Annotated in this window: 60 protein-coding genes (1 of these 60 cut by a window edge); 46 read left to right on the top strand and 14 right to left on the bottom strand. The window is 59.5% G+C overall.

Features of this window, described 5'->3' with window-relative positions; translation table 11 throughout:
* Positions 1 to 39: 39 nt before the first annotated feature.
* Positions 40 to 669 (bottom strand): hypothetical protein, encoded by a 630-nt coding sequence (locus tag NIBR502773_RS08325; RefSeq protein WP_141155828.1) that lies wholly within the window; start codon positions 667 to 669, stop codon positions 40 to 42.
* Between the two features lie 220 nt (positions 670 to 889).
* Between NIBR502773_RS08325 and NIBR502773_RS08320 the strand changes: the two genes are divergently transcribed.
* The gene (locus NIBR502773_RS08320) at positions 890 to 1105 is read left to right on the top strand and encodes a helix-turn-helix domain-containing protein (RefSeq protein WP_141155827.1); all 216 of its coding nucleotides are present in this window, start codon (positions 890 to 892) and stop codon (positions 1103 to 1105) included.
* Positions 1106 to 1237: 132 nt separating this feature from the next.
* Positions 1238 to 2311: a hypothetical protein gene (locus NIBR502773_RS08315; protein ID WP_141155826.1), complete on the top strand. Its 1074-nt coding sequence runs from the start codon at positions 1238 to 1240 to the stop codon at positions 2309 to 2311.
* Positions 2312 to 2583: 272 nt separating this feature from the next.
* Here the strand turns inward: NIBR502773_RS08315 and NIBR502773_RS30890 are convergent, their stop codons facing one another.
* Positions 2584 to 2694 carry a hypothetical protein gene (locus tag NIBR502773_RS30890; RefSeq protein WP_257228286.1) on the bottom strand — a complete coding sequence of 37 codons (111 nt, stop codon included), beginning with the start codon at positions 2692 to 2694 and terminating at the stop codon, positions 2584 to 2586.
* A gap of 201 nt (positions 2695 to 2895) precedes the next feature.
* On the opposite strand from NIBR502773_RS30890, the gene NIBR502773_RS08305 reads away from it, so the two are divergent.
* Positions 2896 to 3480 (top strand): hypothetical protein, encoded by a 585-nt coding sequence (locus NIBR502773_RS08305; protein ID WP_141155824.1) that lies wholly within the window; start codon positions 2896 to 2898, stop codon positions 3478 to 3480.
* Between the two features lie 11 nt (positions 3481 to 3491).
* Here NIBR502773_RS08305 and NIBR502773_RS08300 read toward each other — a convergent pair whose 3' ends face one another.
* The gene (locus NIBR502773_RS08300; protein ID WP_141155823.1) at positions 3492 to 4703 is read right to left on the bottom strand and encodes a site-specific integrase; all 1212 of its coding nucleotides are present in this window, start codon (positions 4701 to 4703) and stop codon (positions 3492 to 3494) included.
* Positions 4704 to 5158: 455 nt separating this feature from the next.
* Between NIBR502773_RS08300 and NIBR502773_RS08295 the strand changes: the two genes are divergently transcribed.
* Entirely contained in the window at positions 5159 to 6541 is a 1383-nt protein-coding gene (locus NIBR502773_RS08295) for an MFS transporter (RefSeq protein WP_141155822.1), read from the top strand.
* Between the two features lie 60 nt (positions 6542 to 6601).
* On the opposite strand, the gene NIBR502773_RS08290 is transcribed toward NIBR502773_RS08295, so the two are convergent.
* The 4 genes from NIBR502773_RS08290 to flgA all read right to left on the bottom strand — a co-directional run bounded on the left by NIBR502773_RS08290 (position 6602) and on the right by flgA (position 9195).
* The gene (locus tag NIBR502773_RS08290) at positions 6602 to 7351 is read right to left on the bottom strand and encodes a flagellar brake protein (protein ID WP_141155821.1); all 750 of its coding nucleotides are present in this window, start codon (positions 7349 to 7351) and stop codon (positions 6602 to 6604) included.
* Between the two features lie 96 nt (positions 7352 to 7447).
* Positions 7448 to 7918, bottom strand: a complete 471-nt coding sequence (locus NIBR502773_RS08285; RefSeq protein ID WP_065939082.1) for a flagella synthesis protein FlgN — start codon at positions 7916 to 7918, stop codon at positions 7448 to 7450.
* 48 nt (positions 7919 to 7966) lie between these two features.
* Positions 7967 to 8290: a flagellar biosynthesis anti-sigma factor FlgM gene (flgM, locus tag NIBR502773_RS08280; RefSeq protein WP_065926184.1), complete on the bottom strand. Its 324-nt coding sequence runs from the start codon at positions 8288 to 8290 to the stop codon at positions 7967 to 7969.
* A gap of 140 nt (positions 8291 to 8430) precedes the next feature.
* Positions 8431 to 9195: a flagellar basal body P-ring formation chaperone FlgA gene (gene flgA / locus NIBR502773_RS08275; RefSeq protein ID WP_065926183.1), complete on the bottom strand. Its 765-nt coding sequence runs from the start codon at positions 9193 to 9195 to the stop codon at positions 8431 to 8433.
* A 93-nt stretch (positions 9196 to 9288) separates the two neighbouring features.
* On the opposite strand from flgA, the gene NIBR502773_RS08270 reads away from it, so the two are divergent.
* The 8 genes from NIBR502773_RS08270 to NIBR502773_RS08240 all read left to right on the top strand — a co-directional run bounded on the left by NIBR502773_RS08270 (position 9289) and on the right by NIBR502773_RS08240 (position 15543).
* Positions 9289 to 10221 carry a chemotaxis protein CheV gene (locus tag NIBR502773_RS08270; protein ID WP_027607784.1) on the top strand — a complete coding sequence of 311 codons (933 nt, stop codon included), beginning with the start codon at positions 9289 to 9291 and terminating at the stop codon, positions 10219 to 10221.
* A gap of 41 nt (positions 10222 to 10262) precedes the next feature.
* A complete protein-coding gene (gene cheR, locus NIBR502773_RS08265) occupies positions 10263 to 11090 on the top strand; it encodes a protein-glutamate O-methyltransferase CheR (RefSeq protein ID WP_027607785.1) in 828 nt (275 codons plus the stop codon).
* Between the two features lie 304 nt (positions 11091 to 11394).
* Positions 11395 to 11802 (top strand): flagellar basal body rod protein FlgB, encoded by a 408-nt coding sequence (flgB, locus tag NIBR502773_RS08260; RefSeq protein ID WP_003175633.1) that lies wholly within the window; start codon positions 11395 to 11397, stop codon positions 11800 to 11802.
* 3 nt (positions 11803 to 11805) lie between these two features.
* On the top strand, positions 11806 to 12249 hold the full coding sequence (gene flgC, locus NIBR502773_RS08255; protein WP_024076985.1) for a flagellar basal body rod protein FlgC: 444 nt from the start codon (positions 11806 to 11808) through the stop codon (positions 12247 to 12249).
* Positions 12250 to 12265: 16 nt separating this feature from the next.
* The gene (gene flgD, locus NIBR502773_RS08250) at positions 12266 to 12991 is read left to right on the top strand and encodes a flagellar hook assembly protein FlgD (RefSeq protein WP_065939080.1); all 726 of its coding nucleotides are present in this window, start codon (positions 12266 to 12268) and stop codon (positions 12989 to 12991) included.
* A 31-nt stretch (positions 12992 to 13022) separates the two neighbouring features.
* A complete protein-coding gene (gene flgE / locus NIBR502773_RS08245) occupies positions 13023 to 14327 on the top strand; it encodes a flagellar hook protein FlgE (RefSeq protein WP_092359502.1) in 1305 nt (434 codons plus the stop codon).
* Positions 14328 to 14503: 176 nt separating this feature from the next.
* Entirely contained in the window at positions 14504 to 14869 is a 366-nt protein-coding gene (locus NIBR502773_RS31245; RefSeq protein WP_373682381.1) for a hypothetical protein, read from the top strand.
* Entirely contained in the window at positions 14866 to 15543 is a 678-nt protein-coding gene (locus tag NIBR502773_RS08240) for a hypothetical protein (protein WP_373682380.1), read from the top strand. The genes NIBR502773_RS31245 and NIBR502773_RS08240 overlap by 4 nt, the downstream gene beginning before the upstream one ends.
* Positions 15544 to 15645: 102 nt before the next feature.
* Here the strand turns inward: NIBR502773_RS08240 and NIBR502773_RS08235 are convergent, their stop codons facing one another.
* Entirely contained in the window at positions 15646 to 18540 is a 2895-nt protein-coding gene (locus tag NIBR502773_RS08235) for a ribonucleoside-diphosphate reductase subunit alpha (RefSeq protein WP_141155820.1), read from the bottom strand.
* A 736-nt stretch (positions 18541 to 19276) separates the two neighbouring features.
* Here NIBR502773_RS08235 and NIBR502773_RS08230 point away from each other — a divergent pair.
* Together NIBR502773_RS08230 and NIBR502773_RS08225 are read left to right on the top strand one after the other, a co-directional pair.
* The gene (locus NIBR502773_RS08230; protein ID WP_141155819.1) at positions 19277 to 20002 is read left to right on the top strand and encodes a response regulator; all 726 of its coding nucleotides are present in this window, start codon (positions 19277 to 19279) and stop codon (positions 20000 to 20002) included.
* Complete coding sequence (locus NIBR502773_RS08225; protein WP_141155818.1) at positions 19999 to 21609, top strand: ATP-binding protein; 1611 nt, start codon at positions 19999 to 20001, stop codon at positions 21607 to 21609. The genes NIBR502773_RS08230 and NIBR502773_RS08225 overlap by 4 nt, the downstream gene beginning before the upstream one ends.
* A gap of 42 nt (positions 21610 to 21651) precedes the next feature.
* Here NIBR502773_RS08225 and NIBR502773_RS08220 read toward each other — a convergent pair whose 3' ends face one another.
* Entirely contained in the window at positions 21652 to 22377 is a 726-nt protein-coding gene (locus NIBR502773_RS08220) for a 4'-phosphopantetheinyl transferase (protein WP_141155817.1), read from the bottom strand.
* 136 nt (positions 22378 to 22513) lie between these two features.
* Here NIBR502773_RS08220 and NIBR502773_RS08215 point away from each other — a divergent pair, with 136 nt between their 5' ends.
* From NIBR502773_RS08215 to NIBR502773_RS08205, 3 genes are read left to right on the top strand one after another with little or no spacing between them, the layout of a single operon-like run.
* Entirely contained in the window at positions 22514 to 22822 is a 309-nt protein-coding gene (locus NIBR502773_RS08215; RefSeq protein ID WP_115488987.1) for a hypothetical protein, read from the top strand.
* A gap of 18 nt (positions 22823 to 22840) precedes the next feature.
* Positions 22841 to 23518 (top strand): response regulator, encoded by a 678-nt coding sequence (locus NIBR502773_RS08210; protein ID WP_017138377.1) that lies wholly within the window; start codon positions 22841 to 22843, stop codon positions 23516 to 23518.
* Positions 23515 to 24861, top strand: a complete 1347-nt coding sequence (locus NIBR502773_RS08205; RefSeq protein WP_141155816.1) for an ATP-binding protein — start codon at positions 23515 to 23517, stop codon at positions 24859 to 24861. The genes NIBR502773_RS08210 and NIBR502773_RS08205 overlap by 4 nt, the downstream gene beginning before the upstream one ends.
* A 138-nt stretch (positions 24862 to 24999) precedes the next feature.
* On the opposite strand, the gene NIBR502773_RS08200 is transcribed toward NIBR502773_RS08205, so the two are convergent.
* A complete protein-coding gene (locus tag NIBR502773_RS08200; RefSeq protein WP_141155815.1) occupies positions 25000 to 25998 on the bottom strand; it encodes an AraC family transcriptional regulator in 999 nt (332 codons plus the stop codon).
* A 27-nt stretch (positions 25999 to 26025) separates the two neighbouring features.
* Between NIBR502773_RS08200 and NIBR502773_RS30620 the strand changes: the two genes are divergently transcribed.
* The 4 genes from NIBR502773_RS30620 to NIBR502773_RS08185 all read left to right on the top strand — a co-directional run bounded on the left by NIBR502773_RS30620 (position 26026) and on the right by NIBR502773_RS08185 (position 29413).
* Positions 26026 to 26163 (top strand): hypothetical protein, encoded by a 138-nt coding sequence (locus NIBR502773_RS30620; protein WP_168166802.1) that lies wholly within the window; start codon positions 26026 to 26028, stop codon positions 26161 to 26163.
* A gap of 174 nt (positions 26164 to 26337) precedes the next feature.
* Positions 26338 to 27669, top strand: a complete 1332-nt coding sequence (locus NIBR502773_RS08195; protein ID WP_115488990.1) for a dicarboxylate/amino acid:cation symporter — start codon at positions 26338 to 26340, stop codon at positions 27667 to 27669.
* Between the two features lie 170 nt (positions 27670 to 27839).
* Positions 27840 to 28826, top strand: a complete 987-nt coding sequence (locus tag NIBR502773_RS08190) for an XdhC family protein (RefSeq protein ID WP_115488991.1) — start codon at positions 27840 to 27842, stop codon at positions 28824 to 28826.
* On the top strand, positions 28823 to 29413 hold the full coding sequence (locus NIBR502773_RS08185) for an NTP transferase domain-containing protein (protein WP_141155814.1): 591 nt from the start codon (positions 28823 to 28825) through the stop codon (positions 29411 to 29413). The genes NIBR502773_RS08190 and NIBR502773_RS08185 overlap by 4 nt, the downstream gene beginning before the upstream one ends.
* Positions 29414 to 29489: 76 nt before the next feature.
* Here NIBR502773_RS08185 and rne read toward each other — a convergent pair whose 3' ends face one another.
* Positions 29490 to 32681, bottom strand: coding sequence for a ribonuclease E (gene rne, locus NIBR502773_RS08180; protein WP_141155813.1), 3192 nt, complete (start codon positions 32679 to 32681; stop codon positions 29490 to 29492).
* Between the two features lie 767 nt (positions 32682 to 33448).
* Here rne and rluC point away from each other — a divergent pair.
* Genes rluC through NIBR502773_RS08165 form a run of 3 tightly spaced genes read left to right on the top strand, consistent with a single transcriptional unit; the run spans position 33449 to position 36062 of the window.
* A complete protein-coding gene (gene rluC, locus NIBR502773_RS08175; RefSeq protein WP_065939065.1) occupies positions 33449 to 34408 on the top strand; it encodes a 23S rRNA pseudouridine(955/2504/2580) synthase RluC in 960 nt (319 codons plus the stop codon).
* Positions 34395 to 35057, top strand: a complete 663-nt coding sequence (locus tag NIBR502773_RS08170) for an HAD-IA family hydrolase (RefSeq protein WP_115488994.1) — start codon at positions 34395 to 34397, stop codon at positions 35055 to 35057. Before rluC ends, NIBR502773_RS08170 begins: the two co-directional genes overlap by 14 nt.
* A 21-nt stretch (positions 35058 to 35078) precedes the next feature.
* On the top strand, positions 35079 to 36062 hold the full coding sequence (locus NIBR502773_RS08165; RefSeq protein WP_092490105.1) for a S49 family peptidase: 984 nt from the start codon (positions 35079 to 35081) through the stop codon (positions 36060 to 36062).
* A 67-nt stretch (positions 36063 to 36129) separates the two neighbouring features.
* Here the strand turns inward: NIBR502773_RS08165 and NIBR502773_RS08160 are convergent, their stop codons facing one another.
* Positions 36130 to 36708 carry a nucleoside triphosphate pyrophosphatase gene (locus NIBR502773_RS08160; RefSeq protein ID WP_141155812.1) on the bottom strand — a complete coding sequence of 193 codons (579 nt, stop codon included), beginning with the start codon at positions 36706 to 36708 and terminating at the stop codon, positions 36130 to 36132.
* Between the two features lie 105 nt (positions 36709 to 36813).
* Between NIBR502773_RS08160 and NIBR502773_RS08155 the strand changes: the two genes are divergently transcribed.
* From NIBR502773_RS08155 to NIBR502773_RS08060, 20 genes are all read left to right on the top strand, one after another.
* Positions 36814 to 37344 (top strand): YceD family protein, encoded by a 531-nt coding sequence (locus tag NIBR502773_RS08155; protein ID WP_027607804.1) that lies wholly within the window; start codon positions 36814 to 36816, stop codon positions 37342 to 37344.
* Positions 37345 to 37357: 13 nt separating this feature from the next.
* Entirely contained in the window at positions 37358 to 37540 is a 183-nt protein-coding gene (gene rpmF, locus NIBR502773_RS08150; protein WP_008152339.1) for a 50S ribosomal protein L32, read from the top strand.
* A 4-nt stretch (positions 37541 to 37544) separates the two neighbouring features.
* Complete coding sequence (gene plsX / locus NIBR502773_RS08145; RefSeq protein WP_074847485.1) at positions 37545 to 38555, top strand: phosphate acyltransferase PlsX; 1011 nt, start codon at positions 37545 to 37547, stop codon at positions 38553 to 38555.
* A gap of 125 nt (positions 38556 to 38680) precedes the next feature.
* Positions 38681 to 39619 carry an ACP S-malonyltransferase gene (gene fabD, locus NIBR502773_RS08140; RefSeq protein WP_065926165.1) on the top strand — a complete coding sequence of 313 codons (939 nt, stop codon included), beginning with the start codon at positions 38681 to 38683 and terminating at the stop codon, positions 39617 to 39619.
* Between the two features lie 24 nt (positions 39620 to 39643).
* On the top strand, positions 39644 to 40387 hold the full coding sequence (gene fabG, locus NIBR502773_RS08135; protein WP_065926164.1) for a 3-oxoacyl-ACP reductase FabG: 744 nt from the start codon (positions 39644 to 39646) through the stop codon (positions 40385 to 40387).
* 191 nt (positions 40388 to 40578) lie between these two features.
* On the top strand, positions 40579 to 40815 hold the full coding sequence (gene acpP, locus NIBR502773_RS08130) for an acyl carrier protein (protein WP_003442511.1): 237 nt from the start codon (positions 40579 to 40581) through the stop codon (positions 40813 to 40815).
* A 127-nt stretch (positions 40816 to 40942) separates the two neighbouring features.
* A complete protein-coding gene (gene fabF, locus NIBR502773_RS08125; RefSeq protein ID WP_141155811.1) occupies positions 40943 to 42187 on the top strand; it encodes a beta-ketoacyl-ACP synthase II in 1245 nt (414 codons plus the stop codon).
* Positions 42187 to 43002, top strand: a complete 816-nt coding sequence (pabC, locus tag NIBR502773_RS08120) for an aminodeoxychorismate lyase (protein ID WP_141155810.1) — start codon at positions 42187 to 42189, stop codon at positions 43000 to 43002. The genes fabF and pabC overlap by 1 nt, the downstream gene beginning before the upstream one ends.
* Position 43003: 1 nt before the next feature.
* Entirely contained in the window at positions 43004 to 44125 is a 1122-nt protein-coding gene (mltG, locus tag NIBR502773_RS08115) for an endolytic transglycosylase MltG (protein ID WP_141155809.1), read from the top strand.
* A 19-nt stretch (positions 44126 to 44144) separates the two neighbouring features.
* Positions 44145 to 44777, top strand: a complete 633-nt coding sequence (tmk, locus tag NIBR502773_RS08110; RefSeq protein ID WP_027607811.1) for a dTMP kinase — start codon at positions 44145 to 44147, stop codon at positions 44775 to 44777.
* Entirely contained in the window at positions 44770 to 45759 is a 990-nt protein-coding gene (locus tag NIBR502773_RS08105; protein WP_141155808.1) for a DNA polymerase III subunit delta', read from the top strand. The genes tmk and NIBR502773_RS08105 overlap by 8 nt, the downstream gene beginning before the upstream one ends.
* 63 nt (positions 45760 to 45822) lie before the next feature.
* Positions 45823 to 46608, top strand: coding sequence for a TatD family hydrolase (locus NIBR502773_RS08100; protein ID WP_115489001.1), 786 nt, complete (start codon positions 45823 to 45825; stop codon positions 46606 to 46608).
* A gap of 444 nt (positions 46609 to 47052) precedes the next feature.
* Positions 47053 to 47721, top strand: coding sequence for a TetR/AcrR family transcriptional regulator (locus NIBR502773_RS08095; protein WP_027607814.1), 669 nt, complete (start codon positions 47053 to 47055; stop codon positions 47719 to 47721).
* Positions 47722 to 47835: 114 nt separating this feature from the next.
* Positions 47836 to 48804 carry a GTP 3',8-cyclase MoaA gene (locus tag NIBR502773_RS08090; protein WP_027607815.1) on the top strand — a complete coding sequence of 323 codons (969 nt, stop codon included), beginning with the start codon at positions 47836 to 47838 and terminating at the stop codon, positions 48802 to 48804.
* A 144-nt stretch (positions 48805 to 48948) separates the two neighbouring features.
* Positions 48949 to 49554, top strand: a complete 606-nt coding sequence (locus tag NIBR502773_RS08085; RefSeq protein ID WP_027607816.1) for a DUF4823 domain-containing protein — start codon at positions 48949 to 48951, stop codon at positions 49552 to 49554.
* A 16-nt stretch (positions 49555 to 49570) separates the two neighbouring features.
* Complete coding sequence (locus NIBR502773_RS08080; RefSeq protein WP_065939054.1) at positions 49571 to 50131, top strand: DUF1285 domain-containing protein; 561 nt, start codon at positions 49571 to 49573, stop codon at positions 50129 to 50131.
* Between the two features lie 70 nt (positions 50132 to 50201).
* On the top strand, positions 50202 to 50915 hold the full coding sequence (locus tag NIBR502773_RS08075) for a GntR family transcriptional regulator (RefSeq protein ID WP_115489003.1): 714 nt from the start codon (positions 50202 to 50204) through the stop codon (positions 50913 to 50915).
* Positions 50912 to 51913 (top strand): ADP-ribosylglycohydrolase family protein, encoded by a 1002-nt coding sequence (locus NIBR502773_RS08070; protein ID WP_141155807.1) that lies wholly within the window; start codon positions 50912 to 50914, stop codon positions 51911 to 51913. Before NIBR502773_RS08075 ends, NIBR502773_RS08070 begins: the two co-directional genes overlap by 4 nt.
* Positions 51914 to 51972: 59 nt before the next feature.
* Entirely contained in the window at positions 51973 to 53439 is a 1467-nt protein-coding gene (locus tag NIBR502773_RS08065) for a cytosine permease (RefSeq protein ID WP_141155806.1), read from the top strand.
* Positions 53432 to 54349: a PfkB family carbohydrate kinase gene (locus NIBR502773_RS08060; protein ID WP_141155805.1), complete on the top strand. Its 918-nt coding sequence runs from the start codon at positions 53432 to 53434 to the stop codon at positions 54347 to 54349. Before NIBR502773_RS08065 ends, NIBR502773_RS08060 begins: the two co-directional genes overlap by 8 nt.
* A gap of 51 nt (positions 54350 to 54400) precedes the next feature.
* Here NIBR502773_RS08060 and NIBR502773_RS08055 read toward each other — a convergent pair whose 3' ends face one another.
* Both NIBR502773_RS08055 and NIBR502773_RS08050 read right to left on the bottom strand, forming a co-directional pair.
* Entirely contained in the window at positions 54401 to 54667 is a 267-nt protein-coding gene (locus NIBR502773_RS08055; protein ID WP_027607822.1) for a hypothetical protein, read from the bottom strand.
* Between the two features lie 51 nt (positions 54668 to 54718).
* Positions 54719 to 55051, bottom strand: coding sequence for a hypothetical protein (locus NIBR502773_RS08050; protein ID WP_092490123.1), 333 nt, complete (start codon positions 55049 to 55051; stop codon positions 54719 to 54721).
* 199 nt (positions 55052 to 55250) lie between these two features.
* Here NIBR502773_RS08050 and NIBR502773_RS08045 point away from each other — a divergent pair, with 199 nt between their 5' ends.
* Together NIBR502773_RS08045 and NIBR502773_RS08040 are read left to right on the top strand one after the other, a co-directional pair.
* Entirely contained in the window at positions 55251 to 55730 is a 480-nt protein-coding gene (locus NIBR502773_RS08045; RefSeq protein WP_027607824.1) for a GNAT family N-acetyltransferase, read from the top strand.
* A 174-nt stretch (positions 55731 to 55904) separates the two neighbouring features.
* Positions 55905 to 56051, top strand: partial view of an SDR family oxidoreductase gene (locus NIBR502773_RS08040; protein ID WP_141155804.1) — the beginning only. It continues 675 nt past the right edge of the window; only the first 147 of its 822 coding nucleotides appear in the window; it begins with the start codon at positions 55905 to 55907; its stop codon lies off the right edge, out of view.

The following is a 56051-nucleotide window of genomic DNA, read 5'->3' as shown; positions in this document are numbered from 1 at the left end:
TGATCTCTCCTTTATTAGCCGGGTTACTCGTTGGTACGGCTAGGCGTTTTCAAACTCTATGGGGCTTCTTGAGTTGCTCGCATCTTCGATTGCAGAGATGCATTCATCTCGCTTCTGTTTCTTAGAAAATCCCATTCCTCGTGACCCAAATTTCCCATGGATATAAAGCTTCTTTCCAGCTTGACGAGTGATTCGTCTAACTTGACTGAGCGGTACTTCTTCCATAGTTCCTAGTTCTGTGACGAACTTTAGGTTGAAGTAGTCCGAGATCGAGTAGTTGGCCATATCCTTGGGGAGCAGTACTCTGTCATTTTTACGATCTACCACCACCCCAAAATACGTCGTGGCTACGGATTGAGCTATTTTTAAAAAGGTAAATATAGCGAGAGCTAAAATAAACCAGCCTATTACCATCGAGGCAATCGATTTTCCGCTAGCAAACATGGCGTATAGCCAATAAAAAATGAAAATTGCACCCATTGAGGTCCCGCATGGTCGAATCAGGTTGCCAATATCGAAGACTCTTTGGCTGTATTCGTTTTCAGGATATTTAGACTTGAGCCTGGAATAGTGCACTGCTGAGACTATTAATAATGGTAGTAACGCTAAAAATCCGATAATGAGGCCCATTAATTTCGACTGTTCTTGATTTTGCTTTGCAGTAGCCACGCATTATCTCCTTATGAGTGATACCGAATTTATATTTATCCTGTTTTGAAGATGTTTAAGCTTTTGGTTCCCGGTCTCTAGCTTGACTTTTCCCTTGCACGATACGATTTGCATGGCGATCTCGCTTTTTCCCCCCTTTCACTTCACTGAGAGCGCTAGGTTGCGCCGATGTCACGATTAGTGTGTTCACGATTAGAGCACATCGCCACATCATTTGGGAATGCCATCATCCCTCAATCATCAGTTTGGTCAGCGCGTCCGTGAGCTTCGACTAGCCACTGGAATGACCCAAGAAGCCTTCGCAGATAGGTGTGGCTTCGCACGGACGTACATGTCTCGGATCGAAACAGGCGGTGCAAACCCCAGTCTGGTCGCGATCAAAATTCTCGCCGATGCCCTTCATATGGAGTTATCAGACCTTTTCGCCGGGCTCTGAAAGCGCAGGTTTACTTTCAATCTGCTATTTGGCGATTCCATTTAAGTATCCCTGAGCTAGCTAGTCAGGATATGTAAACGCCTTGAATTTATAAACTGTAAATAATGACTACCAATACATGAGTATGTAGTCATGAGTAAGTTCTGTCCTTCCTGTAATACATTGATTCCAAACGACTCACGCCAGTGGAGTAATAAGATCTACTGTAGTCAGAAATGCCGTATATCCGTATTTCGTAAGAATAAATCTGCTGCTACACGCGCTCAGCAGCGAAGAGCGAATATGCGACAGAATGATGAGGTTCTTCGTCTTGTGCGTGAATGTAGGAGAGCTGGAACTGTACAAATATTGACTGGTCACAACTTGGAGTCTTTTATAGAAACTATGAAACTGGTCAGAGAGCGGCCGCCAGGATATGTGCACCTGTGTCACATCGCACCTGTCAAAGGAAAATGGTTTGTAGGGCTTTTTCATTGTAAAAACTTGTTTTATGGTGGCGCTTATCAAAATAAGCGTTTGGGGAAAAAATACATAGCTGGCGGGCTATACATTAGCCACAAGGATCTCAAAAAGAAGTGGCGTGTAGATCGGAATGCTCCAGCTAATGAAGTGCTTTTGAAAATTGAAGAGTTCTTGGGCGATATAGTTCAAAAGTATCTTGAAGTTACACCTGTTCGAAAATCAAAAAAATATCAAATAATCGAAAAAATAATAGAGCTGGAAGGGGGCGGCGATCCTGAGCGTATGATGAGTTTGAGTCATACACATTTGGTGAACTGCCTGGATAAGCTCTGCAAAAAAATCACTCCTACGAAGAAATATGTCAGTGAATCAAAATTCATAGCCTATATGGATGGTTTGACTCGTTTTATCTCTTATCGTGATGACAGACTCGAAACTTTTCTCGCGTTAAGAAAAATCCTGGTGATTTCTTATATGGCGTTAGAAAGGGTAAAAAAAAGCAAAACGTATAATAAGTACTTTTACGTTGCGTATGAACCTTTGGTGGTTAAGAAGTATGCTTACGCCATGCTGGCTGACACTAAGAAATGGTCTGAATTCAAGGATTTTATTTATAACACTGTGTTTTTAGCGCTCCAAGGTCACTCGCCTGACCTGAAGATTTTTCGTAAAGAGGCTATGTCTTATTTGAAGTTTCCACAAAGCCTTGAAGAATTGGTAGCCCGTAGGGTCGGGCGTAAGTGATGGATTTGTATATAGAAGCCTCTTGAGTGTGCAGCGAAGTGGCCTCTCAGATGGCTCTAGACGTGTCAACAGCGACCTCAACGCTTAAGGTCGCTATTCACGTCCGCCACAGTCTTGCCTTTAATGAAAGGGCCCTTCAGTAACTTTCGTGGGTACTACCTCAATTCTGTGAGCACCGAGGCGCCGGAGGGCTTCCAAATCTGCTAATAGTACAGTTCCTGGCAGCACCAATATGCCAAGCAAATTTCCTGTGAAATCCACTATACGAAGGCTCATCGGCTGTTTTCCTGGGCCCGTCGTTTGATGAACGCCTCTAGTGTTTTTACGCGCACCAGCCTCCGGCGGCCCAGCTTGAAAGTATGAATCTCCCCATTAGCAATCATTTCGTAGAACATGGATCTGGCGACGCCGATCAAACGGGCGGCGTCTTCCACCCCGACTGATATCGGGTCTAGAGAGCTATTTTGGTTCATTGAACGGCCTTTGTGGCTTCAGGACGCAACGGGACGCCGCATCTGTGGCGCCACAATAAATGTGGTGCCACATTTGTGTCAACACGTTTTCATTGTGTGTCCGTGTGTGATGTGGCAACCTTGCTGAAATCCACAGGCGTCTGGAATTCGACGATGGCAGTCAGGAAGAAAGCAGAAACAATTCACCTGCGCGTTAGCGCCACCTCAAAGGCTTGTCTTGAAGGGTTGGCCAATGCGATGAAGAAAACCTCAACGCGTGTGCTTGAGGATTTGATTTTCGAAGCTGCGGCTAAATTCAAGGTTCAAGAAGTCGACGTAGATGTCGACGAGCGTGTTTTGAATGGTGGGGATTGGAGGTTGCTAGGAGCTTTGCAGTTGGCTCATTTGCCTGATGAGCAGATACTCAAGAAACTGCGGACTTATTTTTTAGCAGGTGAAGCGTTGAGCCCGAAGGACTACATGCTTGTCGAAGCCATCCTGTGGTCGCCGGATGTATTTTCTGGAGATACAGAGATCTTTCCCAAGTCGGAAGGTGTTATCAAATACACGAGCGAGTATAGAATTCCAAAAGTTGATCTGAATACGATCAATCGGTTGATGCCGTCGCTCGAGGACTATGCTGAATTTCGGATTAAAAATAAGTCGGTATCAGCATCCTTTGGCGAATATCTAAAGATGATAGAGCCAAAGCCCTAAAACCATTGAATTCAGATTAGCTCGACAGCCGCTGCTTTGGTTCCGGGGGCCAAGTGTGCGTAACGCAATGTCATCTTTATGTCGCTATGGCCTAGCAGATCCCGCACTGTGTTCAGCGGCACTCCGGCCATCACCAGTCGTGATGCGAAGTCGTGACGCATGTCATGCCACCGAAAGCCAATCACCTGGGCTCGTTCGAGTAGTTTGAGCCATGCGCTTTTGACGTCTTCAAAGCGGCCGCCTTCTCGGTTTGCAAAAACATAGGGGCTCGCACCTGATTGCTTTTTCCATTCTACAAGGGCGGTAAAGACTTCCGTATTCATTTGAATGTGACGTGTATCGCTGGTTTTTGTTGTGTTGCCAGTGACAGTAATGGTCTTTGTGTCGAAATTTACCGAGGACCATTTGAGGTCAAACAGCTCCCCACGTCTCATGCCAGTCTTCAGCGAAACGATAATCATCGGCTTCAGGTGATCCGTGAATTGTAGGTCTAGGAAACTCTGCATTTGCTCCTTACCTCTGTACTCTCGACATTTGTTTGCTCTTTCACGTTCACGTCGCATTTCGTCTTGGCGTGCATCTAATGCCGCGCGCAGGCGTTTGTCCTCTTCTACAGACAAATACCGTACCACTCCGATGGAGTCGACTTTTCGCTGCTTCAGTTTTGCCATTGGGTGGGCGGTGATGTATTCCCATTCTAACGCCCGGCTAAACACGCCACTGATTGAGCCCATCTTGCGATTGACGGTCGAGGGCTTGTTGCCAGCTTGCATCCAGGTGGTACGGATCTGCTCAAGGTCCCGACCGGTGATTGCGTCGATCCGCTGAGCCATGATGGTGTCGAAATTGTTGTCTAAAGTGTGCAGCGTTTTTGCGTGGCCCTTGTGGTGAGTCTTGAACCACGGCATATATGTGTCGTCGATGAACTCGCGTAGCGAGGGGAGGGCAGTACCTTTTCTGCCGTGGGTGACTGCAAGAGGCTCGCCGTGTTTGCGCGCTTCATATAGGTACTGAGTTGCTTCCTGCCGGGCTTGGTCTAGCGTGAGCATACCGACTCGTCCCAACGCCTTTTTTCGACCGCGTCCCCACCTGACAATATACGACTTGGCTCCGGCTGCCGTGACACGCACGTGTAGGCCTATCACGATGGTGTCGTGTACTTCGTACTCCTTGCCGGTGACTTCCAGCGAAGACAGTATTTTGCCAGTTAGTTTTTCTTTCACCTGATCTCCGTGGGTGCAATATGGGTGCAAAAAACACTATACGGATCTGTCTTCTCGGACGCAATCGGACTGAAAGCCCCGTAATTACTGGCGATACCCTTTGGTTGCTAGGCGCGAATTGGCCCTCCTAAGGGGAAGGTTGGCCGTTCGAACCGGCCCTGGGACACCAGATTCGAAGTCCGTCGAGAAAGCCCCGCACAGAACCTCCTGGCGGGGCTTTTTTGTGGGCGCTCGATCTTTTTGCACGCAGGTCGAACCTTGCCGCCGATCAAGGTTCACAGCAGGTGCTGTGATGTATTTGTCGCAACCATGTACCTTGCGCCCCATCCGACAGCGTCTGAGCTGTAAGCAAAATAATCCCCGGAACAGCGCATGTTGCCTGTCCGGACCCTGTCACCCCGGACTATCATGCCGATAGCCCTGTCTCTCACCGCAAGGAGCCGCTCGGAACGCCGATGCGCCAGATCTGGAAATCTTTTCGAGCCCTTTATTTCGCCTCCCTGATGATGCTGATTGGCTCTGGCCTGCTCAGTACCTACCTGGCCTTGCGCCTGGCGGCCGACCACGTCGACAGCCTATGGGTGGGTGCACTGATGGCGGCCAACTACTTTGGCCTGGTGCTGGGCGGCAAGATCGGGCATCGCCTGATTGCCCGGGTTGGGCATATTCGTGCCTACGCCACCTGTGCCGGGATTGTTGGTGCGGCGGTGCTGGGCCATGGCCTGGTCGATTGGCTGCCGGCCTGGATTGTGCTGCGGGTAATCGTGGGCCTGGGGATGATGTGCCAGTACATGGTCATCGAGAGCTGGCTCAATGAGCAGGCCGATGCCAAGCAGCGTGGCGTAGTGTTCAGTGGTTATATGATCGCCTCCTACCTGGGTCTGGTATTGGGCCAGTTGATACTGGTGATGCATCCCCAGCTTGGCCTGGAGCTGCTGATGCTGGTGGCGCTGTGTTTCGCCCTGTGCCTGGTGCCGGTGGCCATGACCCGGCGCATTCACCCGGCGGCGTTGCATCCTGCGCCGATGGAGCCGCGCTTCTTTATCAAGCGTGTGCCGCAGTCGCTGAGTACGGTGTTGGGGGCGGGGTTGATCGTCGGTTCGTTCTACGGCCTGGCGCCGCTGTATGCCTCCCAGCAAGGGTTGAGCACTGAACAGGTGGGCCTGTTCATGGGTAGCTGCATTTTTGCCGGGTTGCTGGTGCAGTGGCCGTTGGGCTGGCTGTCGGATCGTTATGATCGCGCGCTGCTGATCCGCTGCTTCGCCTTGTGCCTGGCGGTGGCGGCACTGCCGTTGGCAATCATGACCCAGGTGCCGCTGGAGGTGCTGTTCGTGGCGGGCTTCCTGTGTTCTCTCGTGCAGTTTTGCCTGTATCCATTGGCGGTGGCGTTTTCCAACGACCATGTAGAGGGGGATCGCCGGGTATCGCTGACGGCCATGCTGCTGGTGACCTACGGTATCGGCGCCAGTGTCGGGCCGTTGCTGGCGGGTGTGGTGATGAAGCTGTTCGGCAGCCAGATGCTGTATGCGTTTTTCAGTCTGTGCGCGCTGATCCTGGTGTGGCGAATCCGGCCTAAGGCGGTGACCAACCTGCACCAGGTGGAAGATGCCCCCCTGCATCACGTGGCAATGCCCGACAGTATGTCGAGTTCACCGCTGGTGGCAGCGCTGGACCCGCGGGTGGACGAGCAGGTGGTGCAGGAGCAGATGCAGACTGTCCCCGATCCCGAGCCGCAGGTCGATCCGGAGCTGCCGGTGGATGAGCCCGCCTTCGAAGGGCCACCCGAGCCTCTGGGGCCGGACGAGCATCCCCACGAATTGAGCAGGGCGCGCCCCTGAAAGCAAAAACGGGCAGGTCCCAAAGGGTCTGCCCGTATTTTTTGCTGCGATGGTTAAGGATCAAAAATCGTCGTCTTTGTCGAACCGTCGTGCTTCACGCTGCAGCTGGTACACAAAACGCTCGACCTGGCGTTGCACCAAACCACTCATGTTGTGGAAGCGCACACCGGCAAAGGTCGTGTTGATCCTTTCCTCGAAGTGCAGGTATCGCAGTTCGACGGCGGTGGTCATGCTGCCAAACGGCAGGGCTGCGATAAAACGGTCGTAGACCTGGCCCAGTTGCAGGCGCTCGGAAATATCGCCTTCAAAACGCAACTTGCAGCCGGTGGCGGAAATATCCAGCAGTTTGCCGTTGATCGGCAGCTGAAGCTTCTCGCCGCCCAGCTCGATATTCACCAGTTGCGCCAGCTTCAACGCGGCGCGGAAGGCATTGCGGCGCTGATGGTAGACCACCTCGCCCGGCAGGCTGCCGGTGTAGATACGGTGGCCGTCTTTTTCGCTGATGGTCAAGGTGCCATTGCTTTCCCAGGCGACGCGTACGCCATCATGGAAACCTTCGATGCGAAAGGGTTCGCCGTTTTCGAGGTAGCGCTCGCCGTCTCGGGGGATCATTTCGTCCAGCGCCAGCGTGTTGCTGTCGCGGTTGACATCCACCAGGTAGCTCTGGAAGCGCTGGCTGCGTTCATGGAAAGTGATGATCAGCGGGTCATGGCTGTCTTGCAGCATCCGCAAGGTGCCGGCGATTTCCAGAGGCGTGGTGAGGACCTTGGGTGGCTGCGGGGCATCTTCCGCATTAAGGGCGTTGAACACGGTTCTTCCATCTCCAGACAAAATACGACTACACGCAAGAACCGGCATTTTGCCAGCATGTGGCGGGCCTTGGATAGGGCGCGCTGTAAACCGGTGTCAGGCTTGGCTGCGAGTGCTTGGCTTGACCAGGCGCGAGGTGGAGCCCTGGGCGTTATAGAGTGCCGGAGGCTCTCCGCCGTGGAGTATACGCAACTGGTTGGCGGTCGTGGCTTGCTGAAGCTGGATCGACTGACCGTTAAGCAGGTTGGCTTCCTGGCACTGGGCGAGCAATTGGTTGAGTTCTTTGCTCTGGCTCAGCAGTTGATCGCCGACCGAGGAGTGGCTGGCCAATTGCGCCAGGCCGTCGTGGTCTGCCGGCAGGCCGAGGCTGATGAGGATCTGGCTGCGTTTTTTGCCGTGCTGTTCCAGCAGGACGATCAACGACTGCTTGCGTGCCAGAATTTCTTCCAGCAGCGGCATGTCCCGGCCATAGAGGGCCAGTGATTCTTCTTTGAGCAGCTCGAGCAATTGTTGCGTCGGCGCTAGATCATCAATGATCAGTTGAAGCAAATGTTCGTCGTGATGCATGGCTGGCCTTGGGTTTTAAGCGTCCAAAAGCCCTGCGCAGGCCTTTGCCTAGCGCTCGGCTTCGAAGTTAAGCAGCTTGCTGGCTACACGGTTGCTGTCGACTTTATAGCTGCCATCGGCGATCGCCTGTTTCAATTCGGCCACGCGGGCTTTATTGACGACCGGTTGATCGCGCAGCGAGTCAGTGACCTTCTGCAACTGTTGAGCCTCATTGCTCAGGTGTACGGATTCCCCGCTTTGGCTGGCACTGGCCTGTTCTGCCTTGGCGGGCAGCGCCGGAGCCTTGGCTTCTACGCTGTCCTTGGGGCTGGTGGTGCGCGTAGTGCCTGACGTCGTCGGGGTGTTATTCAAACGGCTGAAATCGATGACCATGATAAAAAACCTCTGGGTATTTGGACGCTTGCCATGTTTTCGGCCATACCCGGACAAACTTTAGGCGCGAATGACAATAAATCTCCGCACGGGGCCTCTCGTGCACAGTGTAGGAAAACCCAGCGTCCTGTACCAGTAATCTATAAAGCGACCTCGACTTGCCCTGGGGCTGTCACCCGCGCCTTGATCACGCGGTTGGAGTTGAGGTTCTTGACGCGAATCTGTTCGCTCATGCCGCCGTTGGACAGCGCTTCGCCCGGCATTTTCACATTCAAGCCGCCGCTGCTCGCGGAAATCACCACCTGGTCGCCCTTGCGGATGACCTCCGCCTGTTCCAGGTGTACCAGGGTAATGACCTGATCGGTGACCACTGGTCGGGTCAATCTTTGCCCGATGGCCTGGTCCAGGGATGTCAGGTAGCCCTGGCTGATCTGGCTGATGTCGCGCTCACGCAGTACGACATCCTCGAAATCGATGATGCCCGTGCGCTTCAGTGGGCGGGCAACCACCACCACATCACGGAACAATTTGACCTGGGCCGGTACGAACACGGTCCAGGGCGAGGCGCCTTCGCAGCGTACCTTGACCGTTACGCGCCCGATCGGTTGGGCGGGACTTTCCAGGGTCGCTGTCAATTCCTTGTCGCACATCGGCATGCGCAGACGCGGGTCCAACTGGTTGACCTGGATTTCATAACGCCCCGGCGTCTGTGTGGTTGCCAGATAATCTTCTACAGTGAACTCAAGAAAGCCTTGGGTGACGCCGATAAGTAGATCAGGCAAGGTGACGTTCTCTGCACGGGCCGTGGTGCCCAGGCTGAAGGCAAGCAGCGCCAACGGTACGCAGAGCAATCTGCAAAACCGTGTCAGGTGAAGGCGTCGGGAAACTGTCGTTTTAATGTCCATAATTCAACAAATAGCAAAGCTCGTGCCGTTTTAGTGTTGGGGGCGCGCCGCCCTTGTAGGTATAGCCAAAGGTTTTAGCGTAGGAGTCATGGCATGGCAGGAGTAATGGATTCAGTAAACCAGCGCACACAGCTGGTAGGGCAGAATCGCCTGGAGTTGCTGCTGTTTCGCCTGGATGGCAAGCAGCTGTATGGCATCAACGTATTCAAGGTGCGGGAAGTGCTGCAATGTCCCAAGCTGACGATCATGCCCAAGTCCAGTCCGGTGGTGTGCGGTGTGGCGAATATTCGTGGTGCGACTATCCCGATTCTTGACCTGGCCCTGGCCACCGGCTCGGCCGGCCTGCAGGATCGCGAGAACCCGTTCGTGATCATTACCGAGTACAACACCAAGACCCAGGGTTTCCTGGTGCGCTCGGTGGAACGCATCGTCAACATGAACTGGGAAGAGATTCATCCGCCGCCCAAGGGCACCGGTCGCGATCACTACCTTACGGCGGTGACGCGGGTCGATAACCAGTTGGTGGAGATCATCGACGTGGAGAAGATCCTCGCCGAAGTGGCGCCTACCTCGGAATCGATTTCCGTGGGGGTGGTCGACGCCGAAACGGCGCACAAGGCGGTCTCGCTGCGTGTGCTGACGGTGGATGACTCCTCGGTAGCGCGCAAACAGGTGACTCGCTGCCTGCAAACCGTCGGCGTGGACGTTGTCGCCCTCAATGACGGGCGTCAGGCATTGGATTACCTGCGTAAGCTGGTGGATGAAGGTAAGAAGCCGGAAGAAGAATTCTTGATGATGATCTCTGACATCGAGATGCCGGAAATGGACGGCTATACCCTCACTGCAGAGATACGCAGCGATCCACGCATGCAAAAACTGCATATCATCCTGCATACTTCGTTGTCGGGCGTATTCAATCAGGCGATGGTCAAGAAAGTCGGTGCCGATGACTTCCTGGCCAAATTCCGCCCTGATGACCTGGCATCCCGGGTAGTCGACCGGATCAAGGCAGCAGATCACGGCTAGGGTTTTCCCCTGGCGGTCATACGATTTTAGAGGCGGTATCAGTGTCTACGGGTAATTTGGATTTTGAACAGTTCCGGGTCTTCCTGGAAAAAGCCTGTGGCATATTGCTCGGTGAAAACAAGCAATACCTGGTATCCAGCCGTCTTAACAAACTGATGGAGCAGCAGGGCATCAAATCCCTGGGCGAGTTGGTTCAGCGGATCCAGGGGCAGCCGCGCAGTGGCCTTAAGGAGATGGTGGTCGATGCCATGACCACCAACGAAACCCTGTGGTTTCGCGATACCTACCCCTTTGAAGTGCTCAAGAGCAAAGTGCTGCCGGAGGCCATCAAGGCCAGCCCGGGCCAGCGCCTGCGTATCTGGTCGGCCGCCTGCTCTTCGGGTCAGGAACCGTACTCGATTTCGATGTCCATCGATGAGTTCGAGCGGACCAACATGGGCCAACTGAAAGCCGGAGCGCAGATCGTCGCCACCGACCTGTCCGGCACCATGCTCACCAACTGCAAGACCGGCGAGTACGACAGCCTGGCCCTGGGCCGTGGCTTGTCCCAGGAACGTTTGCAACGCTACTTCGACCCGAAAGGGGCCGGGCGTTGGGCGGTCAAGGCGCCGATCAAGAACCGTGTGGAGTTTCGCTCGTTCAACCTGCTCGACAGCTACGCCAGCCTGGGCAAGTTTGACATGGTGTTCTGCCGCAACGTGCTGATCTACTTCTCGGCAGAGGTGAAGAAAGACATCCTGTTGCGCATCCACGGCACCCTCAAGCGTGGCGGCTACCTGTTCCTCGGTGCATCCGAGGCGCTCAATGGTTTGCCGGATCACTTCCAGATGGTGCAATGCAGCCCTGGGATCATCTACCAGGCCAAATAATCAGGCCAAATAATATGTGGGAGGGGGCTTGCTCCCGATAGCGGTGTATCAGTGATAGAGACATCAACTGATCAAACGCTATCGGGGCAGCCCCCTCCCACATTTGTTTCTGCGGCAAAGTTGAAGAAAGCGGCAACTCCCCATTGCCGCTTTACTGGCGTCACGCGGAAACCCGTTGCCGCTTTTCTGGCATTGCCGCCGGCAAGCTCCTCGCAACCCCTTGATTTACGGGGGTATCAGATATTGGCATGCGCCTTGCTATAACCCTGTTAACGAACAGCAGGTCAGCCTAAAGGTTTCCGCCATGAGCATCAGCTTCGATAAAGCGCTCGGTATCCACGAACAAGCCCTGGGCTTCCGCGCCCAGCGTGCCGAAGTCCTGGCCAACAACATTGCCAACGCCGACACCCCGAACTACAAGGCTCGGGACCTGGATTTCTCTGCCGTGCTCGCCGCACAGCAGGACAAGACCAAGAACGGCACCTTCGCCTTGAACATGACCAACAGCCGTCATATCGAAGCGCAAGGCCTGAGCAGTGGTGACGAGTCGCTGCTGTATCGCACGCCGATGCAGCCGTCGATCGACCAGAACACCGTCGACGCCCAGTTGGAGCAATCGGCCTATGCCGAGAACTCGGTGAACTTTCAGGCCAGCTTTACCCTGCTCAACAGTAAATTCAAAGGGCTGATGTCAGCCCTGCGTGGAGAGTAAGCCATGTCCCTGTCCAGTGTTTTCAATATTGCCGGCAGTGGCATGAGCGCGCAGACCACGCGCTTGAACACCGTCGCCAGTAACATCGCCAACGCCGAGACCGTGTCTTCGAGCATCGACCAGACCTACCGCGCCCGTCACCCGGTGTTCGCCACCATGTTCCAGGGTGGCCAGAGCGGTGGCAGCGATTCGCTGTTCCAGAACCAGGATGCTGCCGGCCAGGGCGTGCAGGTCCTCGGTGTGGTCGAAGACCAGAGCAACCTCGAGGCCCGTTACGAGCCGAACCATCCTGCCGCGAACGAAAAGGGTTATGTCTATTACCCCAACGTCAACGTGGTCGAGGAAATGGCAGACATGATCTCCGCCAGCCGCTCGTTCCAGACCAACGCGGAAATGATGAACACCGCCAAAACCATGATGCAGAAGGTCCTGACCCTGGGTCAGTGATAAGGGGCGCCAAATAATGGCCATCGTTGATACCACGACCAATACGGCAGTCCAGGACCTTTTCAACTCCAAGGTCAAGACCGCCACCGACAACACCACCGTCGCCGACGCTACCAAGACGGCGACAGGCAGCCAGTCCCTGGGCAAGGATGCGTTCCTGCAATTGCTGGTGACCCAACTGAAAAACCAGAACCCGCTGTCGCCTCAGGACAACGGCGCGTTCGTGGCCCAGTTGGCCCAGTTCAGCAGCCTGGAAGGCATCAACACCCTGAACGACTCGGTCAATGCGATCTCCAGCAACTTCAGCTCGTCGCAGGCGCTGCAGGCATCGTCGCTGGTGGGGCGCTCGATCATCACCCAGACCAACAAGGCTTTGGTGGACACGAGCAAGAGCATGACCGGTTCGGTGGCGGTGACTGCGGCGACAGGCAACGTCTCGATCAAGATCTCCGATAAAGACGGCAACGTGGTGCGCACTATCGATATGGGTGCCCAAAGCGCGGGTTCGTCCGACTTCATCTGGGATGGCAAGAACGACAAGGGCGAGGTCGCCCCAGCCGGCACCTATACCTTTGCGGCGACGACCAAGAACGACAAGGGTGAATCGGTGGCCATGGCGACTTCGTTGCCGGCAACGGTGACCAGTGTGACGTTGAGCAAGACCGGCGGCGAAATGCTGCTGAACCTTGCGGGTGGCATGGGCAGCGTCAAGCTGTCGCAAATTCAGACTATCGGTACATAGAGCCGGCTAAATACGGCAGAGGGAGAGAAACATGTCTTTTAATATCGGCCTTAGCGGCCTCTATGCGGCCAACAAACAACTGGACGTAACCGGCAACAACATCGCCAACGTTGCGACCACTGGCTTCAAGTCGTCCCGTGCGGAGTTCGCGGATATCTACGCCGCGTCCAAACTGGGCACCGGCCAGAACAGCATCGGCAACGGTGTGAACCTGGCAGCGGTGTCCCAGCAGTTCACCCAGGGTGACGTCAACAACAGCGGCGGCGTGCTGGACATGGCGATCCAGGGCGGTGGCTTCTTCGTGCAGAAGGGCAGCGATGGCTCGCTGGAGTACACCCGTAGTGGTGCCTTCCGTGCCGATAAAGACGGCTACATCACCAACAACACCGGTACCTCGCGCCTGCAGGGCTACGCGGCAGATGACGACGGCAAGATCATCAAAGGCGGTTTGACCGACCTGCAACTGAACCTGTCGTACCTACCACCGAAGGCGTCCACCAAAGTGGACTCCACCAGTAACCTGAACTCGTCGGAGCCGGTGATCAACCAAACCACCAAGCCGTTCGACCCGACTGACACCACCACTTTCACCACCCAGTACAGCACCACCCTGTACGACTCCCAGGGCAACTCCCACGAGATGGTGCAGTACATGGTGAAAACCGACGCCAACAAGTGGAGCGCCTACACGCTGATCGATGGCCGTAACCTGGATGGTTCCAAGCCTACAACGACGGGTACCACTGCTCCTGTACCGTCGGTATTGAGCTTTGACGGTGCCGGTAAACTGACGGATATCACCACCGCAGGCGTGTCCGGCACGACCCTGACGCTCACCGGCTGGATCCCGGGCTCGGTGACCAATGGCGTATGGACGCCTAACAAGGCTACAGCGCCAAACATTGCCGTCAACATGGCCAATATCACCCAGTACAACTCCGCCAGTTACCGCAACCCACCGACCACCGACGGTTACGCCACTGGCCAGATCACCGGCCTGAAAATCGACGGCAATGGCGTAATGTTCGCCACGTTCAGCAACCAGCAGAGCAAGGCCATCGGCCAGATCTCCCTGGCCAGCTTCAACAACGAGCAAGGCTTGCAGCCATCGGGCGGCACCACCTGGAGAGAGACCTTCGCTTCGGGCCAGCCGGGTTATGACTCCCCGCAATCCGGTACCCTGGGTTCGATCGTGGCCAACTCCCTGGAGAACTCCAACGTCAACCTGACCAACGAGCTGGTGGACCTGATCAAGGCCCAGAGCAACTACCAGGCGAACGCCAAGACCATCTCGACCCAGAGCACTATCATGCAGACCATCATTCAGATGACCTGATGCCGTAGGCTCCATACCAAGCCCCTCGCAAGAGGGGCTTTTTTGTGGGCGTAAGAAAAAGCCATAAAAAAATTAAAGTTACTTGTCGAAATGCTTGAGGAGGAACACTCCATTCCTGCCTTGCCACTGATTGGTCCAGAGCCTTGCGGGCTTACCAATCAATGGGAGCACCAAAGATGTGGAGTTCAGGAGTTTCTGCGTCAAGTACAGGTCGCATACCTTTTTTGTCGGGCGTTGCGCGAGGTGATTCGCCGCCTGTTGAACCTGCTGCTGAAGTATCTACGGTTAAGTCGTTGCTCAACCAGTTGCTTGATGCAGATAAAGATGGCAAGACCCAAACGGTTCAGGACCTGCGCAACAAGTTGAATGAGTTGCGCGAGAAATTGGGTGACGAGAAATTCAAGGAAATCCTTAAGAAACTGGCCGAAGAAGCCGATGGCAGGCTGCTTGAACTTCTCAAGCGGCTGCTTCGGGAGTGGTTTCCTGATAACGATGATGTAACGCCACCGCGAGGAGGGGGCCGGGGGGCGGTGCAGGGGTGAATCCGCAGGATTTTGGCCCCTCTGAATCAATGAGTAACAAGCCCTATACCAGCGGGAAAAACTATTTCAACTACAAGCCTGATAACAGTAACCCTGGGCAAAAGCCGGGAACTGGCCGAGAGCCGGGCAATATCTGGAGTGGTTTCAAGCAGGGACCCGACGGCAACTGTGTGACTGTTTCCGCAATAAAGGCTGCCATGATGCGGTATGGCAAGGAACCGACAGATGTGTTCAAGGAGGTAAAAGAGTCGGGTAATGGCTATGACGTAACGATGCGCGATGGATTCAAGCTTCACGTGTCCAAGGGCGAACTGAAAGAGGCGGCAAAGGAGGCCCGCTTCGAGGGGGATGACCCTTCGATGATAACGTCTGCAAACTTCATGTATGCCGCGAGCGCCAAGCGGGCGCAGATGGAAAACAACGATGGCACGGCAGGGTACAGTTTCAAGTCTGCCATGGAGAGCCTCAACAATGGAGAGTACTCCCGCGAAGGTCTGGACCGCTTGGGATTGAAGGGGCTTTACAGGCAGGCGACCGATGCCGACTTGAGAAGCAGCAGAGTCGGAACGGTGGAGTACGGCGGTCATTCGATGGCGGTGATTAACGGCCGTATTGAGTTGTGGGGGCAGCGAGGCGGTGTACCTAAAATGGGTATAGCGACCGTGTTGATCTAGTTCTCTACGAGGGTTTTTCCGGGCAAAAGAAAACCCCCGATACACCGTAGGCATATCGGGGGCTATTCAACCCGGGGTGGTTAAACCCAAGGTGGGCTCAGCTTACTGGCAAGCTTCGCAATCCGGCTCGTCGATTGCACAGGCCTTTGGCACTGGTGCCGGGCCGGCCGGGGCGGCGAGCACCGAATCATCACCGTGGTTACCGCTGGACACAGCGTTCAGCTTGCCGGTGTTGATGGTCGACTTCTCGGTGCTGGTCGCGGCCAGGGCACGGAGGTAGTAAGTGGTTTTCAGGCCACGGTACCAGGCCATGCGGTAGGTCACGTCGAGCTTCTTGCCCGATGCGCCGGCGATGTACAGGTTCAGGGACTGAGCCTGGTCGATCCACTTCTGGCGGCGGCTGGCGGCGTCGACGATCCACTTGGTGTCCACTTCGAAGGCCGTCGCGTAGAGCTCTTTGAGTTCCTGCGGGATGCGTTCGATCTGCTGCACGGAACCGTCGTAGTACTTCAGGTCGTTGATCATGACCGAGTCCCACAGGCCGCGGGCTTTCAGGTCGCGGACCAGATACGGGTTGATCACGGTGAATTCGCCCGACAGGTTCGATTTCACATACAGGTTCTGGTAGGTCGGTTCGATCGACTGCGAGACGCCAGTGATGTTGGCGATGGTCGCGGTCGGTGCGATGGCCATGATGTTGGAGTTACGAATACCTTTCTGCACACGGGCACGTACCGGTGCCCAGTCCAAGGTCTCGTTCAGGTCAACATCGATGTACTTCTGGCCACGGGCTTCGATCAGGATCTGTTGCGAATCCAGCGGCAGGATGCCCTTGGACCACAGCGAACCCTGGAACGTCTCGTAGGCGCCGCGCTCGTCGGCCAGGTCGCAGGAAGCCTGGATCGCGTAGTAGCTGACCGCTTCCATGGACTTGTCGGCGAACTCGACCGCAGCGTCCGAACCGTAGGGAATGTGCTGCAGGTACAGCGCGTCCTGGAAGCCCATGATGCCGAGGCCGACTGGACGGTGCTTGAAGTTGGAGTTCTGCGCCTGTGGCACCGAGTAGTAGTTGATGTCGATCACGTTATCGAGCATGCGTACGGCGGTGTTGACGGTGCGCTCCAGCTTGGCGGTGTCCAGCTTGCCGTTGACGATGTGGTTCGGCAGGTTGATCGAGCCCAGGTTGCAAACGGCGATCTCGTCCTTGTTGGTGTTCAAGGTGATCTCGGTGCACAGGTTCGAGCTGTGGACCACGCCCACGTGCTGCTGCGGGCTGCGCAGGTTGCACGGGTCCTTGAAGGTCAGCCATGGGTGGCCGGTTTCGAACAGCATGGACAGCATCTTGCGCCACAGGTCCTTGGCCTGGATGGTCTTGAACAGCTTGACCTTGCCTGGGTACTCGGTGAGGGCTTCGTAGTACTCGTAGCGCTCTTCGAAGGCCTTGCCGGTCAGGTCGTGCAGGTCCGGCACTTCGGAGGGCGAGAACAGGGTCCACTTGCCGTCATCGAAGACGCGCTTCATGAACAGGTCAGGGATCCAGTTGGCGGTGTTCATGTCGTGGGTACGACGACGGTCATCACCGGTGTTCTTGCGCAGCTCGATGAACTCTTCAATGTCCATGTGCCAGGTTTCCAGGTAGGCACACACCGCGCCTTTGCGCTTGCCGCCCTGGTTGACCGCTACGGCGGTGTCGTTCACGACTTTCAGGAAGGGTACGACGCCCTGGGACTTGCCGTTGGTGCCCTTGATGTACGAACCCAGTGCGCGCACTGGTGTCCAGTCGTTGCCCAGGCCACCGGCGAATTTGGACAACATGGCGTTGTCGTGGATCGCGTGGTAGATGCCCGACAGGTCATCCGGCACGGTGGTCAGGTAGCAGCTCGACAGCTGTGGACGCAGGGTACCGGCGTTGAACAGGGTCGGAGTGGACGACATGTAGTCGAAGGACGACAGCAGGTTGTAGAACTCGATCGCACGGTCTTCCTTGTGCTTCTCTTCGATCGCCAGGCCCATGGCCACGCGCATGAAGAACACTTGCGGCAGTTCGAAACGGATCCCGTCCTTGTGGATGAAGTAACGGTCGTACAGGGTTTGCAGGCCCAGGTAGGTGAACTGCTGGTCGCGCTCGTGATTGATCGCCTTGCCGAGTTTTTCCAGGTCGAAGGTGGCCAGGACCGGGTTCAGCAATTCGAATTCAATACCCTTGGCGATGTAAGCAGGCAGCGCCTTGGCGTACAGCTCGGCCATCTCGTGGTGGGTGGCGCTGTCGGCCACGCCCAGGAAGCCCAGGCCTTCGGCACGCAGGGTGTCCATCAGCAGGCGCGCGGTCACGAACGAGTAGTTCGGCTCGCGTTCAACCAGGGTACGGGCGGTCATCACCAGGGCGGTGTTGACGTCGGTCAGGGCCACGCCGTCGTACAGGTTCTTCAGGGTTTCGCGCTGGATCAGGTCACCGTCGACTTCTTCCAGGCCTTCGCAGGCCTCGGTGATGATGGTGTTCAGGCGGCCCAGGTCCAGCGGCGCGAAGCTGCCGTCGGCCAGGGTGATGCGGATCGATGGGTGCGCTTGCACGGCGGCTTCTTCGGCCGGAGTGCGGACGGCACGTTCCTTGGCGCGCGAATCGCGGTAGATCACATAGTCGCGGGCCACTTTCTGCTCGCCGGCACGCATCAGGGCCAGTTCGACCTGGTCCTGGATTTCTTCGATGTGGATGGTGCCGCCCGACGGCATGCGACGCTTGAAGGTCGCGGTGACCTGTTCGGTCAGGCGGGCAACGGTGTCGTGGATGCGCGACGAGGCAGCAGCGGTGCCGCCTTCAACTGCAAGAAACGCTTTGGTGATGGCGACGGTGATTTTGTCATCGGTGTAAGGAACGACAGTCCCGTTACGCTTGATCACGCGCAATTGGCCAGGTGCAGTGGCGGACAGATCCATAGTCGAATCGGCGGCCTGCGGCACGGAGCCTTGCGGGTTCTCGCGAGTTGTGTCGGTTTGCATGGGGGGTTGTCTCCACATTTCTATATTTATTTGGGCACCATCACGGTGCCCACCGTTCCGTCCTGAAGCACTTACAGCAGGCCTGGGCCTGGCATAACAACTTCGGGACAGGAGGAAGGGAGCTGAACGCGCCGCTTCCATGCCGAAGTCTTCGGTTCGGGGCTCAAACGCCCTTGGCCGTGTTCCTGGTGGGTGACAGTTGCCAGGTTCAAGTACTGCAACACCCGTACCGTTTTCCGCTGTTGGAGCTTGAAAACGGCTGCCATCCGCTTGAGCGGTTTGGGCTTTCAAAAAATGCTTGGATTAGACCCAACAGGAGCAAGAAAGGGCTTGAGTTTCTTGTCTGATTTGTGTTGGGTCTTTTCGCTGAAAACCCTACATGTAGGGTTTTTTTTGCGCCGAGCTACAAGATAATGCGTTTTGGGGGGCTTAGCAACGCACTACCTGTGGATAACGTTGTGAGTAAAATGTGTATGAAACGTGGAACACCCGTGTAGGCCGCAGCGCTGCTGGATTCGGCCGTTTGTCACTGAATATTCCAAGTTGAAAACAGCCGGTTGGATTTTTGAGGGCGCGAACCCTATCACAGAAAAGCGCGATCACCGAATGGATTTCCCGGCTTGTGCGAGAGGGCTTGGGCATGGCTACAATCGGCCTCTGTTATGCCCTCAAAACATTACAAATAAGGTGTGGCCGACTCGGTCAACGCATCCCTTTATAACAACGAGGTTCACCCGTGGAGCAAGAAGCCTGGCACATCCTGATCGTCGAGGACGACGAGCGACTCGCCGAGTTGACCCGCGATTACCTGGAAAGCAACGGCCTGCGGGTTTCTGTGGAAGGTGATGGCGCCCAGGCTGCGGCGCGGATAATCGCCGAGCAACCGGACCTGGTGATTCTCGACCTGATGCTGCCCGGCGAAGACGGCCTGAGCATTTGCCGCAAAGTGCGTGAACGCTACGACGGCGTGATCCTGATGCTCACCGCCCGCACCGACGACATGGACCAGGTGCTCGGCCTGGACATGGGGGCCGACGACTATGTGTGCAAACCCGTGCGCCCGCGCCTGTTGCTCGCGCGTATTCAGGCCCTGTTGCGCCGCAGTGAGCCGGCCGAACCCGCCAGCGTAGGAAGCCAGCGCCGCCTGCAATTCGGCCCGCTGCTGGTGGACAACGCCCTGCGCGAAGCCTGGCTGCAGGGTGACGGTATCGAGTTGACCAGTGCCGAGTTCGACCTGCTGTGGCTGCTGGTGGCGAATGCCGGGCGCATCCTGTCCCGCGAAGAAATTTTTATCGCCCTGCGCGGTATCGGCTACGACGGCCAGGATCGCTCCATTGATGTGCGCATCTCACGGATTCGCCCGAAAATCGGCGATGACCCGATCCACCCGCGGCTGATCAAGACCATCCGCAGCAAAGGCTATCTGTTCGTCCCTGAAGCCGCTGCCGATATGCCGTTGTGAACTCGATCTTCCTGCGTATCTATGGCGGCATGTGCGCGGCGCTGATTCTGGTGGCGCTGCTCGGCGTGCTGGCCCTGCACCTGCTCAACGAGGTGCGCAGTGGCCAGTACCGCGAGCGCCTGGCCCACGGCACCTTTGCCTTGATGGGCGATAACCTGCAGCCCATGAGCGCCATCGAACGCCAGCGCGCCCTGGCCGTGTGGGAGCGCTTGCTCGGCATCCCCCTGGAATTGCGCAACCTCACCGATGCCCAACTGGACCTCAGCCAGCGCACCCGCCTGCAACGCGGCCAGGTGCTGGTGGAGCAGACCGGCCCCCATGCCGCCCGGGTGCTGCGCCTGGTCAGCGATAAGGAACAGTGGGTGCTGACGGGGGAGGTGCAGCAGATCAGCGAGCAACTGGCCCGCGCGACCATTTACCTGCTGGCCGACGAACTGGTGCGCTTCCCCGTGGCCGAGCAGCCGCAACGGCTGGCGGATATAAAGGAAGCCAAGGGCTTTGGTTTCGAAATGCACCTGATGACCCTGGATCAGGCCGATATGGACGACGACCAACGCCGCCGTGTATCGGAGGGTGATACGGTCATGGCCCTGGGCAAGGGCGGCGATTCGATCCGCGTGTTTGCCGGCATGGTCGGCACGCCCTGGGTGCTGGAGCTTGGCCCGCTGTATCAGATGAACCCGTATCCGGCGCAATGGTTGGTCCTGATCGCGTTGATCGGCCTGACCCTGATCGGCCTGATTGTCTATCTATTGGTGCGTCAGCTTGAGCGCCGGCTCCGAGGCCTGGAAGCCGCCGCCACGCGCATCGCCAAAGGCAATCTCGAGGTGCGTGTGCCGGCGCGGGGTGCCGACTCGGTGGGGCGTCTGGCGGCGGCCTTTAATGGCATGGCCGAGCACCTGCAGCAACTGCTGGCGATCCAGCGTGAACTGGTGCGCGCGGTGTCCCATGAACTGCGCACGCCGGTGGCACGCCTGCGCTTCGGCCTGGAGATGATCGGCGACGCCGCCACGCCTGAAGCGCGGCGCAAGTACCTGGAAGGCATGGACAGTGATATCCAGGACCTCGACGGCCTGGTGGATGAAATGCTCACCTACGCAAGGCTTGAGCAGGGTGCGCCGGCGTTGATTTTCCAACGGGTCGACCTCGATGCGCTGCTTGACCAGGTGATCGGCGAATTATCGCCACTGCGCCCGCAGGTGAGCGTGGCCAGGGGGATTTGCCTGTCGTCGGCACATTGGGACGACGCTTGGGTCGATGCCGAGCCGCGCTACTTGCACCGCGCCCTGCAAAACCTGGTGAGCAACGCCATGCGCCACGCCCAGGGCCAGGTGCTGATCAGTTATCAAGTGGGCCAGGTGCGCTGTCGCATAGATGTGGAAGACGACGGGCCCGGCGTACCGGAAAGTGCCTGGGAGCGTATCTTCACGCCGTTCCTGCGCCTGGATGACAGCCGCACCCGTGCCTCGGGCGGGCATGGCCTGGGGTTGTCGATTGTGCGGCGCATCATTTATTGGCACGGCGGGCGAGCGTTGATCAGCAAGAGCAACAACCTGGGCGGCGCCTGCTTCAGCCTGAGTTGGCCCAGGGATCAAGATAAACCCTGACATTCCTCCTGTAGCTACCACGCCGCGCCCGACGCAGCCTCGCTAAGGCTCGACAGCTGCTACGGCTACCAGGCTCAACAGTTGGCCATCACTCACTGAGTATTGCGCCAATAGCTCCTTGCCGTGGCACCACTCGCTGGACAGGTCGATGAGCAAGCGCAAGCGCACATGCCCGGCCTCTGACCACTCCACCACCTCGGCATGTTCAAAATAGAAGCGCTTCTGCACGATCGGGTAGAGCGCCTTGAACAAACTCTCCTTGACCGAAAACGTCAGCGTCACCAGCAAGGCGATCTGTTCTCGCGGCACATCAGCCATACGCTGCAGCTCTTGCACCGTCAGAATTTCCCCGGCCAGGCGCTCCGCCCGTTCCAGGCTCAGCAGGTTCTCCAGGTCCATCCCCAACCCGCGCCATTGCGCCTTGTGTCCGACAATCGCGGCGGCATGCCCGGTGCTGTGGGTAATGGAACCGCTGATGTGGGCGGGCCACACCGGTGCGCGGTCTTCACCGATCGCCGGGATGCAGTTGATCTGATCGAGCTGTTGCAGGGCCGCGCGCGCGCACAGGCGGCCGGCGAGAAACTCGGCCTGACGCTTGGCCACCGAACGCTGGATACTCGCCGGTGGCGGCACGGCGCAGTGTTGGAAGTCGCCAGGTGTCAGCAATGCGGGATCGAACCGGGTGCTGAGAAACACCGTGCCCGGCAAGGGGTCGGGTAGCGGCCAATGGGCGTCGAGTGGGGTGCAGCAAGCGGGTAGGGGCGTCATGGGCGGTATTTTGCCGAGTTGATGGGCAAGAGGATAGCCCGCCGTGATTCAGGCGAGGTTCAGAGCCCGTTCAGGGGGAGTTCAGGGGCGCCTGCGTAGTCTGGCCTCACAGCCAAACGCGTAATGAGGTAACACCATGACTGCGATCAAGAAGCTGATGTTGGCCTTAACCATGCTCAGTGCCACCGTCGGGGTTCAGGCCTCCGATGGTGCCTTTGCCGCATTCGGCCGTGAGAAAACCAAGAAATCCAGCATCCTGATGCAGCGCGTCAGCATCGAAGATGCTGGCAGTCAGCCCACGCCCTGGGGCCAGTCCCTGGGCCAGGCCACACCGCAGCCGAGCTATCGCGCCGGCTATGAACACCTGACCGGCCGGTTCAACGGCATTAAACTGCGCCCGCAAGACCTGCAGGGCCGCTATGATACCCCTCTGTCGGACAGTTGATTTGCTTTGGAGAGCCTTATGAAATTGCTGGTGGTGGAAGATGAGGCGCTGTTGCGCCATCACCTGTTTACCCGCCTGACCGACAGCGGCCACGTGGTCGAGGCCGTGGCCAATGCCGAAGAAGCCCTGTACCAGACCGGTCAATTCAACCATGACCTGGCGATCATCGACCTGGGCCTGCCCGGCATGGGCGGCCTGGACCTGATCCGCCAACTGCGCAGCCAGGCCAAGACCTTTCCGATCCTGATCCTCACCGCGCGCGGCAACTGGCAGGACAAGGTCGAAGGCCTGGCCGCCGGCGCCGACGACTATGTGGTCAAGCCGTTCCAGTTCGAAGAGCTGGAGGCGCGGATGAACGCCTTGCTGCGCCGCTCCAGCGGGTTTACCCAGTCGACCATCGTCGCCGGGCCCTTGCTGCTGGACCTCAACCGCAAGCAGGCGTCCCTCGATGAACAGCCCCTGGCATTGACCGCCTATGAATATCGCATCCTCGAATACCTGATGCGCCATCACCAGCAGGTCGTCGCCAAGGACCGCCTGATGGAGCAGCTCTACCCCGACGACGATGAGCGCGATCCGAATGTGATTGAAGTGCTGGTCGGCCGCCTGCGCCGCAAGCTGGAAGGTCCGGCCGGGTTCAAGCCGATCGACACCGTGCGCGGCCTGGGCTACCTGTTCAATGAGCGCTGCCGTTGATTCGCTCGCTCCGTGTGCGCTTGATGCTGGCGGCCGCCACCCTGGCCGTGCTGTTTATGCTGGGCCTGTTGCCCGCCATGCAGGGCGCGTTCAGCCTGGCATTGCAGGATTCCATCGAGCAGCGCCTGGCGTCGGACGTCACCACACTGATCTCCGCCGCGCGGGTGGAAAACAATCGCCTGCTGATGCCGGCGCAGTTGCCGGATGAACGCTTCAACCTCACCGATAGCCGGTTGCTCGGCTATATCTATGACCGCGAAGGCCACCTGGTGTGGCGTTCGCGGGCCACCCGGGACGAAAACATCAACTACAAGCCGCGCTATGACGGGCGCGGCAACGAGTTTGCGCGGATTCGCGAGTCCGACGGCCAGGAGTTCTTCGTCTATGACGTCGAGGTCAGGCTGCTCGGCGGCAAGAGCGCGGCGTTCAGTATCGTGGCCCTGCAACCGGTGCGCGAATACCAATTGACCCTCGAAGGCCTGCGCGAAAACCTCTACCTGGGCTTCGGCGCGGCACTCCTGGTGCTGCTGACCTTGCTGTGGCTGGGCCTGACCTGGGGCCTGCAGGCCCTGCGGCGATTGAGCCAGGAGCTTGACCAGATCGAAGGCGGTACCCGCGAAAGCCTCTCCGAGCAACACCCGCGCGAATTGCTGCGTCTCACCGGCTCCCTTAACCGCCTGCTGCATAGCGAGCGCGAACAACGGGCACGTTACCGCGACTCCCTCGATGACCTGGCCCACAGCCTGAAAACGCCACTCGCCGTGTTGCAAAGCGTGAGCGAAGACATGGCGCAACGTCCGGAAGATCGCGACCAGGCCTGGGTGCTGCAATCCCAGATCGAACGCATGAGCCAGCAAATCGGCTACCAGCTGCAGCGTGCCAGCCTGCGCAAAAGCGGCCTGGTGCGCCATCAGGTGCGCCTGGAGCCGGTAGTGCAAAGCCTCTGCGATACGCTGGGCAAGGTCTACCGCGACAAGGGCGTCACGGTGTCCTTTGACCTGCCACACGAATGCGATGTACCGATCGAGAAGGGCGCCCTGCTTGAATTGCTCGGCAACCTGCTGGAAAACGCCTACCGGTTGTGCCTGAGTGAAGTACGCATCAGCCTGGTGGAAAATTCCGAAGGGCTCGAGTTGTGCATCGAGGACGACGGCCCCGGAGTGCCACCGGACCAGCGTGCACGGATCCTGCAACGGGGCGAGCGCCTGGACCGTCAGCATCCGGGGCAGGGGATCGGGTTGGCGGTGGTCAAGGACATCATAGAAAGCTATGGCGCGCGATTGACCCTGGGGGATTCGCCGCTGGGTGGCGCGGCGTTCAAGATTCACTTTCCGGCCTTGTGAACGGTAGTGGCTGGGCTGGCCCTATCGGGGGCAAGCCCCCTCCCACATTTTGAACTTATTCACAGATCAAACTTTGTAAACACAGTCAAAGGTGGGAGGGGGGTTGCCCCCGATGAGGCCCTCACACACGACGCAGCGCTAGCTCTCCTGCGCCCGGTAGGCCCCCGGTGTCAGCCCCGTCCACTTCTTGAACGCCCGATGAAACGCCGACGGTTCTGAGAACCCCAGCTGCTCGGCGATCGCCTGCAAGGACAAATCCGCCCGCCCCAGGTGGTAGATGGCGATGTCCCGCCGCAATTCATCCTTGAGCGCCTGAAAGCTGGTGCCTTCTTCGCGCAAATGTCGGCGCAGGGTTTGCGGGCTGACGTGCAAGTGCTGGGCGACGGCTTCCAGGTCTGGCCAAGGCGTGCGGTCGCGGCTCAACGAGCGCCGCAGCTGGCTGCTCAAACTGTCGCCTTCATCCGGGCGTGACAGCAGGTCGGCGGGGGAGCGCTCGAGGAAATGCTTGAGGGTGCGCTCGTCCTGCAACAGAGGCAGGCTCAGGTAGCGGGCGGGAAACACCAGGCTGCTGTGCGCTGCACCGAACACCTGGGCGCAGGGAAACAGCAGGTCATATTCACCGGCGTGGGCCGGCATCGGGTAGCTGAACGTGGCCTGGTGCAAACGAATGCGCTGGCCGATCAGCCAACTGCCCAGGCGGTGCCAGATCACCAGCAGGCATTCGCTGAGGAAGTGATCCGGGTCCCACAGGTGAGAATCATCCAGGCTCAGGCGGGCCATTTCGCCTTCTCGTGTCAGCTGCCAGCGCGGGCCTTGTGGGAATAGGCTATAAAATAATAAGCCGCGTTCCAGAGCCTTCTCCAGGGTGCGGCAGTGGATCAGCGCATGGCACATCATGGCGAAGGTGCCGCGTTTGCTCGGCCCGTCGGCGAACCCCAGGTACTCATCGTCCAGCGCCAGCCAGAGCATTTGCAGCAGCCGGGTAAATTGCTCGGGTGCAATGCGGGCGCGGGGTTCGGTCAACAGCTCCGGGATGATGCCCAGCTGTTGCAACAGCCCCGAATAGTCGTAACCGGCTCGACGCGCACCGCCCAGGGCTGCCCGGGCGTAATGGCTGGCGATGGTACGTTCACGCATGTGGGGCCCTCGTCCATGGAATGGCGGATGGTAGTCATCACCTGGCAGGGCGACAAGGCGGATATCCGCCAAATTGTAGGACGGGATTGGGCGGCGTGGCGGAAATCCGCCAGCCGATTCGGCACATTGGTGGCGGCTTTGAAATCCGCAGCCCTGATGTCTTAAGGCTCCCAGGGGTTTTCAGCAAAGTGGCACGGCGTTTGCGATAAGGATTACAGCGCAGGCCTGGTCCTACAGGCTTCGCAAACAACAAATCCCTCCAGTGCAGGAGGGTTCGCAATTCAAGTGTCGTGGGCAATGGCGGATATTTGCCACACGGGACGATTGAGGAATTTTGCAATGACGACTCGTCAGCCAATCTACAAATCCCTGTATTTCCAGGTGATCGTTGCAATCGTTATCGGTATTTTGCTCGGTCACTTCTACCCGCAGACCGGCGTGGCGCTCAAGCCACTGGGTGACGGCTTCATCAAGCTGATCAAAATGGTCATTGCCCCGATCATCTTTTGCACCGTTGTCAGCGGCATCGCCGGCATGCAAAGCATGAAATCGGTCGGCAAAACCGGCGGCTACGCGCTGCTGTACTTCGAAATCGTTTCCACCATCGCACTGCTGATCGGCCTGATCGTGGTGAACGTCGTGCAACCGGGCGCCGGCATGCACATCGACGTGGCAACCCTGGACGCCTCCAAAGTCGCTGCCTATGTGACTGCCGGTGCTGACCAGAGCATCGTTGGCTTCCTGCTTAACGTGATCCCGAACACCATCGTCGGCGCTTTCGCCAACGGCGACATCCTGCAAGTGCTGATGTTCTCGGTGATCTTCGGTTTCGCCCTGCATCGCCTGGGTGCCTACGGCAAGCCGGTGCTGGACTTCATCGATCGCTTCGCCCACGTGATGTTCAACATCATCAACATGATCATGAAGCTCGCGCCACTCGGTGCCCTGGGCGCCATGGCGTTCACCATCGGTGCCTACGGTGTAGGTTCCCTGGTGCAGTTGGGCCAGTTGATGATCTGCTTCTACATCACTTGCCTGCTGTTCGTGCTGGTGGTGCTGGGTGGTATCTGCCGCGCCCACGGTTTCAGCGTGCTGAAACTGATCCGCTACATCCGTGAAGAGCTGTTGATCGTACTGGGTACTTCTTCCTCCGAGTCCGCACTGCCACGCATGCTGATCAAGATGGAGCGTCTGGGCGCGAAGAAATCCGTAGTCGGCCTGGTGATCCCGACCGGCTACTCGTTCAACCTCGACGGTACCTCGATCTACCTGACCATGGCGGCCGTGTTCATCGCCCAGGCGACTGACACCCACATGGACATCACCCACCAGATCACCCTGCTGCTGGTGCTGCTGCTGTCCTCCAAAGGTGCTGCTGGCGTGACCGGTAGCGGCTTTATCGTACTGGCTGCCACCCTGTCGGCTGTCGGCCACCTGCCGGTTGCCGGCCTGGCGCTGATCCTGGGTATCGACCGCTTCATGTCCGAAGCCCGTGCACTGACCAACCTGGTGGGTAACGCCGTTGCTACCCTCGTTGTGGCCAAGTGGGTCAAGGAACTGGACACCGACAAGCTGCAAAGCGAGCTGGCATCCGGCGGTACCGGAATCTCTGAAACCCGCGAAGTCGATGACCTGGGCGTGGCCGAGGGCCCAGCCCCTGTGATCAAGTAAACCGCTGATGGCGTGAATCCGCGCCGATAGTTATCCGCAAACGCCCCGACTGGTTCGGGGCGTTTGCGTTTGTGCGGGATTACTTTTTTGCAATATTTTCACTTAGAGTCAGTGACTGATGAAATTCGCGCTACGCGGCATGTTCCAAACGCAGACTGGCAGGAGGATATATGGACAGTGTTGATTTGAATGTCCTGCGCAGCGTGCTCGAATGGCGCCGCGCCGGGCAGCAGGTGGTGTTGTATAGCGTTGTCCAGACCTGGGGCAGCGCGCCGCGTCCACCGGGCGCCATGTTGGCGTTGCGGGGGGATGGTGTGGTGATCGGCTCGGTGTCCGGCGGTTGCATCGAGGACGACTTGATCGCCCGCTTGCAGGATGGCCGCCTGACGCACGATGGGCCGCCGGTGCAGTTGGTGACCTACGGCGTGACGCGCGACGAGGCGGCGCGTTTCGGCCTGCCATGCGGCGGCACCCTGCGCTTGACCGAGGAGCGGGTGCAAGACTGGGCCTGGGTCGCGCAGTTGCTGGAGCGTTGCGAGGCGCATGAGATTGTCGCGCGGGAACTGGACCTGGTCTCCGGCGAAGTCACGTTGAGCAGTGCGAACAAGACCGATGTGGTCACCTTCGATGGCGAACGTCTGCGGGCTATTTATGGCCCGCGCTGGCGCCTGCTGTTGATCGGTGCCGGGCAACTGTCGCGCTACGTGGCGGAAATGGCGCGCCTGCTGGATTTCGAAGTACTGATATGCGATCCGCGTAGTGAGTTTGTCTACGGCTGGGAAGAGCAGCACGGACGCTTCGTGCCGGGTATGCCTGATGAGGCGGTGCTGAACATCCAGACCGACGAGCGCACGGCCATTGTCTGCCTGACCCATGATCCGCGCCTTGATGATATGGCGTTGCTGACGGCGCTGAATTCCAGTGCGTTCTACATCGGCGCGCTGGGGTCGCGGGTCAATAGCCAGACGCGTCGCGAGAACCTGGCGGCGCTGGGGTTGTCGACGGACGCGATTGCGCGTTTACATGGGCCGATTGGCCTGCATATCGGTAGCCATACGCCGGCGGAGATCGCCTTGTCGTTGATGGCGGAAATTGTCGCGATCAAGAACGGCGTGGCGCCAATGCAGAAAAAGCCCGTGCCGGCGGTTGCTGAATAATGCTGGCGGCGATTGTCTTGGCGGCGGGGCAGGGCAGCCGGTTCCGAGCCGAGGCGGGGGCTGACCAGGATAAGTTGCTCGTCAATTGCGTGGGCCTTGATGGGGTGATGCGTCCGGTGATCGAGCAGGTATTGGTGAGTTTGCCGGATCGCCTGGTGGCGCGCTGGCTGGTGACCACGCCGGATCGCACGGAGGTCATTCGGTTGGCCGAAGCGTATGGCTGCCAGGTCTTGTTGTTGCAGTCAGCCGGCATGGGCGAGAGCATCGCTGCAGCCGTCGCGGCCAGTGCCTCGGCGGATGGCTGGCTGGTGGTGTTGGGGGATATGCCGTTTATCCAATCATCGAGCATTGAACGGGTGATTGACGTGCTGGAGGAGGATGGCATCAGCGTGCCGGTGCAGGCGGGTGAATATGGGCATCCGGTGGCCTTTGGTAGTGCTTTTGGTCCGGACTTGATGGCGCTGACCGGGGATCGTGGAGGCAAGCCATTGTTCGCACGTGCCAGGGTGCGGGAAGTGCAGGTGGAAGATGCGGGTGTTCTGTGGGATGTGGATCTGCCGGAACAGTTAAGTTTTAATCCCGACTAAATTTGATGCTGTTTTCGAGATCTATAAAAAAGCCCCGCCTGATCACTCAGGCGGGGCTTTTTAGTGGCGGATGGAATCAGGCGAGGGGTTTAGGCTCGTGTTCTTCTTCCAGGGCCTTGTGCTCTACCCCTACTTCAGCAGCGGTGTGCTCGACCACGGTTTCAGCAACCGGGGCCGGTGCCTCGACAGCTTCGACTACGGCTGGAGCGGCAGCCGCAGCGGCGGCAGCTGCCTCAGCTTCCTTGCGACGACGACGCACTTCGCGTGGGTCGTTCGGCGCACGGCCGTTTTCGGTCAGGGCGCTGGCTGGTGCGGCTTCTACCACGGGTGCTTCGGCAATCACCGGTGCTTCAACAACCACGGGCGCAGCCTCGACAGCTGGCGCAGGCTCGGCGACCACTGCTTCGGCAACCGGCGCAGGCGCTTCCTCTGCCACGGGGGCAGGCACTGGTGCTTCAACCGGGGCGGCCGGTTCGGCAGTCCACTGGAAGGCGGTCTGTTCTTCGCGAACTTCACGCACCGCCGGGGCAGCTTCTTCGATTACCGGGGCTTCAACAGCCGCTTCAACCACTGGCTGAGGCTCAACAACCGGAGCGGCTTCAACGGCAACCACTTCGGTTTCTGGCTGGGCGTCGCGGGTCGGTGCCACTTCCACTTCCGGAACCACTGGGGCTTCGACAGGGGTAGTTGCTTCAACGACCGGTGCTTCAACCTCTGGGGTCTCGGCAACTGGCGCTTCAACGGCAACGGTTTCTTCGACAGCGGCAGTCGCGCGTTCAGCCTGTTCGTGAGCCTGGGCTTCAGCAGGTGCGCTGATCACCGAGCTGGCAACCGCTGCGGTAACGGCCAGGCCGGCAGCCAGTTCGGCACCGGTCGGTTCGTGGGCGGCGCCTTCTGCGTTCTCGCCGGCCTCTTCCGAGCCCTCGATCACATTGCCATTGGCATCACGCTGACGCTCACGGCGGTTGCTGCGACGACGCTGGCCACGGGAGCGGCGGCGTGGACGATCGCCTTCGGCGTTGTCCTGGCCGTCTTCCTGCAATTGCTCTTCGCCGGTCAGTACTTCTTCTTCGCTGGCGGCAGCGGCTTGCTCGGCACGTGGTTGACGTTCTTCACGCGGTGGGCGCGGCTGGCGCTCTTCACGTGGTGCACGCTCTTCACGCGGCTGGCGAGCTGGGCGCTCTTCAGCGGCAGCGGCTGCAACACCTGCAACGGCAGGGGCGGCATCCAATGGCTCGCGCAGTTCACGCACACGTTCTTCACGCTCGCCACGCGGCTTGCGATCTTCACGCGGAGCGCGCGGGGTACGTGGTGCGCGCTCTTCGCGCGGTGCACGTTCTTCACGGGCTACGACCGGGGTTTCTTCACGCGCTTCGCGAGGTGCACGCTCTTCACGTGGTGCGCGTTCTTCGCGAGGCGCACGTTCTTCACGCGGCTTGCGCTCTTCGTCACGGCGACCGTTGCGGTTACGGCTCTGCTGGCGACCGTTGCGACGCTCTTCGTTGCGTGCTGGGCGTTCGGTCGCAGGTTTTTCAACCACGACCGGTGCCGCAGGCTCTTCCTTGGTGGCGAACAGGCTGACCAGCGACTTCACCAGGCCCTTGAACAGGCTCGGCTCAGGCAGGGCGGCCGGGGTGGCAACCGGGGCAGCGGCTTCAACCGGCACCGGTGCGTTGGCACGGGCTGGCGCGGTTTTCACGGCGGCTTCCTGGCGCACCAGGGTGCGGGTCGCGGCGGCTGGCTGGACTTCTTCCACTTCGGCAGCGGCAGCAGCGATTTCGTAGCTGGACTGGCCGCTGTGGGCTTCCGGGCTGTCGTCACGCAGGCGCTGCACTTCGAAGTGCGGCGTCTCGAGGTGATCGTTCGGCAGGATCACGATACGAGCACGGGTGCGCAGTTCGATCTTGGTGATCGAGTTGCGTTTTTCGTTGAGCAGGAAGGCTGCGACCGGGATCGGCACTTGCGCGCGGACTTCGGCGGTGCGGTCTTTCAGGGCTTCTTCTTCGATCAGGCGCAGGATCGCCAGGGACAGCGATTCAACGTCACGGATGATGCCGGTGCCGTTGCAACGCGGGCAGACGATGCCGCTGCTCTCGCCCAGGGATGGACGCAGGCGCTGACGGGACATTTCCAGCAGGCCGAAGCGCGAGATGCGGCCGACTTGCACGCGGGCACGGTCAGCTTCCAGGCATTCGCGGACTTTCTCTTCCACGGCGCGCTGGTTCTTGGCGGGGGTCATGTCGATGAAGTCGATCACGATCAGGCCGCCGATGTCGCGCAGGCGCAGTTGACGGGCGATTTCTTCAGCCGCTTCCAGGTTGGTCTGCAGGGCGGTTTCTTCGATGTCGCTACCCTTCGTGGCGCGCGCCGAGTTGATGTCGATGGACACCAGGGCTTCGGTCGGGTCGATCACGATGGAACCGCCGGAAGGCAGTTCGACCACACGCTGGAAAGCGGTCTCGATCTGGCTTTCGATCTGGAAACGGTTGAACAGCGGCACGCTGTCTTCGTACAGCTTGATCTTGCTGGCGTACTGCGGCATCACCTGGCGGATGAAGGTCAGGGCTTCGTCCTGGGCTTCGACGCTGTCGATCAGCACTTCGCCGATGTCCTGGCGCAGGTAATCGCGGATGGCGCGGATGATCACGTTGCTTTCCTGGTAGATCAGGAACGGCGCGGAACGATCCAGGGAGGCTTCTTTGATGGCGGTCCACAGTTGCAGCAGGTAGTCGAGGTCCCACTGCATTTCTTCGCTGCTGCGGCCCAGGCCGGCAGTGCGCACGATCAGGCCCATGTCGGCCGGTGCGATCAGGCCGTTCAACGCTTCACGCAGTTCGTTGCGCTCTTCGCCTTCGATGCGACGGGAGATGCCGCCGGCACGTGGGTTGTTCGGCATCAGCACGAGGTAACGGCCGGCCAGGCTGATGAAGGTGGTCAGGGCGGCGCCCTTGTTGCCACGTTCTTCTTTTTCGACCTGAACGATGACTTCCTGGCCTTCGCTCAGGACGTCCTTGATGTTTACGCGGCCTTCGGGGGATTTCTTGAAGTATTCGCGGGAGATTTCTTTGAGGGGCAGGAAGCCGTGGCGCTCGGAGCCGAAATCGACAAAGGCAGCCTCAAGGCTTGGTTCGATGCGAGTAATACGGCCTTTATAGATGTTGGCCTTCTTTTGCTCGCGTGCACCGGATTCGATGTCCAGGTCGTAGAGGCGTTGGCCATCTACCAGTGCAACACGCAACTCTTCGGGTTGAGTTGCGTTAATCAGCATTCTTTTCATGTTGTACCGTCGGTTTCCGGGCTGCCGGAAACGGCGTTCGGCACACACGACTTCTCACGGTCGGTGTCAGGTGCGTCAAGAGTGGTTGGCCACTCCAGTGTCCAGCAAAATCGGCCAATTGGGCCGGTATCGCGACGGACGCGTCCTGCTTGTTAGCGGTGGTGACAAAGGCACCACTTCAACAAAAGCTAAGGTCAGGAGGAGGAATCAACCGGCGACTGTGGACGAGATGAAGCGTCTAAATATAAGCCTAGTGCTACACGGTCCGACGGTTGTGCATCTCCACCCTACACGTATCCCTGATAATTCGGGTGCTGCCGCGCGCAGAATCCGCAGCGGGTTGGCATTTACCGTGTTCTCCAATGGGGAGTCCACGCTCATGGCTAAACAAGACTGAATGTGGGCGACTGCGCTCACACTCAGCTCTTAACAGGCGTTGTTTCCGAAGCATTCGCCGTGGTCCGGCTCAAGACTGACTGCACTTTGTGAACTGGCCGTAAATATCGGCGCAGAACGCGAGTATTCACTCTGCTTTCTGCACTCGCTTCAGGCCTCATGTCACCTGCGCTTGTTACAATCTCGAGCCTTCCAGGGTGGCGAAAGCCCCGTAGGACGGCCTCGCGTCCTGATGAATTGCGATGGTCAGGGCCGGCAGTTTGCCGCTAGTCCTCTGCCCAGGCCGCTTTTGGCGGCGTTCGCGACTATAGCAGCAATGATTAAGTGCTTCAATTCCATAAAAAATTGTTATCATCGCCGCCATGACGACTACCGCCCCCCAGACCCCCAGCGTCCAGCTGCTCGAGGTCTCGCCGGAATATGCCGGCCAACGCATCGATAATTTTCTCCTGGCCAGGCTCAAGGGTGTGCCCAAGACCTTGATCTACCGCATTTTGCGCAAAGGCGAAGTGCGTGTGAACAAGGGCCGCATCAAGCCTGAGTACAAGTTGCAGGCGGGCGATATTGTCCGCGTGCCGCCCGTGCGCGTGCCTGAACGCGATGAGCCCGTGCCATTGGCCCAGGGCCTGTTGCAGCGCCTTGAGGCATCGATTGTCTTCGAAGACAACAAGCTGATTGTGATCAACAAGCCCTGCGGTATTGCTGTTCACGGTGGCAGCGGCCTGAATTTCGGCGTGATCGAAGCCTTCCGTCAGTTGCGCCCGGATTGCAAGGAGCTGGAGCTGGTTCACCGTCTGGATCGCGACACCTCCGGCCTGTTGATGATCGCCAAGAAGCGCAGCATGTTGCGCCACCTGCACACCGCCCTGCGCGGCGATGGCGTGGACAAGCGCTACATGGCGCTGGTGCGCGGCAATTGGGCCAGCTCGATCAAGAGCGTCCGCGCGCCTTTGCAGAAGAGCAACCTGCGTTCCGGCGAGCGCATGGTCGAAGTGGACGAGGAGGGCAAAGAAGCCCTGACCCTCTTCAAGGTGCTGCGTCGCTTTGGTGATTTCGCCACCATGGTCGAGGCCAAGCCGGTGACGGGGCGCACCCACCAGATTCGGGTGCACACCCTGCACGCCGGTCACTGCATCGCCGGCGATACCAAGTACGGCGACGAGGATTTCTCCAAGGAAATCCGTGACCTGGGCGGCAAGCGCCTGTTCCTGCACGCCTACATGCTCACCGTGCCGCTGCCTGACGGCGGCGAGCTGAAGCTGCAGGCGCCGGTCGATGAGATGTGGGCCAAGACCGTGGAGCGTTTGAGTGTCGCACCTTGACTACAAGCTGCTGATTTTCGATTGGGACGGCACCCTGTGTAACTCCATCGGTCGGATTGTCGAGTCGATGCACGCAGCTTCGACCCGCTCGGGCTTCGACTTGTGCACTGACCTGGCGGTCAAAGGCATTATCGGCCTGGGCTTGCCTGAGGCGATCCGCACCTTGTACCCCGAGATCAGCGACGCTGAACTGGTGACGTTCCGCGAGCATTACGCGGATCACTACATTGCGCTGGAAGCCACACCTTCGCCGTTGTTCGAGGGTGTGCTGCCATCCCTGGAGGCTTTCCGCGCCCAGGGCTATCACCTGGCCGTCGCCACCGGCAAGGCCCGCCGCGGGCTGGACCGGGTGCTCAGCGCCCATGGCTGGGAGGATTATTTCGACATCACCCGTGCCGCGGATGAAACCGCCAGCAAACCTCACCCTCTGATGCTGGAGCAGATCCTTGCCCATTGCGGCGTGTCGCCGCGCGAGGCGTTGATGGTGGGCGATGCTTCCTTCGACCTGATGATGGCGCGCAACGCCGGCATGGACAGCGTGGCGGTCAGCTATGGCGCCCAGTCCGCCGTGGCGTTGCAGCAATACGAGCCGAGGGTCACGATTGATCATTTTTCTGAATTGCAGGCCTGGCTCGGTCGGGCCCAATAAGTCTTTGCTGGGGTTGATGGCATGAGTGACGAGTGGAAAGCGCCTGAAAAGGCTGAAAGCGGTGACGACAAGAGCTGGAAACTGCTGGAGAAGACGCTCCTGGCCAGCGTCCAGGAGCAACGCCGTGCGCGGCGCTGGGGGATTTTCTTCAAGCTGCTGACCTTCACTTACCTGTTGCTCATGCTGGCGCTGTTCAGCCCGCTGATGGACATGGAAAAGAGCGCGACCCGTGGCGCCAACTACACCGCCTTGATCGAAGTGCGGGGAGTGATCGCCGACAAGGAGCCTGCCAGCGCCGACAATATCGTCAGCAGCCTGCGTGCCGCGTTTGAAGACCCCAAGGTCAAGGGCGTGATCCTGCGCATCAACAGCCCAGGCGGCAGCCCGGTGCAGTCGGGCTATGTGTATGACGAGATTCGCCGCCTGCGCGGCCTGCACCCGGATATCAAGCTGTACGCGGTGATTTCCGACCTGGGGGCCTCGGGCGCGTATTACATTGCCAGTGCGGCCGACCAGATCTACGCCGACAAGGCCAGTCTTGTCGGCTCCATTGGTGTGACGGCGGCCGGCTACGGCTTTGTCGGTGCCATGGAGAAGCTGGGGGTTGAGCGTCGTACCTACAACTCGGGCGAGCACAAGTCGTTCCTTGATCCGTTCCAGCCGCAAAAGGCCGATGAAACCCAGTTCTGGCAGGGGGTACTCGATACCACCCATCGCCAGTTCATCGCCAGCGTGAAGCAGGGGCGTGGGGATCGCCTGAAGGATAAAGACCATCCGGAGCTGTTCTCCGGGTTGGTGTGGTCGGGGGAGCAAGCATTGCCGCTGGGGCTGATCGATGGTTTAGGCAGTGCCAGTTCGGTGGCGAGGGATGTGGTCGGCGAGAAAGAACTGGTGGACTTCACCGTTGAGGAATCGCCGTTTGATCGTTTCTCCAAGAAGCTCGGCGCCAGCGTGGCTGAGAAGCTGGCGCTGTACATGGGCTTCCAGGGCCCGACGCTGCGTTAATATCTCAAGTCTGTCGTAGATCAAAATGTGGGAGGGGGCAAGCCCCCTCCCACATTTGGTTGTGTTCTTAAGGGATTTGCACGCCCTCGCTGAGCAGCATATCCACCAGCCGAATCAGCGGTAAGCCGACCAGACTGGTCGCGTCCGGCCCTTCGGTGCTCTGGAACAGGCTCACGCCCAACCCTTCCGCCTTGAAGCTGCCCGCGCAGTCATACGGCTGCTCGATACGCAGGTAGCGCTCGATGCGCGCTGCATCCAGCTCGCGCATGTGCACGGTAAAGGGCGCGCAGTCGACCTGGCAGTGCCCCGTCTCACTGTTCAACAGGGCCAGGCCGGTGAGGAAGCTGACACGCTTGCCGCTGGCGGCCAATAACTGCTCGCGCGCATTTTCGAAGGTGTGAGGCTTGCCGATGATGCGGCCTTCCAGCGCGGCGACCTGGTCTGAGCCGATGATCAGGTGTCCCGGGTGGCTGGCGGCGAGGGCGCGGGCCTTTGCTTCGGCCAGGCGCTTGACCAGCTCGATGGCGGACTCATGTGCAGCATGGCTTTCGTCGATATCCGGCGAGCGGCAGATGAACGGCAGGTGCAGGCGGCTGAGCAATTCCCGGCGATAAACCGAGCTGGAAGCGAGTAATAAAGGCAGCATATACGTCTCCTCAAGGCAGCCGCCGATTCTAGCGGGGCGACCGGCCGACGCACAGGGCTGAATTTCCTTTGACATGGCTGGGTGCATCCCTATAATGCTGCGCCTATGTTGAATGACCCGATTCCACCTCACGTTGACCCGCGCAAATTGGCTGATCGTGGCACTTCCCTTCAAGGTGAGTTGCTGCTAGCCGATTTGGAGAGACTCTGCGACCCGCTTTCCGACACTGTCGGTACGGTGCAGGCCAAATTCGTTTTTGAACGAGATGAACGTAAATCTGTGGTAATTCACAGCTTTATCGACACCGAGGTCAAAATGGTTTGCCAGCGTTGTCTTGAGCTGGTCACCCTGCCGATTCACAGCGAGTGCAGTTATGCTGTGGTAAAGGAGGGTGCGAATACCCAGTCGTTGCCGAAAGGTTATGACGTGCTGGAACTGGGCGAAGATCCTTTGGATCTGCATGCACTGATCGAGGAGGAGCTTCTGCTCGCCTTGCCCATTGTGCCTGCTCATCATCCGGAAGAATGCCAGCAGCCGGCGGGTCTCGATGACGAGTCCGAACCGAGCGAGGACGAGGTAACGCGGTCCAACCCGTTCAGTGTATTGGCGCAGTTAAAGCGTGACCCAAACGTTTAGGAGTTAATCAATTATGGCTGTTCAGCAGAACAAAAAATCCCGCTCTGCCCGTGACATGCGTCGTTCCCACGATGCCCTGACGGCAAGCACTCTGTCTGTAGAAAAAACCACCGGTGAAATTCACCTGCGTCACCACGTATCGCCAGAAGGCGTATACCGTGGCCGTAAAGTGATCGACAAGGGCGCTGACGAGTAATCACTTGTCTGCTCAAGTCATCGCGATTGACGCAATGGGCGGGGACTTCGGTCCCCGCAGCATTGTTCAGGCCTGCATTGCCAGCCTGTCTGCCACGCCCTCGCTGCACCTGACCCTCGTCGGTCAACCCTCCCTCCTTGAAGAATTGATTGCCAGCCATCCGGCGGTGGATCGCGCGCGCCTGACGATTACGCCAGCCAGCGAAACCATCACCATGGATGAGAAGCCGGCGACGGCCCTGCGTGGCAAGCCTGACTCTTCGATGCGGGTGGCCTTGGAGCTGCTGCGTGATGGCAAGGTGCAAGCCTGTGTCAGCGCCGGCAACACTGGGGCGTTGATGGCGTTGTCGCGGCATGTGCTCAAGACGCTGCCGGGCATTGATCGGCCGGCAATGGTGGCGGCGATTCCGACGCAGAAGGGCTATTGCCAGTTGCTGGACCTGGGGGCGAACGTCGATTGCAGTGCCGAGCACCTGTTCCAGTTTGCCGTGATGGGCTCGGTGGCCGCTGAAGCGCTGGGCGTGGCCCGGCCGCGGGTGGCCTTGCTGAATATCGGTACCGAAGACATCAAGGGCAACCAGCAGGTCAAGCTTGCCGCCACCTTGCTGCAAGGTGCGCGAGGCCTGAACTACATCGGCTTTGTCGAGGGTGATGGGTTGTACCGAGGCGAGGCAGATGTGGTGGTGTGCGACGGGTTTGTCGGCAATATCCTGCTCAAGTCCAGCGAAGGCCTGGCGACCATGATCGCCTCGCGTATCGAGGCCTTGTTCAGGCGTAACCTGGTATCGCGTCTGGTGGGCGCCCTGGCGCTGCCGTTGATGCGTCGCCTGCAGGCCGATCTGGCCCCGGCGCGGCATAATGGTGCGAGCTTCCTGGGGTTGCAGGGCATCGTGGTGAAAAGCCACGGTTCGGCCGGGGTTGAAGGCTTCCAGAGTGCGATTGCGCGGGCGGTGATCGAGATCCAGGAAAACTTGCCGCAACGCTTGCACGGCCGTCTCGAGGACCTGTTGCCTTAGGCGAATCGGCCGGGGAATGCTTAAATGTGACCGGCCAGTTCAATTGACCATCCAATCTGTCAGTTTCGTGCGCTCCCACCGAGGAGCGACCATTTCCGACGACCAGATCATTAGGGGCTTGTTACATGTCTACATCCCTCGCATTCGTCTTTCCAGGGCAGGGTTCACAGTCCCTCGGCATGTTGGCCGAGCTGGGCGCGCAATACCCGCTGATCCTGGACACGTTCAAGGAAGCTTCCGAGGCCCTGGGTTACGACCTGTGGGCGCTGACCCAGCAGGGGCCGGAAGAGCAGCTCAATCAAACCGATAAAACCCAGCCAGCCATCCTGACCGCTTCGATCGCCCTGTGGCGCCTGTGGTTGGCCGAAGGCGGTGCGCGTCCGGCGTTCGTTGCCGGTCATAGCTTGGGCGAATACAGCGCCCTGGTGGCGGCGGGCAGCCTGACCCTTGCTGAAGCGGTCAAGCTGGTCGAGCGTCGCGGACAGCTGATGCAGGAAGCCGTTCCGGCCGGGCAGGGCGGCATGGCTGCTATCCTGGGGCTGGACGATGCCGTCGTGATCGAAGCCTGTGCCGAAGCGGCCCAGGGCGAAGTGGTCAGCGCGGTAAACTTCAACTCCCCAGGCCAGGTGGTGATCGCCGGTGCCAGGGCGGCCGTCGAGCGTGCCATCGAAGGCTGCAAGGCGCGCGGTGCCAAGCGTGCATTGCCGTTGCCGGTGAGCGTGCCGTCGCACTGCGAGCTGATGCGCCCGGCTGCCGAGCGCTTTGCCGAATCCATCGCTGCCATCAACTGGCAGGCGCCACAGATCCCGCTGGTGCAGAACGTCAGCGCAGCCGTGGCCGCCGACCTCGACACCCTCAAGCGCGACCTGCTGGAGCAACTCTACAAGCCTGTGCGCTGGGTTGAGTCGGTCCAGACCCTGGCCGCCAATGGCGCCACCGAGTTGGTCGAGTGCGGCCCGGGCAAAGTCCTGGCTGGCCTGAACAAGCGCTGCGCCGACGGCGTGTCGACTGCCAACCTCAATACCCCGGATGCCTTCGCTGCCGCTCGTGCGGCGCTGGCCTGATCCCCGAACTTAGGAGAAGCCTGCATGAGTCTGCAAGGTAAAGTTGCACTGGTTACCGGCGCGAGCCGTGGCATTGGCCAGGCCATCGCCCTGGAACTGGGCCGTCAGGGCGCCGTCGTGATCGGCACCGCCACTTCCGCCTCGGGCGCCGAGCGCATCGCCGCGACCCTGAAGGAAAACGGCGTTCAAGGCACCGGCCTTGAGCTGAACGTGACCAGCGATGAGTCCGTGGCTGCCGTACTGGCCGAGATCACCGCCCAGTTCGGCGCGCCGGCGATTCTGGTGAACAACGCCGGTATCACCCGCGACAACCTGATGATGCGCATGAAAGACGACGAATGGTACGACGTGGTCGATACCAACCTGAACAGTCTGTTTCGCCTGTCCAAGGGTGTTTTGCGCGGCATGACCAAGGCCCGTTGGGGGCGAATTATCAATATTGGCTCCGTAGTGGGTGCCATGGGCAACGCAGGCCAAGTAAACTATGCAGCCGCCAAGGCCGGCCTGGAAGGTTTCAGCCGTGCACTGGCGCGTGAAGTCGGTTCGCGGTCGATTACGGTCAACTCGGTGGCCCCAGGGTTCATCGACACCGATATGACCCGCGAACTGCCGGAAGCACAGCGTGAAGGCTTGCTGACGCAGATTCCGCTGGGCCGTCTGGGCCAGGCTCAAGAGATCGCGAATGTGGTCGCTTTCCTGGCATCCGACGGTGCGGCATACGTGACTGGGGCTACAATCCCGGTGAACGGCGGGATGTACATGAGCTAAATTGTGACGGATCGCTTCAAAAAAATGTCATACGAGCTGTCTAAAATCCGTTATAAAGCTGCAACTTAATTTATAGGCAGGTGGTAAACCGGGTACAGGGTGAAGCTTTCAGTTGAAAAGCTGAAAAGGCTTTCTATACACTTACCCACTGGCCAGCTGCCTGAATTTGTCCATTAGGAGTTAAACAAGGTATGAGCACCATCGAAGAGCGCGTCAAGAAAATCGTTGCCGAGCAACTGGGCGTCAAAGAAGAAGAAGTGGTCAACACTGCTTCCTTCGTAGAAGACCTGGGTGCCGATTCCCTTGACACCGTTGAGCTGGTGATGGCTCTGGAAGAGGAATTCGAGACCGAAATCCCGGACGAAGAAGCTGAAAAAATCACTACTGTTCAAGCTGCTATCGACTACGTTACGAACCACCAGGCGTAATAGTTTGTAGTCGTCGCCTGCTGTTAGGGAAAAACCGCACTGCTGTAACGGCGTGCGGTTTTTTCTTTAGCGCTGATGAAAAGTAAGCTCTGAAGTAAAGTGTCGTCATTAGAAAAAGGAGAGTGCTGTGTCGCGTAGACGCGTCGTAGTCACCGGTATGGGTATGTTGTCGCCACTGGGTACGGATGTGCCGAGCAGTTGGCAGGGCATTCTGGCTGGCCGCAGTGGTATTGGTCTGATCGAACACACGGACCTTTCTGCCTATTCCACCCGTTTTGGCGGCTCGGTAAAGGGGTTCAATGTCGAGGAATATCTCTCAATCAAAGAGTCCCGCAAGCTCGACCTGTTCATTCAATACGGCCTGGCAGCCGGTTTCCAGGCAGTGCGTAACGCTGGCCTGGAAGTGACCGACGCTAACCGTGAGCGCATCGGCGTGGCCATGGGTTCGGGTATTGGCGGTTTGACCAATATCGAAGAAACCAGCCGCACGCTGCATGATTCCGGCCCTCGTCGAATTTCACCGTTCTTCGTGCCTGGCTCGATCATCAATATGATTTCCGGTTTCCTGTCCATCCACTTGGGGGCGCAGGGGCCTAACTACGCGATTGCTACGGCGTGCACCACGGGGACCCACTGCATCGGCATGGCGGCGCGTAACATCGCCTATGACGAAGCCGACGTGATGATTGCCGGTGGTGCTGAAATGGCTGCCTGTGGCCTGGGAATGGGCGGCTTTGGCGCCTCCCGTGCTCTGTCGACCCGCAATGACGAGCCGACCCGTGCCAGCCGTCCGTGGGACAAGGGCCGTGACGGCTTTGTACTGGCCGACGGCGCCGGTGCCCTGGTGCTCGAAGAGTTGGAGCACGCCAAGGCGCGTGGTGCAACCATCTATGCCGAGTTGATCGGGTTTGGCATGAGCGGCGACGCCTATCACATGACCTCGCCACCGTCCGACGGTGCCGGCGCTGCAAGGTGCATCACCAATGCCTTGCGCGATGCCAGGGTCAATGCAGACCAAGTGCAGTACATCAACGCCCATGGCACCTCGACCCCGACGGGCGACCTGGCGGAAGCCGAAGCCATCAAGTCGGTGTTCGGCGAGCACGCCTACAAGCTGGCGGTCAGCTCCACCAAGTCCATGACCGGCCACCTCTTGGGTGCGGCGGGCGCGGTAGAAGCGATCTTCAGCGTGATGGCCATCAAGGATCAGGTCGCTCCGCCGACCATCAACCTCGATGAGCCGGACGAAGGCTGCGACCTGAACTTCGTGCCGCATGAGCCGCAACAGATGCCGATCGACGTTGCGATCTCCAACTCGTTCGGCTTCGGTGGCACCAACGGTTCCCTGGTGTTCCGCCGGTTCGCCGAGTGATGCACAGCTGGGTCGACGGTCAGCCAGCGGACAGCGTGCCCCTGAAAGATCGCGGCCTGGCTTACGGTGATGGCCTGTTCGAGACCATCGCCGTCAAGGCCGGGCAGCCCGTGCTGCTTGACCGTCACCTGCAGCGCCTGGATGAGGGCTGCAGGCGCCTCGCTTTCGTTGTGGATCAGACGTTGGTCCGCAGCGAAGTGCAGGCCTATGCCGCCGCTCTCGGCGACGGTGTCCTCAAGCTGATCCTCACCCGTGGCGACAGCCTGCGCGGTTATGGCATCAACCCCGAGGCCCCGGTGCGTCGTATCTTGCAGGGCAATCCGCCTGCGACCTATCCCCAGACCCATGGAACCGACGGTGTTCGTCTGTTTGCGTGCGCCACCCGCCTGGCCGAGCAGCCGCTGCTGGCCGGTCTCAAGCACCTCAATCGCCTCGAGCAGGTGATCGCCCGTGCGGAATGGCAGGATGCCGAACATGCCGAAGGGTTGATGCTGGATGTGTCCGGGCGTGTCATCGAAGGCGTATTCAGCAACCTGTTCCTGGTAAGTAATGGCTTGTTACTAACCGCCGATCTGAATCGTTGCGGCGTTGCAGGCGTCATGCGCGCCGAGATTCTGGCTCAGGCGAGCGCCCTGGGCATCCCGGTGGCCGTGGCTGACATTAGCCTCGAGCAATTGCGGGAGGCCGACGAAGTCTTTGTGTGCAACAGCGTTTATGGCATTTGGCCGGTGCGTGGGTGCGCTGCGATGAGCTGGTCGGTTGGGCCGCTCACCCGTAAACTGCAGGGCATTGTTCGCGCGCTATTGGATATTTGAGTTGATACGAAAACTGGTTGTACTGCTGCTGATCGGTCTGTTCTCGGCGGCTTTGCTGTTGGGGTTTTCCGCGTGGAAATATGACGCTGCCTTGAAGCAGCCGTTGAATCTGACCCAGGAGCAATTGCTCGATGTGCCGGCAGGGGCCACCCCCACCGGCACCTTCAATCGTCTGGAGGCGGATGGCGTGCTCGACGGCGCGTTCTGGCTACGCCTGTATTGGCGCTTCAACCTCGACGGCCAACCGCTGCACAGCGGTGAATACCGCATGACCCCGGGCATGACCGCCGAAGGCCTGATCGGCCTGTGGCAGCGCGGCGAGGTGGTGCAATACAGCCTGACGCTGGTGGAGGGCTGGAATTTCCGCCAGGTGCGTTCGGCCCTGGCCAAGCATGAAAAGATCGTGCAGACCCTGGCGGGCCTGAGTGACAGCGAAGTGATGGACAAGCTCGGCCATCCTGGCGTGTTCCCCGAAGGTCGGTTCTTCCCGGATACCTACCGCTTCGTGCGCGGCATGACCGACGTCGAGTTCCTGAAGAAAGCCTATAACCGCCTGGATGATGTCCTCGCCCAGGAGTGGAGCAAGCGTGCTGCCGACGCGCCCTATACCGACCCCTATCAAGCCTTGATCATGGCCTCCCTGGTGGAGAAAGAGACCGGTGTGCCGGAAGAGCGTGGGCAGATTGCCGGTGTGTTCGTACGCCGTCTGAAGATCGGCATGCTGCTGCAGACCGACCCCACCGTGATCTACGGCCTGGGTGAGCGCTACAACGGCAAGTTGACCCGTGCACACCTCAAGGAAGCCAACCCCTATAACACCTACATGGTGGCCGGCCTGCCGCCGACACCCATCGCCATGGTCGGCCGCGAGGCGATCCATGCCGCGTTGAACCCGGTGCCGGGCAGCAGCCTGTATTTCGTCGCCCGTGGCGACGGCAGCCATATTTTCTCCGATGACCTGGGTGCGCATAATGCCGCTGTGCGTGAGTTCCAGCTCAAGCGCCGTGCCGATTACCGCTCAAGCCCGGCACCGCTGGTAAAACCGCCGGAAGACCTGGCGCCGCCTGCTGATGCACCCGCCGAGCCCGCGCCGGATGACGCCGCGCCGCAAAGCCCGCAATGACTCTGACTAAGGACTGCCTGTGACTGGCTTGTTTATTACCCTGGAAGGCCCCGAAGGCGCCGGCAAAAGCACCAACCGCGATTACCTGGCCGGCCGCTTGCGGGCTGAAGGTGTCGAGGTGGTGTTGACCCGTGAGCCCGGCGGTACACCCCTGGCCGAGCGCATCCGTGACGTGTTGCTGGCCCCAGGCGAAGAGCAGATGAACCCGGACACCGAGCTGTTGCTGGTGTTCGCTGCCCGTGCCCAACACCTGGCCGAGGTGATTCGTCCGGCCCTGGCCCGTGGTGCCGTGGTGATCTGCGACCGTTTTACCGACTCCACGTATGCCTACCAGGGCGGCGGCCGGGGGTTGTCCCTGGCGCGTATCGCCACCTTGGAAACCTTTGTGCAGGGTGATCTACGTCCCGACCTGACCCTGTTGTTCGACCTGCCGGTGGCAGTGGGCATGGCCCGTGCCAGTGCCCGCGGGCGTCTCGACCGTTTCGAACTGGAAGGCCAGGGTTTTTTCGATGCTGTGCGCAGCGCGTTTCTCAAGCGCGCCCAGGCTGAACCGGCGCGCTACCACCTGCTGGACGCGGCCCAGCCGTTGACGCAGGTGCAGCAGGCCATCGACGCCCTGTTACCCAAGCTGTTGGAGCGCGCCCGTGGCTGAAGCCTACCCGTGGCAGGACAGTCTCTGGCAGCAGTTGGCCGGCCGTGCCCAGCACGCCCACGCCTATCTGCTGCATGGGCCGGCCGGGATTGGTAAGCGCGATCTGGCTGAGCGACTCATGGCCAGCCTGCTGTGCCAGCGCCCGGTCAACCTTGAAGCTTGCGGCGCGTGCAAATCCTGCCTGTTGCTCAAGGCCGGCAGCCACCCGGACAACTACCTGCTCGAACCCGAGGAAGCCGACAAGGCGATCAAGGTCGACCAGGTGCGTGACCTTGTCAGCTTCGTGGTGCAGACCGCGCAGATGGGTGGGCGCAAGGTGGTGTTGATCGAGCCGGTGGAGGCGATGAACATCAACGCCGCCAACGCTTTGCTCAAGAGCCTGGAAGAACCCTCCGGCGACACAGTGCTGTTGCTGGTGAGCCACCAGTCCAGCCGCTTGTTGCCGACCATTCGCAGCCGGTGCGTACAGCAGGCCTGCCCGCTGCCGAGCGAGGCCATGAGCCTGGAATGGCTGGCGAAGGCGCTGCCGGATTGCTCCGCAGAGGAGCGGATCGAGTTGCTGACCCTGGCGGCCGGTTCCCCGCTGGCGGCCGTCAAGCTGCAAGCCCAAGGTGTGCGTGAGCAACGCGCCCTGGTTGTGGATGGGGTGAAAAAACTGCTCAAGCAAGAGCTGTCCGCCACCCAGTTGGCTGAAAGCGCCTGGAAGGACATTCCCTTGCTGCTGCTGTTCGACTGGTTCTGTGATTGGTCGAGCCTGATCCTGCGCTACCAGTTGACCCAGGATGAAAACGGCCTGGGCCTGCCGGACATGCGCAAGGTGGTGCAATACCTCGCGCAGAAAAGTGCCCAGAACAAGGTGCTGTCTATCCAGGACTGGATCCTCGCCCAGCGCCAGAAGGTGCTCGGCAAGGCCAACCTCAACCGCGTGCTGTTGCTTGAAGCGCTGCTGGTGCAGTGGGTCGGCTTGCTCGGCCGGCGTTAATTTCCGTGGCCGACGGGTGTATCGTTGGCCAGACACTTTCCGTGACCTAAGTCGTAATTTCCTATGCTTGTAGATTCCCATTGCCACCTTGATCGCCTTGACCTCGCCCAGCACGGCGGCTCCCTGGATGCTGCCCTCGACGCTGCACGCCAGCGTGGGGTAGGGCATTTCCTGTGCATTGGCGTCAGCGCCGACAATGCTGCCGACGTCAAAGCCCTGGCCGAGCGTTATGCCGATGTGGATTGCTCGGTGGGTATCCACCCGCTGGACCTCAAGCCCGGCGAAGCCCCGGCCCTCGACTGGCTGCTGGGCGAACTCAATCACCCGCGCGTGGTGGCCATTGGCGAAACCGGCCTGGACTACCATTACGAGCCGGAAGCCGCCGAGTTGCAGCAGGCCTCGTTTCGCCTGCACTTACAGGCCGCCGGGCAAACCGGCAAGCCGGTGATCGTCCACACCCGTGGCGCCCGTGCCGACACCCTGACCCTGTTGCGCGAAGCCGCGTTGCCCCAGGCCGGCGTGTTGCATTGCTTTACCGAGGATTGGGACATGGCCAGGGCCGCACTCGACCTGGGGTTCTATATTTCCCTGTCGGGCATTGTCACTTTCCGCAATGCCGATGCCCTGCGCGACGTGGCGCGCCAAGTGCCAGCCGACCGCCTGCTGGTGGAAACCGACTCGCCGTACCTGGCGCCGATTCCCCATCGTGGCAAACCGAACCTGCCTGAATATGTACGGGATGTGGCGGATTACCTGGCCATGCTGCGCGGTGAGTCCTATGAGCGCTTTGCCGAGCAGACCACCGAGAACTTCAAGCGCCTGTTCCCGCTGGCCCACGTTGCTGCATGACAGGACTGAATCGCAGGCAAAAAAAACCCGGGTTCTGGGGGGTGAATCCGGGTTAAGACCATTAGGAGTAAAACAAGGGCACACAGTCCGTCGGTACCCAGGTCGGCGCTTCACTTGGGGAGATGTCACGCCGACAGTTCAAGTATTGATCAGTATCTGATTCAGTCCAGTCGCGACTGATCGTTTTTTAAACAGATTTGGAATACATGCGCTTCGCTTGAGTTCTCATTGGGCGGGTGCACGGGTGCAGTTGTTGCGTATTATTTCTGACTGATAGGCATGAAAACGTTGGCGCCTTGAAAGTAAAGTGCAGGGCGGGTTCACATAGACGTTGCCCAACGACCGTTCAGTCGGGATAATCCCTCGCACTGGGTAAATCGTATCGCCATGTATTCGTGGCCCTGCGCAGCCCTCCCTATTCCGACCTTTGCAGACCTCTTCCTCATGCACAAAGAACCCCGTAAGGTCCGTGAGTTTCGCCGCCGTGAGCAGGAAATTCTCGACACCGCACTCAAGTTGTTCCTCGAACAAGGCGAAGACAGCGTCACCGTCGAGATGATCGCGGATGCCGTGGGTATCGGCAAAGGCACGATCTACAAACACTTCAAGTCCAAGGCCGAGATCTACCTGCGCCTGATGCTCGACTATGAGCGCGACTTGAACGAGCTGCTGCATTCGGCCGATGTCGACAAGGACAAGGAAGCGCTGTCCCGCGCCTACTTCGAGTTCCGCATGCGCGACCCGCAGCGCTACCGCCTGTTCGACCGCCTGGAAGAGAAAGTGGTCAAGGGCCATCAAGTGCCGGAGATGGTCGAGGAGTTGCACAAGATTCGCGCCTCGAACTTCGAGCGCCTGACCCTGCTGATCAAGGGCCGCATCAGCGAAGGCAAGCTTGAAGACGTACCGCCGTACTTCCACTACTGCGCCGCCTGGGCCTTGGTGCACGGCGCCGTGGCGCTGTACCACTCGCCGTTCTGGAGCAATGTGCTGGAAGACCAGGAAGGTTTCTTCCAGTTCCTGATGGATATCGGTGTGCGCATGGGCAACAAGCGCAAGCACAGCTCCGAGCCGGCACTGGTTGAAGCGGCCCCCGTCGAAACCCCGGCCACGTAATGATTTACTGCCAGGCGCAGTAACCCAGGAATATACTCAGGCAAGGATCTTGCTAAAAGCTGATTTATCAGTCAGTTTTTAGCGCGCCCGAATCATCCTCTGCCGGAGTGATCCATGATCGTTGATCGTCAAGGCAGGCGTTTTCGCAATTTGCGGATCAGCCTGACCTCAGCCTGCAATTACGCGTGTACCTACTGCGTGCCGAACGGCAAGCGGCTGGTGGCTGCCCAGGACGAACTCTCGGCCGAGGCCATGGCCCGTGGCGTGGCCTACCTGATCGAGGCGGCGGGCATCGACCGCTTACGTATCACCGGCGGCGAACCGCTGGTCAGCCCCAAGCTGGAAGCCTTCATGGGCGCGGTGGGCGGCATGGGCCTCAGCGACATCAGCCTGACCACCAACGGCCAGTTGCTGGCGCGCAAACTGCCGCTGCTGGTGGATGCCGGGATTCGGCGTATCAATGTTTCTCTCGACACCCTGGATGCCGATGCCTTTCGCAGCATCGCCCGTGGCGGCGACCTGGCCACCGTGCTCGATGGCATGGACCAGGCGCGTGCTGCCGGGATCAAGATCAAGGTCAATATGGTGCCGTTGCGCGGCCAGAACCTCGACCAGGTGATGCCGCTGCTCGATTACTGCCTGGAGCGTGGCTACGAGCTGCGTTTTATCGAGTTGATGCGCATGGGCCACCTGGCCAAGGACTCCAATGCATTCCTGCAGCAGTTCGTCAGCCTGCAACAACTGCTCGGCCTGATCGGCGAACACCATGAATACCTGCAAGCCAACGCTCCCGTGGACGCCACGGCGGTACGCTACGAGGTGCCGGGCAAAGGCTTCTTTGGCGTGATCGCCAACGAAAGCGTACCGTTCTGCCGCACCTGTTCACGGCTGCGCTTGTCGTCGACCGGCTGGCTGCATGGCTGCCTGTCGTCGAGCAACCGTCACTATGTCGGCGACCTGTTGGACAAGCCTCGCCACCAGGCGCTGCCGGCCCTGCAAGGCCTGCTGATGAAGGCCTTGGGAGACAAGCAGGAAGTGGCTTTCTCCGGCGGCGCGACGGTCATGAAGATCATCGGCGGATAATGCTTTCCCAAGATTAAACATCAGCCAATGTGGGAGGGCGCAAGCTCCCTCCCACATTTAGTTCTGCGTTGTTTCCAAATGGCGCGGATTCTGCATCTCGTGCCCATTCGCCGGTTTTCCGTCACCGGCTTCTGGAGGATTAGGATGCGTAGTCTGGTTTTGTTGCTGGCGTCGTTGACGCTGAGTGGTTGCATGACCGTCAGCGATATGGCCGAAGGCACCCGTTATCAGATGAGCGACGCCGGGTTGCTGGACCACAGCGACACTCGTCGGACTGCCTCGGTGCGCATACAGCCGGATTCCTTTGTCTTTATCGCCCAGGGTGCATTTGTACCGCCCGGCAGCGCCTACCCGCGGCCGAATGTGGTGGCCGAGGAAGCCTTCAACGGTTTCGTCGAATACTTTCCCATGGTGCGCCGCGCTCGTCAGCCGGAAGGCCTGGAGCAGGCGATGGCCGAGGCCCGTGCGGCGGGTGCCCACTACCTGCTGTACTGCCGCTTCGCCAAGGCCGATGACCGTATCGGCAACGCCGACGAATGGGCTGATCAAGAGGCGCTGGACCGGCTTGGCCTGGACAACGGGGTAATCCAGATCATGTTGATCGAGACCAGCACCCAGTATTTGATTGATACTGCACGTATACGCAGTCGTGGCGGTTTACTGACGTTCCACGACAACAAGCCAGAAGACCTGATTGCCCGCCCCTTGGCGCAGTACGCCCGAGGCCTGCTGGGCATGGGCGATCAGTAACACCAAGGAGAACACCATGACCGATTCCGCCAAGGCCAACGATCTGTTGGCTCAATTGCCCAAGGGCAAGGGACCGGCGCCGGTGCATCTGTGGAACCCGGATTTCTGCGGCAACATCGATATGCGCATCGCCCGTGACGGCACCTGGTTCTACCAGGGCACGCCGATCGGGCGTAAGCCGATGGTCAAGTTGTTCTCTACTATCATCCGCCGTGATGGCGATGATTACTTCCTGATCACCCCGGTGGAAAAAGTCGGTATCACCGTCGATGATGCGCCCTTTGTCGCGGTTACCCTCGACGTCGAAGGGCAGGGCGAAAGCCAGGTGCTGCGCTTCACCACCAACGTCGACGAACAGGTTGCAGCCGATATCGAGCATCCACTGCGGGTGGTGATCGACCCCGTCACCCAGGAACCGTCCCCCTATCTGCGGGTGCGTACCAACCTCGAAGCCCTGGTGCATCGCAATGTGTTCTATCAATTGGTGGAGTTGGCAGTGAGCCGCCCGATCAATGGTCAGAACTGGCTTGGCGTATGGAGCGGCGGCGAGTTTTTCCGTATTGGCCTGGAGCCGTGAAGCCGGTTTTTTCATCTCCCTGAAATAATTCCCTTGCTGCAAACGGGCGCTTTCGGTTATCAATTTGTACATGATTAGACATGTTCGATTTGATAAGAAAAAACGCGTCGTCGACGAGCTCATCCGCCGTATCGAGGGTGGGGTGATGGCCGACGGTTTCCTGTTGCCGGGCGAGCATCAACTGGCTGAAGAGTTTGCGGTCAGCCGGGGCACGCTGCGTGAAGCCCTCGCCGAACTCAAAAGGCGCAATTACATCGCGACCCAGAGCGGCGTGGGCTCCATCGTCACATTTGATGGCATCGCGCTGGATCAAACAAGCGGTTGGGCCCAGGCCCTGGCGGACACCGGGGCCTTGGTGACCACCGATATTCTGCGCCTGGAAGCAGTGACGCGCGCCGATCTGTTCAGTCGCTTCGGCACCGACCAATTTATCGCCCTCGACCGCCGTCGCCGCACGACTGATGGCACTGCCGTTTCCCTTGAGCGCTCGCTGATGCCCGCGTCCGGTGGCCTGGAAAGCCTGCCGCGCGTTGGGCTGATCGACAATTCCCTGACCATCACCCTGGCAGCCTACGGTTACGTCGGTGCCGAAGGTGACCAATGGATCGGCGCCGAGCCCCTCAGCGATGAAGACGCCGAGCTGCTTGGCCGACCTGCCGGTACCGTGTTTCTCAAGGCCTCACGCACCACCTACGATCGTCGTGAGCGCTTCATGGAGTACGTCGAAAGCCTGCTCGACCCTCTGCACTTTCGCCTGCACCTGCAGTTTGGATCTTCGAAATGACCCTGAATACCCGCGCCCTCGGCGCTTTCTACGGCCTGGCGTTGGGCGATGCCCTGGGCATGCCCACCCAATCCCTGAGCCGTGAGCAAGTGCAACAGCGCTTTGGTGCCATTACCGGCCTGGAAGATGCCGACGCCGACCAACCCATCGCGCCCAATATGCCGGCGGGCTCCATCACCGATGACACCGAGCAAGCGATCCTGGTGGGTGAGTTGCTGGTCGAGGGCCAAGGCAAGATCGACCCCGCCGTGCTCGCCCGGCGCCTGATCGATTGGGAAGCGGTGATGCGCGCCAAGGGCTCCCAGGATCTACTCGGCCCGTCGACCAAGCGTGCAATCGACATGATCCTCAACGGCCATACCCCGGAAGAATCCGGGCGCTACGGCACCACCAATGGTGCCGCCATGCGCATCACGCCCGTGGGGATCGCCGCCAATGTCAGCGACCCGGCGCGATTTATCCAGGCGGTGATCCAGGCCTGCCAGGTCACCCACAACACCACCCTGGGCATCTCCAGCGCAGCGGCAGTGGCGGCGGTGGTGTCCGCAGGCATCAACGGTGTGGACTTGGGTGAAGCCTTGAATATCGGCACCCAGGTGGCTCAACAGGCGGAAGGCCATGGCCATTGGATTGCCGGCGGGCGCATCTCCACCCGCATCAGTTGGGCGCGCACCCTGAGCGTCGGCAGCGGCGACACAGCCCTGTTCGCCGACCTGCTGTATGAATTGATCGGCACCTCCGTCGCCTCCCAGGAGTCGGTGGTGGTGTCGTTTGCCCTCGCCCAGCAAGTGGCGGTGGGGGCCATGAACGCGTTCGAAGCCCTTTGCCTGGCCGCCAGCCTGGGTGGCGATACCGACACGATTGCCGCGATGCTCGGCGCGATGCTCGGTGCCTGCCTCGGCCTGCAGTGCTGGCCCGAATCGATGATCGAACAAGTCAAGCAGGTCAACGGCCTCGATCTGCAGCCGTTGGTTCAAGGCTTGCTCGCATTGCGCTGAGTCAGGAAGACCGCGTATCCGCCACAACCACAACAATACAGGCACCAGGAGCACCACTCATGAGCAGCACTTCTTCCGGCCAAAGCGCCGGGCAATTGGAAACCCGCGGTATCGAACCGGTCCCTGAAGGCGAGTGCAACGGCCATCCACTGCAACTGTTCTGGGTGTGGTTCGCCGCCAATATCAGCATCCTCGGCCTGCCCCTCGGCGCCACCCTCGTGGCGTTTCGCGGCCTGGCCATCTGGCAGGCGATCATCGTCGCGATCCTCGGCACTGCCGGCTCGTTCGCCGTGGTGGGCATCATCTCTATCGCCGGCCGTCGCGGCCGTGCCCCCAGCCTGACCTTGTCCCGCGCCATCTTCGGCGTGCGCGGCAATATTGGTCCGACGCTGGTGTCGTTGATGTCGCGCCTGGGCTGGGAAACCGTCAACACCACCACGGCTGCCTTCGTGTTGCTGTCGTTGTGTTCGATTCTGTTCGGCTCTGCGGTGGAAGCGAAAAGCGCACCGGTCCTCACCCTGATCTTCATCGGCATTTTCGTGTTGCTGACCTTGGCCGTTTCGGGCCTCGGCCACGCCACCTTGCTGGTGATCCAGAAGTGGGCCACCTACGTGTTCGGCGCGTTGAATATCCTGGTGGGCGGTTTCCTCTGTGCCACCATCGACTGGAGCGCGGTGTTCAACGCCACCCCGGCTCCCCTGAGCGCGATGATCATCGGCGTCGGCACCATGGCCGCCGGTACCGGTATCGGCTGGGCCAACGCCGGTGCCGACATGTCGCGCTACCAGCACCGCAGCGTCACCGCCGTGCGCCTGGTGGCGTCGGCGGCATTTGGTGCAGGCATTCCGCTGGTGTTGCTGATTACCCTTGGCGGCCTGCTGTCGGTCGGCAACAACGACCTGGCCGCGGCCACTGACCCGATCATCGCGATCCGCGACATGCTGCCCACCTGGATGGCGGTGCCGTACCTGATCACCGCGTTTGGCGGGCTGCTGCTGTCGAACAACCTGTCGGTGTATTCGGCCGGCCTCACCACCTTGACCCTTGGCCTGAAGGTCAAGCGCGTGCATGCGGTGATCGTCGACATCGTGGCGATCTTCGCCGGTTCCATCTACTTCATGCTGATCGCCGACAGTTTCTACGGCCCGTTCATCACCTTCATCTCGTTGCTGGCGGTGCCGATCACCGCGTGGGTAGGGATCTTCGTGGTCGACCTGATCCATCGTCACTACTACAGCCCCAAGGACCTGCTGGACGTGAGCCCGAGCAGCGCCTACTGGTATCGCGGCGGTGTGGAATGGCGTGCCTTCGGCGCCTGGGCCGTGGCCATCGTGCTGGGTTTCAGCTTCACCACCATCGGCACCACTGCCGAGAACATCTGGTTCGCCGGGCCGTTGTCCGACTCCTGGCTCGGCCACAATGGCCTGGGCTGGATCGTCACTTTTCTGGTTGCCGGTGGGATTTATGCGGTACTGGGCGGCGCGGCTGACCGTCGTCCGGCGTTGGTAGAGAGCCCTAATGTCTAGATTGCTGCACACCGGCCAGGTCATCGTCGACCTGGTCATGGCCCTCGACACCTTGCCCGCGACCGGCGGCGACGTGCTGGCCAAGTCCGCCAGCTTCGAAGCCGGCGGGGGCTTCAATGTGATGGCGGCGGCGCGGCGAAATGGCTTGCCAGTGGTCTATCTGGGCCGTCACGGCACTGGCCGCTTCGGCGACCTGGCCCGCGCGGCGATGCAGGCCGAGGGCATTGACATGGCCCTGGCAGCCAGCAGCGCAAAGGACACTGGTTTGTGTGTGTCCCTGACCGAAGCCACTACCGAGCGCACGTTCATTTCCCATATCGGCGTCGAGGGTGAACTCAGCCAGGAGGATTTGACCGCCGTCGCACCGCGCGCCGACGACTACGTCTATGTCAGTGGCTACAGCCTGCTCCTGGAAGGCAAGGCCCAGGCGCTGATCGACTGGCTGCTGGCACTGCCCCGGGAAGTCGTGGTGGTGTTCGATCCGGGGCCGCTGGTCAAAGCGCCGGATTCGGCCTTGATGGGTGCGCTGTTGCCACGTATCGATATCTGGACCAGCAATGGTCCTGAAGCCTTGGCGTTTACCGGCGCGGCGGACATCGTTGCAGCGTTGCCGGCGCTCAGCCAGCACCTGCCCGCCGAGACGCTGCTGGTGGTGCGGGACGGGCCGAATGGCTGCTGGGTGGGGCGTGCGGGTCAGATCGAGCATGTGCCCGGCTTCAAGGTGCAGGCGGTGGACAGCAATGGGGCGGGGGATGCGCATGCAGGAGTGTTTATTGCGGGGTTGGCGGCGGGTTTGAAACCAGCGGCGGCAGCACTGCGGGCGAATGCAGCGGCAGCCTTGGCGGTGACGCGTTGGGGGCCGGCAACTTCCCCAGGCAGCGCCGAAGTCGACGTATTACTCACCGAATAAGCGCGGAAAAAATGTGGGAGGGGGCCTCCCACATTGGGTTTTGCATGAGGGCTACTGGCGCGTTTCACCTTCGAGCTTGCGCGCTTCATCCACACCTGACGCCGTCAACTTGATCGGCAGATTCAGCGAGTATTCACCGGCGTCGTCGGTGGTCACATGCCCATCCTTGATCAACCCGCGGTCCTGCAGAAATGCCAACGCACTGGCGACCACTTTCTCTCCGCGGTAGTTATCCAGCACCTCCTTGCCCAGCCCCTGGGGATGGGCGTGCAGCAGGCGGGTGAGGACTTCTTTTTCAAGGTCTTTATCGACGTTCATGCGTACCTCTTCATTGGGGAATGATCGGGTGTTGCGATTGTGTGTGAAGCGTTAAGGCGCAGGCTGTTTCGGCGCGCCCGGCAGGTTCGAGTCATCGCCTTTATTGATCTTCGGCTCATTCACCGAAGGGCCCATTTTGCCGTTGCCGACGGCCGCTGGTGCCTGGCGTTGGGTGTCGTGACCCTGGGTATGCGGGTCTGCCCCATTGGTGTTATCGATGACCGCACCGCCGTTGGTGTCCAGGCCGGTGCCCATGGATTTTTGCGATTCGCTGGTGGCGTCCGGGTTGGTAGGACCGGTGGACGACGTGGCAGCGAAACCACTCAACGAAACCGAAGACAACAGGCCAGCAAATGCGAGGGCGGCAAACTTGGAATGCTTCATGAGGGTGTCTCCATATGATTGATGTCCTTACCCTCTATTGGTCAGTTGTGCCTTGATGATCGTGCCTGGGTGGCGACGAACGGTGCCGTGGCACCTGTAAGATTTTGTGTGTCGGCTGCCTGGCTTTCCGGAAATTGCACTGCAATCAGTCATCAAAGCGCCTTAGTATGTGTGCTTTGAAATTGCCCAAGGCTCGCCCATGACCATCGAGATTCGCCCCGCCGTGCCCAGCGATGCTGCGCAGATCCTGACTTTCATCACTGAGTTGGCCGAGTACGAGAAAGCCCGGCATGAAGTGATCGCCAGCGTGGTGGATATCCAGCGCAGCCTGTTCAGCGAGGGCGCCACGGCCCATGGCCTTATCTGCTCGCGGGATGGTTTGCCGATTGGGTTTGCGGTGTTCTTTTTCAGCTATTCCACGTGGCTGGGCAGCAACTGCCTTTACCTCGAAGACCTGTACATCAACCCCGAACAACGTGGCGGCGGGGCGGGCAAGAAGCTGTTGCGCCACTTGGCGAAGATTGCCTTTGATAATGGTTGCGCGCGCTTCGAGTGGAGCGTACTGGACTGGAACGAGCCGGCGATTGCCTTTTACAAATCCATCGGTGCACAGCCGCAGGAGGAGTGGGTGCGCTATCGCATGGAAGGTGATGCGCTGCGGGACTTTGCCCTCGGCTGAAGCCACCGTTTTGAAAGCACTGTAGATCAAATGTGGGAGGCGGCTTGCTCCCACATTATTTTTTGATTTTGCTCACTATATGGGATGCAAATTTATATATTGAGATATTTCAAATGATGGGTTTATAGTCGTCTGCAATCAGCACTCACTGCCAAAAATAAAACAGGTGACGCGATGCAGGCCCAACCGTTGTCATTACCCGCTGTGCCCGAGCCAACCTACGGCGAGCGCCTGAAGAACAAGGTGGTGATCATCACCGGCGCCGCCCAGGGGATTGGTGAGGCGATCGTCGCGTGTTTCCAGGCCCAGCAGGCGCGCCTG

This window comes from Pseudomonas sp. NIBRBAC000502773, from assembly GCF_006517195.1.
GTDB classification, from domain to species: domain Bacteria; phylum Pseudomonadota; class Gammaproteobacteria; order Pseudomonadales; family Pseudomonadaceae; genus Aquipseudomonas; species Aquipseudomonas marginalis.
Note: the sequence above shows the minus strand (reverse complement) of the source record. Positions and strands in the feature narration are given on the sequence as shown.

Bases quoted from the DNA above. Each gene is read 5' to 3' on its own strand.
- flgA (WP_065926183.1), bottom strand. From the start codon at position 9,195: ATGGACATTAAAACGACAGTTTCCCGACGCCTTCACCTGACACGGTTT.
- flgM (WP_065926184.1), bottom strand. From the start codon at position 8,290: ATGGTCATCGATTTCAGCCGTTTGAATAACACCCCGACGACGTCAGGC.
- NIBR502773_RS08100 (WP_115489001.1), top strand. From the start codon at position 45,823: ATGCTTGTAGATTCCCATTGCCACCTTGATCGCCTTGACCTCGCCCAG.
- fabD (WP_065926165.1), top strand. From the start codon at position 38,681: ATGTCTACATCCCTCGCATTCGTCTTTCCAGGGCAGGGTTCACAGTCC.
- NIBR502773_RS30890 (WP_257228286.1), bottom strand. From the start codon at position 2,694: ATGATTGCTAATGGGGAGATTCATACTTTCAAGCTGGGCCGCCGGAGG.
- rpmF (WP_008152339.1), top strand. From the start codon at position 37,358: ATGGCTGTTCAGCAGAACAAAAAATCCCGCTCTGCCCGTGACATGCGT.
- NIBR502773_RS08155 (WP_027607804.1), top strand. From the start codon at position 36,814: ATGTTGAATGACCCGATTCCACCTCACGTTGACCCGCGCAAATTGGCT.
- NIBR502773_RS08090 (WP_027607815.1), top strand. From the start codon at position 47,836: ATGATCGTTGATCGTCAAGGCAGGCGTTTTCGCAATTTGCGGATCAGC.
- NIBR502773_RS08095 (WP_027607814.1), top strand. From the start codon at position 47,053: ATGCACAAAGAACCCCGTAAGGTCCGTGAGTTTCGCCGCCGTGAGCAG.
- NIBR502773_RS08075 (WP_115489003.1), top strand. From the start codon at position 50,202: ATGATTAGACATGTTCGATTTGATAAGAAAAAACGCGTCGTCGACGAG.
- NIBR502773_RS08215 (WP_115488987.1), top strand. From the start codon at position 22,514: ATGACTGCGATCAAGAAGCTGATGTTGGCCTTAACCATGCTCAGTGCC.
- NIBR502773_RS08295 (WP_141155822.1), top strand. From the start codon at position 5,159: ATGCGCCAGATCTGGAAATCTTTTCGAGCCCTTTATTTCGCCTCCCTG.
- NIBR502773_RS08165 (WP_092490105.1), top strand. From the start codon at position 35,079: ATGAGTGACGAGTGGAAAGCGCCTGAAAAGGCTGAAAGCGGTGACGAC.
- NIBR502773_RS08085 (WP_027607816.1), top strand. From the start codon at position 48,949: ATGCGTAGTCTGGTTTTGTTGCTGGCGTCGTTGACGCTGAGTGGTTGC.
- NIBR502773_RS08065 (WP_141155806.1), top strand. From the start codon at position 51,973: ATGAGCAGCACTTCTTCCGGCCAAAGCGCCGGGCAATTGGAAACCCGC.
- NIBR502773_RS31245 (WP_373682381.1), top strand. From the start codon at position 14,504: ATGTGGAGTTCAGGAGTTTCTGCGTCAAGTACAGGTCGCATACCTTTT.
- NIBR502773_RS08200 (WP_141155815.1), bottom strand. From the start codon at position 25,998: ATGCGTGAACGTACCATCGCCAGCCATTACGCCCGGGCAGCCCTGGGC.
- NIBR502773_RS08285 (WP_065939082.1), bottom strand. From the start codon at position 7,918: ATGCATCACGACGAACATTTGCTTCAACTGATCATTGATGATCTAGCG.
- NIBR502773_RS08060 (WP_141155805.1), top strand. From the start codon at position 53,432: ATGTCTAGATTGCTGCACACCGGCCAGGTCATCGTCGACCTGGTCATG.
- fabG (WP_065926164.1), top strand. From the start codon at position 39,644: ATGAGTCTGCAAGGTAAAGTTGCACTGGTTACCGGCGCGAGCCGTGGC.
- pabC (WP_141155810.1), top strand. From the start codon at position 42,187: ATGCACAGCTGGGTCGACGGTCAGCCAGCGGACAGCGTGCCCCTGAAA.
- flgB (WP_003175633.1), top strand. From the start codon at position 11,395: ATGAGCATCAGCTTCGATAAAGCGCTCGGTATCCACGAACAAGCCCTG.
- NIBR502773_RS08195 (WP_115488990.1), top strand. From the start codon at position 26,338: ATGACGACTCGTCAGCCAATCTACAAATCCCTGTATTTCCAGGTGATC.
- NIBR502773_RS08235 (WP_141155820.1), bottom strand. From the start codon at position 18,540: ATGCAAACCGACACAACTCGCGAGAACCCGCAAGGCTCCGTGCCGCAG.
- flgD (WP_065939080.1), top strand. From the start codon at position 12,266: ATGGCCATCGTTGATACCACGACCAATACGGCAGTCCAGGACCTTTTC.
- NIBR502773_RS08070 (WP_141155807.1), top strand. From the start codon at position 50,912: ATGACCCTGAATACCCGCGCCCTCGGCGCTTTCTACGGCCTGGCGTTG.
- NIBR502773_RS08210 (WP_017138377.1), top strand. From the start codon at position 22,841: ATGAAATTGCTGGTGGTGGAAGATGAGGCGCTGTTGCGCCATCACCTG.
- flgE (WP_092359502.1), top strand. From the start codon at position 13,023: ATGTCTTTTAATATCGGCCTTAGCGGCCTCTATGCGGCCAACAAACAA.
- NIBR502773_RS30620 (WP_168166802.1), top strand. From the start codon at position 26,026: ATGGTAGTCATCACCTGGCAGGGCGACAAGGCGGATATCCGCCAAATT.
- NIBR502773_RS08055 (WP_027607822.1), bottom strand. From the start codon at position 54,667: ATGAACGTCGATAAAGACCTTGAAAAAGAAGTCCTCACCCGCCTGCTG.
- rluC (WP_065939065.1), top strand. From the start codon at position 33,449: ATGACGACTACCGCCCCCCAGACCCCCAGCGTCCAGCTGCTCGAGGTC.
- NIBR502773_RS08220 (WP_141155817.1), bottom strand. From the start codon at position 22,377: ATGACGCCCCTACCCGCTTGCTGCACCCCACTCGACGCCCATTGGCCG.
- NIBR502773_RS08270 (WP_027607784.1), top strand. From the start codon at position 9,289: ATGGCAGGAGTAATGGATTCAGTAAACCAGCGCACACAGCTGGTAGGG.
- rne (WP_141155813.1), bottom strand. From the start codon at position 32,681: ATGCTGATTAACGCAACTCAACCCGAAGAGTTGCGTGTTGCACTGGTA.
- NIBR502773_RS08320 (WP_141155827.1), top strand. From the start codon at position 890: ATGCCATCATCCCTCAATCATCAGTTTGGTCAGCGCGTCCGTGAGCTT.
- flgC (WP_024076985.1), top strand. From the start codon at position 11,806: ATGTCCCTGTCCAGTGTTTTCAATATTGCCGGCAGTGGCATGAGCGCG.
- NIBR502773_RS08050 (WP_092490123.1), bottom strand. From the start codon at position 55,051: ATGAAGCATTCCAAGTTTGCCGCCCTCGCATTTGCTGGCCTGTTGTCT.
- NIBR502773_RS08190 (WP_115488991.1), top strand. From the start codon at position 27,840: ATGGACAGTGTTGATTTGAATGTCCTGCGCAGCGTGCTCGAATGGCGC.
- NIBR502773_RS08160 (WP_141155812.1), bottom strand. From the start codon at position 36,708: ATGCTGCCTTTATTACTCGCTTCCAGCTCGGTTTATCGCCGGGAATTG.
- acpP (WP_003442511.1), top strand. From the start codon at position 40,579: ATGAGCACCATCGAAGAGCGCGTCAAGAAAATCGTTGCCGAGCAACTG.
- NIBR502773_RS08080 (WP_065939054.1), top strand. From the start codon at position 49,571: ATGACCGATTCCGCCAAGGCCAACGATCTGTTGGCTCAATTGCCCAAG.
- NIBR502773_RS08045 (WP_027607824.1), top strand. From the start codon at position 55,251: ATGACCATCGAGATTCGCCCCGCCGTGCCCAGCGATGCTGCGCAGATC.
- NIBR502773_RS08315 (WP_141155826.1), top strand. From the start codon at position 1,238: ATGAGTAAGTTCTGTCCTTCCTGTAATACATTGATTCCAAACGACTCA.